Origin of the sequence: Vreelandella rituensis (assembly GCF_003336665.1) — a bacterium.
In the GTDB taxonomy this organism is placed as follows: Bacteria; Pseudomonadota; Gammaproteobacteria; order Pseudomonadales; family Halomonadaceae; genus Vreelandella; species Vreelandella rituensis.
Window position 1 is genome coordinate 222204 of record NZ_QPIJ01000001.1, and the last position, 57671, is coordinate 279874.

Sequence of the window (57671 nt, forward strand, 5' to 3'; positions counted from 1 at the left end):
ATTTTGCATTTAATGGCCAGCCAAAGACTCAGAAAAAGTATAAAAATCCTGATGATGATCCACGCGGCCCCTGGAATGGAGATCCGCTGACATTAGCATTTGACCGATTTGATCGGCCTAATCTCTATTATCCTCTTTACAATCCAGAAACAGATCGATGGTATGCCTGTGATGAGAGTCGAGTTTGGGCATACGCTTCAGAAGCTCGCCTAAACGCTGGGCAATCGCTTCAAGCAGAAACAATGGAAGAGTTTATTAACCGCAAGCAGATACTATTTCCAGCAGATGAGAAAGTTGTCATCTGGAAAAACTTAGAAGAGATTCATGCCGCGATTGACTCCGGCGATGTTCCTGTCACTCCTAAACGAAAGCGTCCGCTTTTTTCTAGGGATACCCCAAATCTGGAGTTTTGGATCGGCAAGAAGATTGGGTTTGGTCGGCCGCTTTTCAAGAAGTTTTGGAAAGACCTTAGAAGCCATACGAACCCCCTGAGCTCTTGGATATTTCGTGTTAACGAAATGTACGATGATGAAGATTATGCTGCTATTACGTCACCCAATGCGGGCGAAGGGACAGAATTAATCCAATCAATCTTTGGACGCAAGGTATTTCAATATCCTAAGCCACCTACGCTGATAAGAAATCTATTAAGTCAAACATCTAATGGCAATGACATAATTCTAGATTTTTTTGCTGGCAGCGGGACCACTGGTCAGTCAGTGATGGAGTTGAACGAACGCGACGGCGGCAACCGACGTTTTATTCTTTGTTCCAGCACAGAGTCAACAAAAAAAGAACCCAACAAAAACCTCTGCCGCGATATTTGTGCTGAGCGTATCCGCCGCGTGATGGCTGGCCAGAAAGGTATGGAGGCGTTGGGTGGCAGCTTTGCTTACCTCACCCTGGACCTGATTGAAGAAGCTGACCTCGCCCTGGACGTCACCCCCGAGCACGCCCAAGCCATGCTGTCGCTGCGAGATACCGGTGCAATGCACCTTCCCACCGAAGACGCCATTCTAGACGTGGGCGAGTTGGAGGGGGTCGCCATACTGGTATGTCGTACAATCAATACGGCAGTGGTCGAGCAGCTGACCGCCTGGCCTGCCCGACGACTGGTCGTCTACTCCCCGCGCCCCGGAAGTCTGCAGGATGCCCTGCCTGGGGACATGGATGTCGAGTGCCGCTCGATTTTTGAAGTGTTCCGGCAAGTCAGTACCCCTCACCCGGCCGATATGGAGGTGGTGTGATGAACCAAGCGCAAAGTATTGCCGCCGCTGTCACCACCGCCCAAGGACCGCACCTGCTACCGGAGGCCTTTCAGAGCACGCTGATCGACAACCTCACAAAGGCACATCTCAGTGACCGTGAACCGCCCTGCCTTTTGCGTGCACCTACCGGCTCGGGCAAAACCTTCATGCTCTCGCAGGTCATGGATAAGGTGACCCGGGCCAAGCCGGTGATATGGTTCTGGTTCGTTCCTTACACCAATCTGGTTATCCAGACGTTGGACGCGCTCAAGGGCAACGCGCCTGCGCTTGCACCGGTGCTGTTCACTGATGGAGTCAACCAGGAGCCGGAGGCGGGCCAGGTGCTGGTCTCCACGACCCAGGGGGTATCACGAAAGACGTGGCGTACCGCGGGTTACAACGCCGGGGGTGGCGAGTCCGCCCGCACGCCTGCCGCCTTTGTGGCACTGGCGCGTTCAATGGATCTGGAGATCGGCGTTGTCGTGGATGAGGCCCATATTGCGCTTGATGATGCCACCGAGTTTGGTCTATTCGTCAAGTGGCTAGATCCCAAGTACCTGGCCATGGCCACCGCCACCCCCAAGAGCCAGCGGATCAACGATTTTCTCAGTAACGCCGGCCGCTCAAGCTTCGAGTCCTTCAATATCAGTCGTGACGATGTGGTCAAGGCGCGCCTGAACAAGGCCTACATTGAGGCGGTAGTTTATGACTTGAGCGATCAGATCAAGGAAGTGGCCGACTTGAAGGCCACGGTGATTCGTCAGGCATGGGCGCGCAGCAAAGCTCTGGAAGCCGAATTGCAGTCATCAGGGGTATCTAACCTCACCCCCCTGTTGCTTGTGCAAGTGGACAATGGGGATGGCACCATCGAGGAAGCGGAGCGCCTTCTGATGCGCGAATGCGGAGTGCCTCCCCAAGCCATTGGCAAGCACTCGGCGGACGCCCCCGATCCGGTCATGATGGGGTCAATCGCCAACAACCCCTCGATACGCGCCCTAATCTTCAAGCAGTCCGCCGGAACCGGTTTCGATGCTCCTCGAGCCTTTGTGCTGGCCTCCACCAAGTCGGTCAACGATGCTGATTTCGCCATGCAGTTCATCGGCCGGGTCATGCGGGTGGCAAAGGAAATCCGAGCAGTCTTCCCGAGCTACAGTGACATCCCAGGCCCGCTGAATACCGCCTATATCTATCTGGCCAATGCGGAAGCGCAACTCGGCTACCAGGTGGCCGTCAAGTCAGCCATGGCGGTCAAGAGCTCCTTGGAAGGGCAGACGGAAGTCATGGATGAGCGGAAAACGCGCAGCGGCGCGACGGCTTTCACCAATCGACCCACTTCGCAAGGCGTCCTCTCGCACCGAATGGGTATGCCTGGCGCGACGGCCACGAACACTTCGTCACCCAGCTCTACCCAGACGTCTCCCGGGGGGGCGACACCTTCACAAGGTGATGGTGCGACGGGACAGACACCGGCATTGGCTCCCGATGATCAAGGCACGCTTTTCGGGGCATCCGTGGTGGACCCCATCGAGGAAGACAGCCAGGCGCCCCCACCCCCCTTGCCTCAGGAAGCCGAAAACTGGGATGACTGGGTGACACGGCTTGCTACGCTTGGCATCAGTGTGTATCCCCTGCAAAAAGACCTGCCCGAAGTACCGGGCTTCCTGTATAGCGAGAAACGCCCAGATGCCATGGCGATGGGCGCGATTACTCGCCGAGCGGCGACTCGGCTTTCTATCTCGCCTTCCGCCCAAAGCGACGCCCTGCGGATTGCTCGCAATAAACATCGCGAGCAAGAGCGCCACATCGATCTTACCCAGCAGAAGAAGGTTACCAATAAGCGGGTTCGCATCATGATGGATCGCAATGCGCTGGCTAAGAAGGCAGCGGCGGTGCTCGAACGTTTGCCGATGATCGAGGAAGAGGATCAAGTCGAGCTGGTCAAACTCCTGGCCAAACGGATGGAGGAGCCTTTGCGAGCCGCACTGGAGGACGAGGCGGATGAGGCGCCAAGCGAGATCGAGGTCACCCGCATGGCCCGCTTCGCTGCTCACTGGTTGGTATGTACCCAAGCCGCCGCGCTTGAGGAAACCCTCTGGGATGGAATTGCTTCGCATGCCAATACCGTGCAGAGCGAGCCCTTGCCGGATGCGGTGCTGTACGCCTCGGATATCGGACTGGCCCCTTCCATGAAACACCTTTACGGGGTCATGCCGCCGACCAAGGAGCAAGCCCAGGAGCTGCATCAGGTGCTTCCCTTCATGGAGCGTGATCTTTTAACACGCAAGGAGTGGCGCTTGAATGACCGCCTGGTAAGCACGACCGTCTTCGACTTTTCCTTTGCCATGAACAACGACGAGCGCCGGTTCGCCGAAGCGTTGGATCGTGCTGACTTCGTAGCCTGGTGGTTCCGCAATCCCGACCAGAAGCGGTTTGGCGTCAGGCTGGTGCGAGGCGAACATCGCAACAATTTCTACCCCGACTTCGTGGTATGCGTCGAGCATGTGCCGGGCGAAACGCCGATGCAGCGCCTGGTGGAAACCAAGCATGACGTTAAGGATATCCGCAACAAGGGGCGTCATACCCCGCCGAAATACGGCGAAGTTCTCTTCGTGACCAACGACAAGGATCGCTATTACCTGGTGTCCAAGGAAGGCGCGATCGGGGAAGAAGTCGACTTCTCCAACCTATCTACGCTCTATCAGAAGCTGCAGATCACCGCTCCCTGATTCCCCTGAGAGGCGCCTGCCGTAAAGGTGCCTCTCTTATCGTTCCCCCAGCCCATCGGTGTGTCATCGAGCCCCGATGGGCTCCGGCTGGCATCTGCCTTTTCCACTGACATCTGAGTTCGGGTGTTGGGGCATTTTTCGCAGCCTTGATTAAACAACACGCTGTCGCCTAAACTGTATCTTCATACAGTGCTTTAAGGCCGTTCGACATGCCGCTCGCCAAGGACAACACACCCCTACCTCTCGCCTGCTGCGGCTTCGGTTCACCGGCGCTGGACTTTGCCGAGCCCCCGCTTTCCCTGGATGACGTCACCTGCCTTCGCCAGCCGAGCACTTTCTTGATGCGCGCTGTGGGTGACAGCATGACGGGGCTTGGGATTTATCCCGGTGATGTGCTGGTGATCGACAAGGCAAGGACGCCTGGCGACGGCGATATCGTGGTAGCCGTTGTCGGGGAGGGTTTTTTGGTCAAGCAGCTGCGGCTTGTGCCAACACCTTCACTGCACTCCGCCAATGCGGCCTATCCCCCACTGGTGATCGGCGAGGACAATCCGCTGGAAGTCTGGGGGGTCTGCACCTGGAACCTGCATGCCTTGCTCGGCAAATGTGGGGTTAGCTGATGCGACCCGCCCCGCCCGCCATTTCAATTATAGATGTGAACTCATGCTATGTAAGCATTGAGCTTTTGTTCAAGCCTTGGCTGAGGAATCGTGCGTGCATTGTTTTGAGCAACAATGATTCAGCCTGTGTCGCACGTAACTCTCATGCCAAGGCGCTGGGCATTCGCATGGGGCAGCCCTGGCACGAGATCGCGCACCTGGTTCGCAGCGGCCAGGTGCACGCCTTCAGCAGTTGCTACGAACTTTACCAGGACATGAGCAACCGCATCATGGCCGTGCTCGCCACCCAGGCCCCACGAATCGAGGTCTATAGCATCGATGAAGCCTGGCTGGATTTGTCCGGGCTTCCCGAAAGCGAGTATGCCGCCTGGGGGCGTGACGTTCGCGATACGGTATTACGACAGGTAGGCATACCCGTGGGGGTGGGGATTGGTCCCACCAAGACGCTGGCCAAGCTTGCCAACTGGGCCGCCAAGACCTGGGCGCCCAAAACCGGCTGGGTGGTCGATCTTTCCGACCCTTGCCGCCAGGCGCGCTTGCTCAAGCTGGCGCCAGTGGAAGAGGTCTGGGGCATTGGCCCGCGCTTGACCCGGCGATTGGCCGATATGGGCGTGAAGACCGCTTGGGAGCTTGCCAAGATGGATGCACGCCTGTTGCGCCGTATCTTCGGTGTCACCGTCGAACGCACGGCCCGTGAGCTTGCCGGCGAGCGATGCTTCGAGGTGGGTGAATCCCCCGGCCCTAAACAGATGATCGCCGCCACGCGCAGCTTCGGCCGTAAGATCACTCGCTACGAAGATATTGCCGCGGCAATTGCCACTCACACCGTGAGAGCTGCGGCCAAGTTGCGCGCCCAGGGGTCGCTTTGTCAGTGCCTTCAGGTCTTCGCTCGCACCTCGGCGTTTGCCAAACAGGGCCAGTCCTACTCGGGCCAGCGGATCGTGGCCTTGCCCTGCCCCACGGATGACAGTCGCACCCTGGTTTCCGCCGCCCTCGAGGGACTCGCTCACTTGTATCGGGAAGGTCCTCGGTACGCCAAGGCGGGGATCGTGTTATCCCAATTTGTTGCAGGCGATCGCTACACCCCGGATCTCTTTGCGCCACCGCCAAGGCCCAAAAGCCACGATCTGATGCGCGCCATGGATGCGATCAACGCAAAAATGGGGCGGGCCACCGTGCGACTTGCCCGAGAAGATGCTGGCCATGGCTGGCAGATGCGCCGTGAGTTGCTGAGTCCTCGATACACCACCGTATGGGAAGATCTGGCGCCTGCCGGCTAGCTTTCACCTACCTCACCTGTTTACGGCTTGCCAAATCGCTTGTGCTGGTTACTGCATAGGTTTTATTGAACAACTAACCCTTTAGTATTATTATAGCATCACACTTTTTAATGGCTTTGTTCTTTGATCATTTCTCAGATGGGCAACTCTTCAAGTCGCTACTTCTCTCTTATCAAGATAAAAGGCCCTGCTATCTCCCTCTTTACCCGGCGAAGAAGGTGAAGTTCATGTCCTGTTCGTTATATCAAACCCTTGAGGTGGATGTTCGGGCTTTGAAGAAAAAAGCCTGGCAGCACAAGCGCCTGCACGGCCTTACTCACAACCAGGCCCTCAATGGTCTGGCGTTGGAGCTGGGCTTTAACTCGTGGTCTGACTTCACTTGTCGTCACCGTAAAGCCCTGGAAATCGCTGCTAAGGACATGTCGCTGTACAGGCTTTATGCGTCCTATCGCGTAGCGGCCTTGCATATAATCGAATGGATGGCGCGGCGTCTCAAGAACCAGATTGACGAGGCACTGGCGAATCCCGCTGTGCTCGAGCAAAGAGCGCATACCCCGAGCAATACGGAAATGACCGCCATGGCACGGGGGCTGACCATCCGGGGGTGGCGGTTGAAACCCGAGGCTTACGGTGGGGAGCTCTACTGGGCGGTCAGTGATGAGTTTGAGCGCCTTGTGGCGTTCATTGATGCCACCCATCCCGATGGTGCTCCCAGGGTCTGTTTTCGAGTTGACCCCGCAGCGGGCTTCCCGGCTGCAGAGCTCACCCTGGGGCGCTGTCGTACCGCGATTATCCAGACACTGGAATCCCTCAGACGGCATGCCTGCTGATGACAGAGATCAGTGGCTTCTTGCGTTTTCCAGCAAAAAATACGCCTGATAAGCGCACCTGACCCCTATATAGGTATCATGGAGGGAATGCCCCTCACCGTTCATGGGTCACCAGGGAACCATTATGCAAGCCACGCAGCAGCAGCAGTCCATCGTTGAGCTTGGTCAGCAAGGCGTAAACCTTCAGGTGAATGCCCTTGCCGGCACCGGTAAGACATCGACACTGGTGATGCTGGGTAATGCACTGGCGCCGCGGCGGGGACTGTACCTGGCATTCAACAAATCCATCGCCGTAGAGGCGCAGCGCAAGTTCCCGTCTAGCGTCAAGGCCAGCACCATTCACTCCCTGGCATTTCGCGCCGTGGGGCGCCATTACGCCCATCGGCTTGAAGGTGGTAATGGCGGGCGTCTGAATCCCGTGCGTCTGCTTCATCACTACCGTTATGCAAGTGTGGGCAACGTCCCGCCCTTGACGCGGGCCGGTTTGGTGAAGACCACGCTGAACACCTATCTCGCCAGCGTCGATCCTGAGGTAAGCGTGGCCCACCTGCCCGCCCGCGACATCAGCCGAATGACACGTGCCAAGGCGTGGGGGCCTGCGGACATCGCCGGCTTCCAAGCGACACTTGTGCAAGACGCGCAGCGCCTCTGGAAAGACATGCTAAGCGAGTCGAGCGGCCTGCCCATGAGCCATGATGGGTACCTGCGCCTGTTTGTGGACTCAGAGCCGGATCTTGGGGTTGATTTCGTCTGCATTGACGAAAGCCAGGATTCCAGCGAGGCCATGCTGCGTCTTCTGCAGCTGCAGCCCTGTCAGCAGATCGTGGTGGGCGACCCCAACCAGACGATCTACGAGTGGCGTGGGGCTATCAGCATCATGGATCGCATCGAGAATGCCCAGACGAGATACCTCTCCCAAAGCTTTCGATTCGATAACCGGATTGCGGGGGCGGCCAACGAGGTGCTGCGTCATTTGGGCAATGAGGTGTTGATGCTCGGTTATGACATGGATCGTTCGCGGCTTGAGGGACGCGGGCTGCTCTATCGCACCAATTCCGGCGTTTTCGGCGCCCTTATGAGCCGCGGGGTCGAAAGCAAGCAGCGGTTGCATGTGGCCGGCGGGGTCCAGGATCTGCGCATGATGCTCGATGCCGTGGAACAATTGCAGCGTGGTCAGGCAACCCAGCACCCTGACTTTATCGGTTTCGACAATTGGGTTGAGGTCGAGGAAGCGGCCGAGGCGTATGCCGCACCGGCCGAGCTGCGTTTGGTCGTGCAAGTCGTCAGCAAATTCCCGATGAAGAAATTGCGCAGTGTGCTCGACCTGGCCTCAACGGTGAAAGAAGAAGATGCCGACATCCTGGTATCCACCGCGCACAAGTTCAAAGGCCGCGAACAGGCTGAAATCGGATTGGGGTCTGATTTTCAGTTGCCGGAAATTAACCCTTTGACACAGGAAGCTGCACCGAAGGCAGAAGAAGATCGGTTAAATTACGTCGCGATCACCCGTGCCCAGCGCCAGCTTTACGGCGCCAAGGAGATGATCCACGCATACATCAAACGCAATGAGATGCAGGCCAACATCGACAAGCTCGCCGACCTACCCCCTCTTGAGCGGTTACAGGCCAAAATCAAGCTGGCGCCTGAAGTGACAAAGAGCACGGAGATGATGGAGCATTTTGTCCGCAATCTCAGCAAAGAAGAGCGTGAGTGCCTTAACACAAAGCCATCCACCCATGACCTAAGGGCAGTGTCTGAGAAGCCAAGCCCCAAGCCCATCAAGCCTATGGGAGTGGGACCGTCTCTTTGATTTCAGGCAAACAGGCAAAAAAAACCGACCCACTTGGAGTCGGAAAGTATCAGCATTAAAAGGGTGTCGTCCATGACAGGGAGAACAGGAGGCGGCTCTAAAGCGAGGAACCGTTTTTAGCCAAGGGAAGCACAACGAGGTCATACAGTTTCAAATGCGCTTTCCTTGACTAAAGAGTCCAGACAACAGGGACACCGAATGCAACCCAACCCTTACGCGCTCAACGCTGTCTGGACAAACTCAGATTAGCTTCAACCATTTCAGATGTCAACACCACTGCATTTGTTTTTATGAATCCCTCAAGGCAAGTTGGCGTCCGACTCTCATGATAGTTTGCTTGGCTTCTCATGAGCCCAGCGCCCTGGCGAACCAGGCATGCCAGTAGTCAAATCCTACCAGAATCGGATAAATCATAAGGCCTACAGCGACAATCTTTGCGCCTGACATACTCATTTCTCCTTAAATAGCGGCCGTGTTACTCAGATTCGGCGAGGTACTGCCTTTGCATGGGTAGTGGTTGTTCCAGGATGAGGCGCTACGTTGATCTGGCATCCTGTCCGGCCTTCCCAATGGCCCTCTTCTGGCTGTTTGGCCAACACGGTATGCCGGTGTTGTCGCCGGAGAGGCTCGTGTACCTGCTGGTGCGGATCTGGCATTGAGCGCTGCGCTTTCGCTGGCAGGCATCAATGATGAACTTGTCGTCATGGTCGGACGTGATCCCCAGGAAAGAACCGCCGCTGCCTGTCGTATGGAAGGTACCGATGACTGATCTCGATGCGGGGGAGTCATCATTTGATGAACATCACCCACAGCCCCGTCACCAGCAGGAGCAGTGGCAGCCCACCCCACATCAAGTCGCTCAAGACGCCGATCCCACGGTTGCTGAGCTGCACCAGGCGAATTCGAACGACCTGCCTTTTCAGCTTTCGCTCGAGGGTCTGCGGCGGGAGTGCCAGGTAGTGTTCCAGCGGGGTGTGGCGTGATGGATCGGTCATGGACATGTTCTCCAGTGTTCAATGTTGTCAGTGCAAGCTTGCGCAGTGATGACATGCTTGGCAACCGTGTTTTCGCAGGGCCGCCGCGCTCGGCGACGCAGCGTGCCGGCTTGGTATCGGTTCTAACGGCCTGTGCCAGCCAATTCTTTACCTTGGCACCCTGCGTGGTCACGCCCTTCACTGCGCAAGCGGCCACTTGAGCTTCTGGTGCCATGGTAACTGGTGCGGCGATCGCATCATCCGTGGAGGATACCGGACGTGCTTCAACGGCTGCGACTTCTGCCAGACGTTGCTCGGTGGCACGCGTCATCTCAGCAAGCTCCTGAATGCGCTTCACCAGCTCCGGAATCACGATCAGGTTGGCGGCATCGCCATGGTGCAGACGGTCGATCACGCTCTGGGCGACGTCGGGCTCTGCCAGAGAGCGTCCGGTCTTCTTATCGATCACCCGGGTAACGCGAGCTTCGGCCTTGCGGTACTGGCCTTCATCATCAAAGCCCTTCAGGTCCATCTCACTGATGTTGCCCTCAAAGGCGTCACGGACGTCATTGATCGACGCCATCTCGTAAAGGTGCAACATGGTTACTTCCAGCAAATCGGCAATCTTATCGCGGCTTTTGAGTATCCGCTCCTTGCCTGCCCCTGGACTGATGAAGTCCTGAGACATGATGTACTCCAGGCTTTCTCTTTCAATCGAGGGGTGCGCCTCGATAGGGCCGCCCAGAATGTTCTTGGCCTGGAGGCCTGTCAGCAGGGCCGGCAACGGTACCGCGATGATCCCTTTCTCGGGGACAATGCGAATGGCAGGCTGTGCAACACCGCCGGTGAACACCACATCGACGTGCTTCATGTCCAGGTTCAGGCGCAGCCATGCCTGACGATAGGCGCCCTCACGCTCGCGCAGAAAGGGCGTAGGCTGCTTGTCCCATTCCTGGAACACGGATGAAAAGGTGGTTTCGATGTTTTGCTGAATGGTGATGCTCACGGGGCACCTCCTGGACTGTATATTGGTTGCTGTTATTCTATATACTAGACCACCGGGCAAGGCAGCGCAACCCGCTATTTACATTTTCTGGTATTCTGGTCAGTAAATAGATAAATGGAGTCCTGCATGCCTATTGCCCTGCCCCCGCCTCGCTCCGCGACATTGCTGCGCCATCTTGCCGCTACGCGAGCCCGTCACTTCCACCGGTCTCAGAATCGAAAGCACAAGCCTGTCGAATCATTGCTGGAACGTCTTCCCGGCGCAGCGGTATGGCAGCTCGCCTGGCGAGGGGAGGTCAGCGTGCATTGGGCGTTCTGGTCCTTGTTTATCATGCCTTTTTTCATCTTCGCGGGACTGGCCGGCACTGTGCCGGTGAGCATGACGGCTGTTGTGTACCGGGTGCTGGTGCTGTGGCTGTGTTTTGCGCTGGTGATGACCTGGCGGGCGGGTGGCATGCACCCTGGATGGGCCTCGACCCCCATTCTCTATAGAGTGTTCATGTGTCTGCATTTTTTGGTGGTTCTTGTGCTGTTTTCCGCTAGGCTGAACCTTCTCTTTCAGGAGTGAAAGCGCTTATGCCGTGCGAGGAGTCCGGGGATACGATCCCATCCGCCACTGAAGCATTTGCCCGTATCCGCCGAGATGCTTATATTGCCTGCGTGCAATCCCAGCGCGTGATCTTCCCGCCCGAAAACGCCCCGGGGCTAACGCTTGAGGACGTCGCCTGGTTTTCTGGGGTTGATGATTACCTTCTTGAGCGTGACGCCACTAACGCGGTGTGCGAGCGGCACCAAGTGCTATCCCCGCTGTCTCGACCCGGCACGGAAGAAACCCAGCTCCCTCTGTTTTAGTTTTAGTTCCTTCCTGCGCTATCCCTGCCATCCCGACAGCCACACTCCTATCGGTTGCGCTCAGCAGCCTGTTGTTTCCCAACGTTCAGACGCAAAAAAGCCGGCAACGTGTGCCGGCCGATGAAGCGTTGTTGATCAGATGTCGATGGAGTAGTTCAGCATCGCTGCGGTATCGGATTTGGCATCGGCATCATGCCCCGGCTCCAGCGAGTGCAGGAGGTTGATCTGCAGCTGGCTGCGCGCCGAAGGTTTCACGGTATAACCAAACTCGATGTCCATCTGGCGACCAGAGGGTGACAGGGAGGCTTCACGGTTCTCGCGAATCACATCCCCTGCGAGGGTGCGTCCCACCGGCACATTGAAGGTGGCATCGGCACTGTCGATGCGCATTGGCTGACGGAAGGTGAGTGCCGCCTGCTGGATGCCGCTGTTCCACTGAAAGCCTGCCGCCATTTCCTGAGCGCGGATATTGTCGATGCTGGAAATCAGTCCATTGCCGCTGGCACTGCCTTGCGCTTGCTCGAACTGAGCAAAGGCGCTGAAGTTATCAGCCATCTGGTAATCCATGCTCAGACCGGCAAAGGTCATGCGGTTACTGTCGCCAAAGCTCATGGCGCCCGCCCCCTGAGCCCCGAGCAGTCCATTGGACTCGTTAAGCACGCCAAGCGTTGTGGTCAGGCTCATGGCAGGGCTCAGCTGGTAGCTCAGGCCTACGTCAGAGCGATTGGCGCTGTAATCACTGAGCAGGCTTGCGGCATCGTTATCCACACTGCCGTTCCAGTGCGCGGCGATCAGGCTTGTGCGTGCTCCCAGAGCGTACTCACTCTTGACGCCGGCAACCGCTTCCATGCTGCGGGTGATATCCGCGCCACCCTGGAAGGACAGCATCGGCATCATGCCGGATTCAGCATAGCTGCTGAGTGGGTCGACTTCGCCACCGGCGTAGTGATAGGCCGTCAGCATGGCGTTGCCAAAGGTTCCGTCAAAGCGGCTGGCGAGGACGTCACCGAAATTGTTCTGCACGGTGCCAAAGCTGAACATCCCCGCCTCATTGTGAGACATGTGACGCATCTGGTTGGAGGTGATAGAGAGGCGATCCATGTTGTTGCGCATCAGGGCGGCACGATTGTCGCGAGGTGCGGCATTGCCCGACATATCCAGCGCGTAGTCGCGGCCCAGGTCATCAAAGACGGTGACGTCCTGCAGGGCGGCGCTTGAGGCCATGGCATCGCCATAGGCACCGGAAAGCTGCGCGACACTCTCGGTGGGCAGGTGGCCGCCCGCTGCTACCTGGCTGCCCGAGGCAACGGAAACCTCACCTTGAGGGGCCAGAGCGGCATGGATATCGGCTTCGCCCTGCCCCATGAAGTAGGCACCGCAGTTGGTGGTGCCGCCTGCGCCGCAGTCGTTACGCTCATAGAGAGCTGAATGACGGCTGGCGGTATCCAGCAGAAGCTGGCTGGCTTGCTGCGCATTCATGTGCGGCCACATGCCAATGATACCGGCGGCATAGGCGGAAATCTGTGGCGCGGCAATGGATGTGCCGGACGCACCCACCTCAGAATTGATATACGGTGCGGTGAGAAAGCGGCTTTGCAGGTGGGTATCGTCCCCCGGATGATTGCTGTCAGGATGAATATCGGCCCCGTCATCGATCGAGCCACCCGCGAACAGCATCCGCGAAAACATTTCCTGGTTGTCGTAAATTGGCTGTTCCGATGGAACTTCCATGACCCTGCCGTCGTTGCCCGCACTCTGGACAAATACGGTACCCAGACCGCCATTGGAAGTGACGATCTTGTTGAGCGACTCTGCCGAAGTGACGCCATTGTATGACCAGTGAGGATGAGGGGTGGGGTCGCTCAGGTTTGCTCGAAAGCTAAGATTGACCACGCGAGCGCCGCGATCCGCCGCCACTCCCACACCATACCGAAGTGCTTGAGAATCTACAGCGCCATCACCATTACTGATCTTTATCAGATCCAACCGTGAGTTGCCCAGAGGATCGAGAGTGACCGTCGACGCAACGACGTTGCCGTGCCAAGGGTTATCGCTCAAGACATCACTTTCCTCGGTAAGAATGCTGTAGCTATCAATGATCCGCTCCTTGTTATCGATGGCATCCTTGTCAAAACCGCCGTCAACCACGGCCACTCGCACAGCCTGCAAGTCATACGTAGGGGTGCTGGGTTCCTCTGGCGTGTACTCATGGAGCCCAGAGTCATCAGTCGGCTTGGTACCACCGCCCCCTCCGCCACCACCCCCACACCCGGTAAGGATAATGGAAGTGGAGGCAATGGCGATGGCGATGGCGAGAGGCTGCTTTTTCATGTCGAACTCCTGACGGCGGTTGCTGCGAATTGGATTGATGTTCTAATGTCTACATCATACCAATATTTATTCACTGCCAAGAATTTCTGACACTTCAAATGCCTTCGTTTTTAGGTTTTTTCATATATCAGCACTTATACATCTGAACTTTAGTCGCTTCCACGAAAAAGCCCGAGAGGTATCACCTCTCGGGCTTTGATCACGTAGCACTCCGCTCAGCTACATTTGGTGCCTACCATGAGGGACGCTTCCCAGTTGGCGCCACTTGCAGCGTTGACGGTGTACCAGTTCCCCGTAGTTCCGGCGGTCCCGCCTTGAATGTAGACCTGCATCCTTAAAGTCCAGTTGCTGCCGTTGTCTACCGCGTCGGTGCGTACCGACTGGACGACGCCGGTCACGTTTCCAGACGTGGTGGCGATGGTCATGCCCGCACCGGAAGTCCCGCCGGTTGGTGCGCCATCGACGGCAACAAATACCAATGGCGTGGAAACGGTACCATCAGAGTAAGTCGGGCACTCGGGTTTGCTTATTGTCTGATTGGGGCGCATTCGGGTCATTACGAACACCGCACGACTCAAACTTGCCGGCTGCCCATCTATTTTTACGTCATCAATAACCACATCGCGGGCAAGAATGGTGCCGCCGTCAACAATGTCATTGCCGTGCATGTCCAGGGTGGTTTCCATGCGATTGAGCTCTGGAATCCCGATGTTGGAACGATACAGGTAATCATTGTTTATCGCCCCACTTTCAAGGTGGATAAGCGAGGCCACCGACCCCTGAAATATATCCAGACCGGCAAGGGCGGCATTACTTGAGAAATCGAACGTCCATGCCCCATCCGGACCTTCAAAAACAGTCGGCGAAGAGCCAGGAAGCTGGGTATAAGGGATATAGCCCGCATTGATACCACTTGCTCTAACGACTGCCGGGGCAATCCGGGTAACAAGATTCAGGTCATCTCCTGTGAGCGTACCATTGTGGCCGGGACTCCCATCGGTACCCGCTATCAGAATGGTCAGAGAGTCGTCTGGGCCGGGAATGGCAATAACTTCGTAATCTTGATCCAGCGGGTTGATCATGCTGAAGTCAGCCGGAAGATAGCCTTCGGCGACAAGTGTTGCGTGATCGATTTCAGCAGCCCCGGCAGAGGTGGCTTGGCTGTGTAATGTGCTCCAGTTCGACTTGGTGTAGGACTCCACTGCAGCGGTCAGTCGAGATAGATGACTTGCGGTAACTTGAGAAGTCAGGCTGTTCTGATAGTTCATGTACCAGCCGAACAGCATTGGTGAGATAGCGGCAATCACCAGGATCGCACCAATAATCTCGAGACTTATCCAGCCGCCTTGCGTGCGTTTCATGCAGACCTCACAAGTTGTTCCAGGCATACACGATGCTGCCTACCGGAATGAAGCTGGGGACCTCGGAAGCACCCAGAAGCGCGATATTGCTATGAGGGATAATGCATTGGCGCGACTCAATCACCATGCAAACCCCTTTTGAGCCTTCGTTGAGCCGACTTACGTCACTGTAGAGCCGCCCGCCTTTTTCACTCCAGACAAAGGTCCAGTCGTTCCAATTAACGTAGGCATGGTGATCGATCGTAGGCACCCCCCAATGAGAGTGCGAGACGTTGTTGAGTTGTGCCCAGGAAGGCTCGCCGGAGGGGGTTGCCGAATCCTCCGAATCCGGGTGTTTGCTGTAAGCGTCATAGGCACGCACAAGGTTTTTATAGCGCATGAACTGTTCCGCGTCGGATGCAATCCGGCTGGCGGTATAGGTGCCCGTATCGTCCAGCTGGGATGTCTGGAAGTTCCAAAGGATAACAGCGGTCATACCGATAGCCATGAAGATCGCTGCAATCATTACTTGCCCCTCAAGCCAAACCGCATAGTGTTATGGCATGCGGCGGAAGCATCCTGGAAGTCGCCGGGAGCGAAGGACTGAGCCCCGACGATATAGCTATCCCAAACGGAATGAAGCTCTGGAATAAGCGAAATGCAAAGGCGTGTGGCATCTTCACGATTATCGAAATTATCGAACATGAATCGAAAGTAACGATCGTCACCAGGATCATCGGTAATGGTGAGGTCGGAGCCAGCGGGCCCCGTGAAGGACTTGAAGCCGCTAGGCACTGCGTCGAAATCTTCAAGAACCTCATTTTTAAGGCCTGTATAACTGGCACGACTTGAGTAAATTGCAACAATGCTGTTACGAAGGCTCATGACATCATTTTTGCTACGCTCGATGGCCAGATCTCGCTGTCCATCGCCAATGATGCTGATTGAGGAAACTCCCATGAGGAGCACCACGACAATGGCAATCAAGACTTCGATGGCTGCCCAGCCGCCTTGAGTTGATGTGCATTTGCTTCGTCGCATGGAAGATTCCCGGAACTGGAAGAGTAAGGAGAGGGCTTGCCCTCTCCTTTTAGACTTGCCTTAGCGTGACATGAAAACCATCTGGTTTTCGTTCAGATCCGAGCAGTTGGTGCTGGCCTCTGAAACGCTGTTAAAATCGACTGCGGTACCGTTGATAGTGACTCCAACCCAGTCATTGCGGGTATAGGTGCCAAGCTCGATGCAGGCTTCCTGGGGGATTTCTTCCATGGTGACCTGGAAGTGGGAATCCGCGCCGCGACCGTTGTCAACGGACTCGATGGTCACTTCACCGCCGAAGCGGTTAACGATGACACCTTCAGCGGTGTACATCGACGTTGGGACGACCTCCGCACGGGTTGCCAGAACGTTATTTAACCCAAGATAGCTTGGTTGGCCGCGGAACAAGCGCTCCGTATTGGCTTTGGTGATCATCAGATCCTGGCGGGCATCGGCTATTTTTGCTGAGGCTGAGCCCATTTGAAAATAGACGAACACGCCGATAAGCATCAGCAAACCGAGGATGATCGCAATCAGGGTTTCGAGCATTGCCCAGCCGCCTTGCGTTGCTTTTTTGAGACTCTGGGACGGCGTGTAGGATGTGAATCGTGCTGCTTTGGTTTCCATTGCTAATACCTGTATGGGGTGGAGGGCTTTCGATTAAATAATATCATGGTCTAGGTATCGGATTGTGAAGGTTTCTAACGATTATAGCTAGAACCCTCCCATGGACGAGGAGATTTGCTGGTTAAGCGTGATGACGCCCATCACAAAGGAGCCTATGAAGATGGCGAGAACTACCAGTGCCATCGCATTCATGATCGACGCAATCCCCTGAACCTTGGTCACCGTGCTGTTGATCCAGCGATCCGCAAGCACGCTGATGCGTTCATCGAAATTGGTCAGCGAGGATTGCATCACTAAGTCGGCGATTAACTCCGTGTCGGGGAAGTTAGTGCTGGCTCGTTCCATTGCAATACCAATGTTCTCGGCCCCGAGTTCATTCTCGATACCGATCTTCATGGTTCGTGACGCCAAATACTTATTACCATCGTGATCAGCCAACGCTTCAAGTTCATCCAGGATTGTCCGGATGGGTCTGCCAGCCTGCAGCATCGCGGCATAGGTGGTCAGCCACCCCGCTCCTTGAAGTACCCGGTAGAGGCTATAAGGGGGCAGATTGTCAGCAAAGCGGCGGCCTTTCCCCGACCAGCGTTTCAGCGACAGGATGGATAGCGTTATAACTCCTCCCACACCTGCCAGTACCACCAAAAACCAAATTGAGGTGACAATGCCGGAAATCGTTGCCAGGAATTGCGCTTGACCGCGCCATTCATCCATAGGCAGAATTTCGGCCATTTGCGGTGCAACATGCGCCCCAATCACATACATGGCGACGAAAAGCACCGTGCCAAGCAGCATGGGTTTGGCAAGAGCGCTCTTGATTGCCGCCGCCACTTTCTTCTGAGCCTCTATGGTGCCCGCAGCCTGAAAAAGCGCTTCCGACAAAGCCCCGTTTTCTTCCCCGGCACGAATCAGCATCTGCTCGTTCAAGGGGATAAAGGGCTGTAATCCGTCAGAAAGTGCGCCACCGTTATTTAGGATGTAGAGCACGTGGCGCAGCACGACTGCCTGGGTTTCCGACTCTGACTTAAAGGCAGCGCGTTGGTACATTTGCTCGATGGCAACCTTAATGGATACCCCTGCTTCTACCGGGGATGCCAGTCGCTCATACATCCGTTGGCGGGCATCTGCCATGAAAAATTTCGACGCCATCGAAATATAAAACTGTTTCCCGGGGTCCCGGATCTCGACACTGACATCCTGGGGAGTCGCTGGTTTGGCCTTTGACCTTTTAAGCTGAGTTGCATCACTCATGGTCGTAATCCTCTGAGCGCTAGACGTGAATATTGGTGGCAAGGGGGCCTACAGCTTTTTCGGCAGCATCCGGGGCTACTCGGCCCTGTATTACTTTCTCGATGGCATGTTCGCGCACGGTTAACCCCCCCATTTGCTCCTGCCAATAGCGCTTCGCTTCAAAAATCCCTTCACTCTTTAGCACCTCCATCAACTTTTCTGTGGCCACCACAATTTCTGCAACCACCTCGCGCCCTGCGACGCCCTTATCGCACTTTGAACAACCCTTTGGATTTACGAAGGCAATGTTCGCTCGGTTTTCCTTCGGAATGGATAATTCGATACGCTCATTGAGATCTGCCTTGACTGTTGCCTTTTCAAAGGGGATAGCGCAGTGCGGACAGGAGATCTTGACCAGTTTTTGGAAGATCAGCCCGGTGATCACGGTGTCATCTGCCAGGGTCAGCATTGGGTCGGGGTTTTCCGCGCTGCGCATCATGTCGACTAAACGCTTCATGATCCCGAAGGCGGAGTTGGCGTGCACCGATGCTGAGACGCCATGACCTGACAAGGCGACTTTGACCGCCATGCCGAGAGAGGCGCTGTCGCGGATCTCGCCAACCAGCATCTTGTCCGGGTCAGCTCGTAAACAGAATCGAATGACATCAACGAAGGCCTCGCTTCGAGCGTCACTGCCCTTGGCGTTATTCACCGGAATCTGACGCACGCCCTGAATCCTGTACTCAGGAGGGTCTTCAACAGATACAAAGTTTTCTTCCGGGTGTTCGGCCTTCTTGCACTCAAGAATATGTTTCAAAGTGGTCGACTTGCCTGACCCGGTAGGCCCCGCCAGGAGGTTAATGCCTGACGGCTTATCCCAGGCCATGCGGATGTCGCGTATCTGGGACGCGTTGTAGCCAAGCGTGCCCAGGCGCTGCTCCAGCGTGCCCGAGATAGAGCTTGTGTCTTTATAGAGTAGGCGTAGCACCATCAACCTTCCGCCACCCTCGATGGGGCCACTGGCAACCCGCAACGAACCTACGATGGCAGGTAGGTAGCGCGCATCAGCGATACGCCCATCCTGGCGCTCGTTAGGCTTGTACATGTTGCTACCGTCAGCCAACATGGAGTTCATGATGGCGGCCATCAGAGACTTGGCCCGCTCCTTCTCGATTGGCACCTGGCGCTCAAGGTCGCCGTTAACCCGGTACTCGACTTCACAGTGGCCGCTGCCAATCTCGATATGGATGTCAGAAGCATTGATCTGCGCCGCCTTGCTGAAAATATTCAATGCCTCTTGCTGAATTGCCGAATCCACTGCTGAGCCGCCACCGGTTCCTTCAAGCAGTTGCCTCGCCTCGATACGACGCGTCAATTCATTGGCTGATAGGTGATTCACCGAGAATTTGAACCCACATACCATCAAGTATTCGGTGATATCGTGAATCGAAGTGTCATCACGCTTGAGATCGGAGATGAAAAGTGTCTTGCTCTCCTGATCAATATCCAGGAAGTCGGCCACGCTAGCCCAGTCGGGATGACTTTCTGCTGCGCCTTTCATACAGCGTTCCGTTTGCATGTCGGTGATCATTCTATTTCTCCTTGACCGGCTTAGAACGACAGCGCCGAATCCACTGAAGACGAATACGTCCGAGGGCTGGTGTCATGCCTTGAGGAGAGCTGGGATTCATTGGCCAAACTGCTGGAGGCGTCTGAGCTAACATCACCGGCATTTGAGCTAACATCACCTGTATTAATAGGATGGAGTCGCCGTGGGGTAATCTTTTTCGTATCACCCTCACCGTTAAGCTTTACGATTACCTCGCCATGCTTGATGGATTGAATCGTCCAAGGACCGGCCTTTTCACCTGCCTTCACCCGATAATCTATACCGAAAATATTCACTATTTCTGCCTCTGCGGCACCATTTTTCGCAATCTTAGTTTCCACAAGGGACCAGGCATGCGGGTGATTCGTGACCGGTTCCTTGGCAGCTTTAGTCGCCTCCACTTGCTCCGATGATGCGGGCGGCGGGCTATCGATTTTTTCGCTCAGCTCACTCATTCCTTGTTGCAGAGACGCTTCCAGTGAAGCCAAATAGGCCTCTAATTTTTGAAGCTGTGATTCTTGCTCTGCTTTCTCAAAGGGCATGGTGCTATCAATAGCCCCTGATCTTTTGGCTTCATTCTTGGCGGCTACTCCACTTTGGATTTCTTCGATCTCGTTTATAACAGTCAGTAGATTTTTTTTGGCCGTATAGATATCAATCTGCGAGTTAAGCTCCTGCAGCTCTATCCGGTTGGCATCGATCTCCCTGAAAATCTCTGGAGCGTCGATCGTCACTACCTGGATTTCCGTGGAATCTTCTTGTTCGTCCGCCGCGACCGATGGATTACTTTCAAGCATTGCCTGAAATTCTGCCTGACTCACCTGAGCAAAGGCCGCTGGCGTCAGGATCGATGCAATAACACCTGTGATAAGGGTCCGTTTCATGTTAAGCCTCAGCATAAAATTCAAGTATGAGAGTCCAGCTATTGGAGCTTTCTGAAAGCTCTACCAATGAGATTGAGGGAATCTTTTCGATGCCTTTCATCAACTCGACAGAGGGAATTTGATCGCCGCTTAACTCAAGCCGATGGGTGGCATGGCCTAGATTCTCGGTGATGAAAGTATTGCCTCGGGGAACCCGTCGAGTGTTCTCGCGGCCCCATTTGAATCGGGCTTGAAACTCATGCAGCCGAGCGAGATCCATCAGAAGCTGTGCGGCTGAAGCGCGATCAACTATCGGAGTCGTGCCTCGTGGCTCGACCTCAGGCAAGGGGGTTGCCTCTATCAACCGATTGGGGTCCTCTACGACAAAATCACCCTCTGCGGGAAGGATGCTGAAACTACCGTGCTCTCCTCTATGCCAATGCCGAGTTACGTTGTCCTGATCACAGCTCCAGCTCACAGTCGACCATCCAGCGCGAAAGGCCTGGCCTTGTTGGTATTGGTCTGTGCATCGCTTGTAGCTAATCCATAAAGGCGGGGCATCGGTCCATGGACGGGGAGCAGGTCCGACGTCCTGAAGAATCCTGAGTCGCTCTTGACGTTCGACTTCGGCCTGGCGCTCCTTGTAGTCCTTGTGTGTCTCATACCCGACGTTGCCGCCCATTACTGCTATGGCAAGGGTGGCTACAATGGCGGCGGGCTTGAAAAATCGGTGTTGTGTAATCCTAAGCTTACGCAATACCTTGAAAGGCTTCGCTTTATGCAAGCGAGAGGACTTGACGCTCTTTTCCCATGCCAGGATTTGCTGGCTCGCCTCGGTGACATCCAGGATATCGATAATGCTGGCGTTGTCGGGCGCCGTTTGCTGAAGACGCTTGAGCTCACTTTCGCTGTCTTCAGCGGGAATCACCTTATCCCCAGCGAAGCTGATCTTCCCTCGCTGGATCTTGAATACCCAGTGGTGGTCTTCGCTAAGTGCCAAACGCCCCATGACTGTAGGAAGTGGCATGGTCTTGGTATAGGCCGCAAGAGCCAGTTGCGCCAGCGAATAACTATTGACCGGCACCTCCCCAGGGGCGTGAAATCCCACCTGCTGAAAGCGATTACCACTAATCAGCACACCGACAAGTTCTTCACCTTCTGTTTGTGAGAGTTGGGCATATAGCTCTTCGGCAGCATTCAGCACTTCCTGCTTAGAGCTTCCTTCACGCCCCGAATCACGGGAATGCCAGTAGAGTCCGGCAATCCAGTGGCGACGCTTGGATTTCAAGTGAAGAGTGCTTGTATCCATAGCGGTTACATTCTCGCAGCAGAAATGGTCACGAAAACCATGGTTTTGTTCTGATTAACGCCTCGCTGCCAGCCCCCTACCCCGAGCCGCCGATTCGAGGAGTCTTCATCGCGCTGATAGCCGGCAAGCACCAACGTTGTGCCTAGTGGCATTAGGGTGCGTTGGGTAAAGGAGCGATCATCAACCTCCGGGGCTTGAATCGAATTGCCACCCGAGCTGATTTCCTTGATCTCTTTCAGGTTGGAAAGTGTAAAAGCGTACTGAAGAATCACTTCGTCTTCGGAGAGAATCTGGGGCATGACCTGCATGGAGAACCCGGTTACCACTTGGCCCGGTGTCAATGCGGTCGTAGCAGCACCTTCAACAATGGTCGTCTCGGTGGCTGCCAGATACGTTTCGCGGCTCACGTCCTGGATAGGGAATGGCTGACCGTTGAGAACTACGCCTGAGGCGCTTGTCACGATGCTGACGTCGCCCCATTCATTAAGCGCGTTGAAGAGTGCTTCACTACCGGCATAGCGTGAGTCGGCGCTCTCAAGGAGGTTGGCCGTGAACTGGTTTCCCAGACCTTCGGGGCTCGGCATCCCCCCAATGCCGATGTTGTAGTTTTTTGACAGGCTCTGATAAGCCGCATCCAGACTGAAGCCCTTGCTGTCATCCTCTGTCATCTGGAGCGTGTAGACATTTACATTGAGGGCGACTTGGCGCTTAAACATCTTGTTCAGTTCATTGATATAGTCCTCAACTTCCTCCATGGTGCCTCGCGAGGCGGTAACAACGACCGAGGCCGTACCGGGGCTAACCGTAAAGGTGCCCTTTCCTTCGAGAATAGAAGAAAGGGAGGTTTCTATATCAACCCAGTTGTTGACGGTTGAGTCATAACTTGTGCTAAGACCCCCGGTAGCCGCCACGTAGTTATCGCCATCACCCCCCCCGCCGGATTGATTGGCAAGGCTTGCGCTTGAAGACACATTGCCGGCCATCGCCGCCACCTGGAAAATCCGCGTGTTGGAGCGGTACAGCCGGATTTCACCATTGACATACTCCCAGCTCACATCGAACCGAGAGGCTACTTTCTCCAACAGCTCGGATAGCAGCCCTTCATGGTTAATTATGTAGGCGTTCCGTGGGGAAGTCTGGCCCGCATAGAGAGTAGCCACTAATGCGTCATCTGGGTTGAGATAACTACGATCATTGGATGGATTATCAACAGTGACTTCCTCAGCGTTCCCACGCAGCCTGACACGCATGCCAGTTGCATCTGCAATGACCCCGCCAATTTCATTCAAGGTGTAGGGTCGGAGGTCAAACAGGGAGATATGCTGATCCAAATGAGGGGGAAGTCCTTCTTGGGAGCTGATCCGGGTGGTCTCATGTGTGCCCAGAAAAGGAGTGTCGATGTCTTCTACTAAAGGCCGCCCTTTCAAGGTGTCCTTGCGTTCTGACTCGAGCTCGACGAGCCGACGTTCCATGGCCTCTCGGTCAATAAAGGGCTGTTCTGATTTCTCCACCGAGGCGCAACCGCTGATCGCAACTGCCATCGCCAGGGTCGTAAGGGTTTTAATGGGGTAACGCTTGCTCATTCTTATTCGCTCCGGACAGCCAGTGTATGGTTTGCGCGGGCGCGCAAAAGGGAGATCGGTGCGCCTTGTGCCGAAAAGGCCTTGACGACCTGAATCACCACTTCATCGAGCGGCCCGGTGAATTCGTGGCCGACGCGCACAGTGAAATCTGATGTGCCCATCCAGAGAACTTCCCATGTCACGCTCGTATTACCCCAGCTCAGAAGCTGCTGGCGAAGACTTCCTGGTTTCAGGGTCCATGTAGGCAAATCCTTTGATTCACTTCCTGTAGTCGTAGCCACCGCATCGGATAGCGTTGACGGAAGTGCTTTATCCGGTTCAATGCCACTGGCTACGTCGCTTGCACCGTCCGGCGATGATTCTTCGGCTACGCGCTTCCCCTGAGTAATGCGTATTTCACGAATATCTGGTTTGGGTACGGAAATGTCATCTGAGCGTGCCGCAGTCTGGGCGACTGGCAAGGGCGGCGGCTGGCTGCGCATGGCGGGCTCGGTTGATCCATCAGGCAGTAACCATTGCAAATCCTGTTGCACGGATTGTTGTGAGACGTCCGGAGCGTTGACCGGCAAAGGCGGCTCCCCCGCCTGACTGGGCAATGGAGGTGCCTCATTAGCTAAGAGCTGCGACGGTTGATAGGCGTTTTGCTCATAGCCAGATGACTGGTTGCCAAACGTCGATTCGGTATTGATCAAGACTGTCGCTTGGGCAAGGCCCGTAGCACCCAGGCTTAGGCTTGCTGCAAGCAACGTTAGTAGCGGTTTCATGGACGGTCAGCCCCCTGATATGTATCCCGCAGCAGCCTGTGGCCAACGCCACAAGTCGCCACTTCTTATGTTCACATCAGGATACCATATTGAGGTAATGGTTAGGGAAATGCGTTTTGCCTGAGAGTTGGGATTGCTTCCAGCAAGAGGTGGGAGGTCTCATATTTGACGATTTACTCAAAAGCCTGTGTGACTGCAGTCCAGAACAGCCATGCCGACTTGGGATGCATGAAGATTTTGCCGGATGTTACGCGCCGCGATGATATCTCGGGCGATGCCTTCGGGCCGCAAGCAAAGCAGCCTCTGGGTCAATAGCCCTAAACAAAGTTTGTAAAAATGAAACGACTACATGCGGCTGACAGAGCCATCGAAAGCCTAAAGCTTTTTAAAAGCAGCACTCATTTTAGTCGAAACTGCCGCTATAGGCTTTAGTCCAGTAAGGTATGCCATCAGCAAAACCTTTACTGTGATCTAACAAGCTTTATTATCAATCGACACCACTGCCAATTTGCCAATCTTATGTAAAGCGTATCTATCTACTCCTGGCAATTTTAGGCAGCCTTGTCATCCTTGTCTTTGAAGACGCCTGCGGCGTTTTGTCCAGCAACTCATGCTTCCCCTGATTGAACATGGTGGGGGTAATCTCGTACCGTGCGGTAATTCCCGATGTCGCCTTGAGCGCTGCCAAGGCGATCTTTACCTTGAAGTCGCTGCTCTACTGCATGTGTTTCGTGCTCATGATTCGTCGCCCTAGTCCTCATAATCAGAGCTTAACGCCTAGTCCGAGTTTCATGGGCCATCTTGACCTAAAAGCCTGCCGTATTGGCAGGCTCGACCTTACAAAAAGAATCAGTTAGCACTAAGGCATAGTTAACTTGTAGCGGAGGTAAGCCCCATACCCCTTACAACTCATGCACCCTTCTAGGACCTGTACAGTTACAGACGGATCCTGTCTCCACCGTTTCCCATTCAACCTGTATGTAACAGCAGATTTAAGCGTTTTATTTTTCCAACCCCCAGCCTCAATATGATCCCAACGATTGTTCCAATTAATGCCCTTGAAATCAGTAACGGCGTAGAACTGTATATCGACCTTAGATGCTAGTCCCTCACAATTTGCATGGCAGGTGCCTAGTTTTCCAGAAAAGGTGTCCTTTAATTGTTGGGAGTTTAAACCCTTCCAACCTGACTTACTTGAAGTAATAATCAATTCGAATACCGTTCCCTTCAATTCCTCCCACCCTTGCGGATCAACCACAGGGGCGCACGCCGGCTGGGCAACCTGTCGTGTCGATGCCGGCTTAGTAGCCGATGAGCAGTTTGCTGTAGTACAGGTCAATGAACGTGTTTGCGTGGCCGTCCCAGTCCCACAGGCAACGGGGTCTGGCGTCCAGGCTCCCACTATCCAATTTCCTTCTGGAATTGAGCAGGATGGTCTGGCTTGCTGTCGCGTCGAAGCTGGCATTGCCCCTGTACAGTTACCTGACGGGCAAGTAACCAAGCGTGTCTGGGTACCGGTTCCTGTCCCGCATGAGATCACATCCCAACTTCCAATCTGCCAAGGGACTGTAGGTGGAGGTGAGCGGTATTCAACATACCAAGGATGTGGCGTGAGCCAGAACGGAAAGCCACCATCGGCACCGCCACCTGATGTTCCGTCATTTTCTGCTTGCGTATAAGTCCCGCCCGACTTTCTGAGCTTATTAATGTCAGGATTGGTTTCGCCGTAGGAAAATTCAAAGCCCTGGCTTTTAGGGTTTGCCGACTGGCTGGCGGCGGTGTCGGCAGAGTCCTTTAGCTGACCGCCGGAACTCTTCTGCCTTGAACTGGCATTATGCCCTTGGCGTGAGCCCTCCTGCTCAGCGCTGTGACGTATGGGATCCTGATAAGACGCTCCTTGAGCGGTCATGCTAAGCGTTGCGAACAACAAAAGCGCGAAAAGCCAAACCATTCGCCCTAATGGTTGCCCGCCACGTCGCGCATTATGTATGCGGACTGACATAGTTGTAACCTCGCTATTGCTTCAGTAATAACTTCAGCTTGATTCCAGCGCAAGCTGGAACATGGTCCGGCCTCTTTAGCAATCTATTGATATCACATAGTTATCAGAAGGCCGGATGACACTGAACTGGTTATTCGTTAAAAACGTTGGGAGGCTCAAAACCTTCCAGAGCCCATCATGCCTCACCACCATAAAAGTCCTGCATTACCGATAGACATGGATGACTTCTACCTCTAAGTCGTCTTCTGATTCCCGGGAAAACCACCTGGCGGCGGCTTCGGACAAGCCCCGGTTGACCCGCTTCGGCTAGTGCTAGGCGTGGGTTTAGGTCCAACATTGATCTCGCACGCAGTGTCGGAAAGCCCCTTCCCCCCCGCGCTGCAGTAGGGGTTACAGGTTCGCGACTGACTATAGGAGGTGCCGCACGTTTTGGGCGGGCTGGGACTCCATCTGGTGCAGCCGTTATTCCATCTCGGCGGTGGACAATATGAGCTGTCACTTCTTGGTGTCCAGTTCTCAACATTGGTATCCGAGGGCCAGAAGCGCCGCGAATCGGTGGGCTTGTCGTTGTGCGCCATGTCATCGATCTCGCAGTGATCGAAGTGCTCACGCTTCTTGGCACGGGTATTGAGGTTGCGGATCTCGCACGAAACGTAGCGAATCGAGGTGCCTTGCACTACCCATGGCTTGGAGGACCCGCCGGCCGATCCTGCTGCAGTCGTTAGATAGTTACAGCTAGGGTCCCTGTCCGTTGAGTCAGATTCGCGGTCATTGGGATCAGTGGGTGGAGAATAGGCCTGAGCGAAACTGCTGAACGCTGCGAAAAGCAAAAGCACGAACAGCCAGGGCGTTCGTGCTTTTAGAGATCCGCCGCGTCGCGCAATAGGAATGCGGACTGGCATGGTGGTTACCTCGCTATTGTTTCAGGAAGAAACCTCAGCTTGATTGGTACACAAGCTGAAGATGCGGCTTCGCCTCCTCAGCGATCTCGCTGATGAGTGCCACATTGATGTCGCCGCCCCCGCTCATGGCCGTCCCAGCGCGCAGCTTGGTGTCCACATAATCGGGGCCTAGCGTGTACATGTTGCCGTTCCACGGATCAACGATCAGCCAGCCAACAATCCCGCCCATGAGCAGGTTCCCGCCGACATACCAGCCGTTGGGCTTGGCATCCAGGGTGATCTCGTGGGTTCGGTAGCCTGGCTTGCTAAACGACACACGATACGTCTTGCCCCCGAAGTAGGTGCCATCTGACTTGCGCAGGCTGACCGTGGAAGGCGTGTTGCCGTCAAAGACTTCCTTGCCGCGCTCATCCGTGATGGAGAGACCTGCCTGGGAAGGCGTGCTGGTAAAGGTCAATGTCTGCTCGGGGTTACCCACGATAGAAGCACAGCCACTGATGGAAGCGACAAGCCCAGCAGCAACGAGAACGCGGGAAAGGGATTTCAGTTTCATGCGGCACCTAGTTAGATTATGGTCACATGGTCAGGATACCATATTATTAGAATCGGAATGATTTTACACCTTCACCTTTCGACCAATTGCAAGCTACCTCTAGCCGCCCCTGCATAAGATGCGCGCTACCCTTCCGGACTGGTCAACCTCGCTTTATGCCCTGATATACTTGACTTTTCTGCTCCATAATCTTTAATTTCCAATGCCTTAGCTTCATGAACGGAAGTGAACGGGGTGGCCTTGAACGGCAGCCTATCCGGCACGCTCAAAATCTGCCCTGCCAATTGCCCGCGAAGCTGTCGATTGCGAGCCTGTGGATCGTCCGTACTGGCCTCTGTCGGCATGCACGCCCCGGCATTGGCCTTGTCTTGACGGATGACAGCGCCAAAGTGCAGGCGCACGTCCCGCTCCAGGCTTTCCAGGGTAGGCGTCTGGCCGAGCAAGTCGGCTTCCTGGTCGAGGTTTCGGTAGATAGCGCCAGCCACGCACAGAAGCGCTGACAGCTCGTAGGCGTCATCATGGGTGACTTGGCCCGATATCGGCGCCAGCATCGCCTGGGGCATGAGGTGCTGATGACGAAGGGCGTTGAAGCGGCGAAGATCCGGGGGCGACAGGCCTGACAGGTCCCCGTCCGTCAGCGCCAGCTGCCGGGCGATGTTGGCAAAGAATTCCCGGTCGCCCTCGGGGAGATGCTCCAAGGACGCCATGGAAATATTGCCAAGCTCATCGGTCACCCCGAGGCGCCGATGCAAGTCGCGGCTCGGCAGTAACGGGCGGGGCGCCCCTTCGGAGGTATCAAAGCGGGACAGCAATTGGCTTCTCGCGATGGTCTTCTTGAACTGCTCGGCCTGGGCTTCCGGCACGATGACCTGGGTGGGCCGCCCTTCCCTGCCTGGGCGAACCGCCACCCGCATCTCCGCAATGCTCAACGTAACGATCTCACCCTCTTCATCATCCCAGGCACAGACGGCATAGGTGGGGCTCTGATCCAGCAGCGCTTTCAGGAGCGCGTCGTGGCGCGGCTGCGAGCCCAGCTTCTGGTCATGGCGGCTGGCCTCGACCTCCCAGGTGATACCTCCCCAGTCTCCCGGGACCGGCCGGTGTGTATCCAGCAGCGTGCCACCGGCATTGATGGTCAAGACGTCCAGCTCCCACGCCATGTCGTTGGAGGTGTCGTCCATGGCGGCCAGGTTCATCAGCGCAGGAATAATGACGGGGTAGGTGTGATGGCCAAGCGTGCGCGCCCTGGGAAGGGCTTCATAACTCCGCATGGCGATATCCGCCCAGTAGGAAGGCGTCGCACTGGGGGTAAGTTTGATCGGTGATGTCTGCGCAGGCATGCGGGCGACTCCCATAGGCAGTAAAGGTGCATACCACTGCTATAGGGGTCAGGCGCTGACGTTTGGTGAAATTAACTTTTCGCCCGCTGCCGTGCCCTGACCCCTAGATAAGGAGCAACGACCAAAATCTATTAGGGGAGCCGTCATGGCGAAGGCGATCACAATCAACGATGTGCCGGTACCGGACTCGGTAATTGAATTCACCGGTGAAGCCCTGTCCTTCATCGCCTCCAGTTGTGATGGAGCCAGGGAACGCGATGATCAGGGGTTCAGCAAGGCCCACGCTGGATTCGGCAAGATGCTCTCCATGATGTCCGCCTCGCTTATCACCCATGACCAAAACAGCTTCATCGCCGCAACCGACCTTCTGATGCACTACCCTCGCCAGGTCGCGGTTTACGCCGGCAGCCTTGATGAGCACCCCGACTGGCAATGGCTCAAGGCGCATCTTGACCCCGGCAATAGCTATGTCGGTTTGCCTGAGGCCCGGGTGATTTTGACGGACAATCCCGATTCTCCGATTGGCAAGACCGTCAGCCTGTTTATGCGCAACAAGCGTGCCGTGGAATCGCTCGATCAACTGGCTATGATCGGTAGTGCCATCGGTGCCTATGAGCATGACGATGGCCACCACTTTATCTTTCGCACAGCAGAGCAATTCCCACTGCTTGCCAGCTTGCTGGCCTCGGGCCTGGCCAACGCAGCCACCGAAGACATGGCCGTCGTGGAAGACATTGATCGCCGCCTGGCCAATGCCGTTGACCGGGGTGATCTCCCCGTAGCGGCCCACGTTGACGGTGCTCCTCGCGATCCTATCGTGCTCATCCCCGACCGTAAGGCACTCTCTCAGGGGAAGATCACCTTTTCACTCCACTCCATGTACGAGCCCACTACGGTCAGTGTCTGCCGGCGCGCCAAGGGACGCTGGAATGCCCCCACCAAGAGCTGGACGTTCTCACCCCAGGATGGCGCCTCGCTCGACAGCCTGGCCAAGCAGCTTGAAGATCAGCTCGGCGGCCGGGTGAGTTACCTGGTGGCCTCCGACTGGCAGGCGTATCTCGACGGCAGCCTGGCGTTCGATGGTTGGCACAACCCCACCTACTCAGAAGACGACGGCGATGAACGGCTGATCGCACCCTTCACCGGCCTTTTTGAGGTGGCAGCAGCCCAGGCAAGCCGCCTGGAGGCAATGCGAGAAGATGATCCCGAAGCGAACCCAGCGCCGGTTGACGGGCCGAGCGGTCACCTGATCACCGGCAGTGATGATCGGGTGATCGCCCGCATTCACCTTCCCTATGAATTCCGGGACATGAAGAACGATCTCAAGCGCTTAGGCGCCAATTTCGACTGGGATGTGAAGGAATGGATTCTGCCGATCAATGAGCAGAACCTCGAGGCGCTCAAGAAAGTGCCCATCGCTTGGGTGATGCCTCTCGAGCGCTTCTTCGCCGAGCGTGAGCCACCTCCGTTCGGTTACCTGGATATTCAGCCCAACAATCTCATACGCATGGTCACGCCCTATCATCCCGACCTCGTGAACTTTCTTCGCGAGGAAATTCCCCGAGTCGACAAGGAGTTCGACGGTGGCACCAAGACCTGGATTTTTCGCGCCAGCACGCCAGAGCTTGTCGAGAAGGTGAAGACCCTGATGCAGGACTTTCGCCTGAAGCTGCGTTATGAAGGCGAGAAGCCCATGGACAACGACCAGGCCGCGGCGGTGCTTACCACCCTCGCCGAGGGGCTTGGCCAGCGCCTGGATCAATCCTATGTGGCCGACTCCACCTATGAGGTGCCGGGCTTCAAGCTGGAGCCTTTCCCCTTTCAAAAGGCAGGGATGGCGTATATCAACCAATACGGCAACTCCCTGGTGGCCGACGACTGTGGCCTGGGCAAGACACCCCAGGGCATCGGAGCGCTCGTTGACCGAGACGCCTTCCCTGCCCTGGTGGTCTGCCCTTCGATTGCGCGGCTGAGTTGGGAAGGCGAGTTTCAGAAGTTCACCGATCGGGTGCCGGCCGATCAGGTGGTGGTCCTTGGTATCGGCACGCCCAAACAGAAGATGCGCGCCCTCGAGCAGGCGAAGACCGCCAAGGTAGTGATCATCAACTACGACATCATCAGCAAGCACGCCGACTTTCTGTCGAGCATTCCGTTCAAGGGCGGAATACTTGATGAGTCGCACTATGTAAAAAATCCCAAGGCCCTGCGCACTCAAGCGGCGGAACAGATCATGGAGAACCCGACGCTTGATTTGAAGCTGCTGCTCTCGGCAACCCCTTACATGAACCGGCCAAGCGAACTGATTCCCCAGCTTGATATTCTCGAAAAGCTCGAAGCGGTGGGCGGCGCCCGTTACCTAAAATCCCTGGACACTGCCGGCAAGCCCCAGCTCGCCGAACTTAACCGACGCCTCCGTGCTACTTGCATGATTCGGCGTGAGAAGCGCGAAGTGTGGGACGAGATGCCGGCCGTCATGGTGTCCAATGTTCCCTGCGAGCCAAGCAAGGATTACCTGGCCGCTGAGGCGGCGCTGGCCCATGGGGTCATCGATAACGCCCTCAATAGCCTTGATCGCGCAAGCCTTGAGGACATCGCCCGTCAACTTGCAGAGGGTGATGAAGAGTGGGTTTCCCGGATCATTTCCCGCAGTCGCGGGGATGGTTTTGGCGAGGAAGCCTCCGTGGACTTCACCGCCATTTCCACCCTGCGCCATCAGCTGGGTCAAGCCAAGGTCGTGCCGGTACTCGAATGGCTAAAGAACTTTCGCGACTCAACGCCTGCCGATGAAAAGCTTGTCATTTTCGCTTACCACAAGGATGTTCAGAAAGAACTCTTTGAAGGCGCCAAGAAGCTCAAACTCGATCCGGCATGGATTGGCAGTCAGGAAGCCTCTGTGCGTAAGCAGGAAGAGAAACGTTTTCAGGAGGGGGGTGCCCGCGTGTGTATCGCCTCGATGAAAGCTGCTCGCGAGAACATCACCTTGACCGCGGCCTCACACAGTCTTTTCGCCGAACTCGACTACTCCGGCGGCGTGATGATCCAGTGCCGGGACCGCTTGATTCGAATCAGTCAGCAGGCAGAAACGGTCAACGTGAACTTCGCCATGATGCGCGAGACCCTCGATGTCAACATGGTCTCCAATATCCAGGAAAAGATGGCCAAGATCACCAACGGGTTGGGGGATGCCAACGCCCAGGACGGTCTCTCTGCCGAAGGCTCCAAGGGCGTGCTGGCCGCCCTGGTGTCGAACTATCGCGGTTACCTTAAGGCCATGGGGCTTGGTGTGCCTCAAAATGCCGTGACTCCTGCATCGACGGCTGTGCCCTCCACATCAAAAAGTAAGCCATTGCACCAGGACACGACGCTGCCCTCTCCTGAGCCCGTCCGCCCGGTCGAGTCTGCCCCACCTGAAAAGCCTGTTCCCCCCATAGATCGCAATGCCCGTTATCGCAGCGCCGAAGATGACATGGATGAGGCGGAGGACATGGACGTGCCCGTGGCCCTTCAACCCTCAACACCGAAACACGAAGAGTCGCAGCAGCCCCCTGTAGCGAAGCCGGCCATTAATGTGCCTCGCGGGACGCCATTGACGTTTGATTTCTAAGTATTCCTAACCGCTACCAAGTGGCGATCGTGCCAGGATTTTTTTGCCCATCGTTACCCTGATCGAGACATTCAATCATCGCGAGATAAGGAAATGGCCGAGAACACCTTTTACATCGATGCCCGGCAATTGCACTGCCCAAGACCCGGGTATGTCGGCAACCTGATTGAGATGGCCAGCGAACGTGCCGGCGACCTGCAATCGGTTGCCGATCATTGCGGTCTGACACGCCAGTACCTTCATGCGCTGGTCACTGGTTGCCGGTCACCCTCCTATGCCTGCCAGGTGTGTATCGAACAGTATCTTGAAGGACTGCAGGGGGGCGATGTACTGGTGATAGTGGATGCTCCGCAGCGTTTCCGCCGTTCGGCGATGGACGCCAGATCACTGGTGGCGGCTGCTATCAGAGCGTCAGGCGGGGTTTGTTGTCTGGCGGGGCGCACCGGCGCCTCTCGCCAATACCTGCATACCTTACTAAGCGGAAATCGCCGACTGAGGTATCCTTTTCAGGTAATGCTCGAGGCAATCATCGAGGAAAGGCGTCGCTTGGTGCTTCGTGAAGCGTCCGGCAGAGAAATGACGCCGTGAAGGAATGTCGCAACACCAACGCAGAAGCCCTGCAGGGTGTTTTTCTTCAAAGTGGCTGCCCTTCAACCCACCGTAGATGCACTATAGAGCCAGTCATCCTAGACACCCAACAGCAGGCAATCTGATGATAGCGACACTCCCCGAGCACGATCACTACTGGCTAGAAATCCGCACCCCAGACCACGAGCTTTACGAAGGCCGCAGCCCGACAGGTGATGTGGTTGCGAGCTTTACGTTCAGGCAAGGCGACGCTGATGAAGTAGAGAGCCACGAGATTGTCAGCCAAGGTTTGGAGAAGACGCAGCTGGAGGCGCTACACTGGTTGAGCCGACAGGCCGCGGCAGATTACCCGAATGAGCTGGAGCAACCTGTGCCTGTCTCCCGGCGCGCTTTTGTGTGGGAGGCAATGTTGGAGGCCGGGCTCCCCTCCTACAGGAGGGATGACGCTCCGCCTGCATTGGCGGATCAGCTTGTCGAATATGCGGATCAGCTGTCATTTTCGCAGTGCACTACAATGCTTGAGACACTGATGCGCCTTCAGCGTTATTTGAAACCCAAAAAGACGTACCGACTGGTGATCTTCCCGATCACCAAGCCATCAATTTGAGCTTGGGTGGCACTGGACTCACCAACGAGCGATCGAAACCACGTCTGGCGGCGCTGCCGTTTGGGCGTGGTAGTTCCATGGCCTTGGCGCAATACCGGCCAGACGTCCCTTCCGCACCAGCCGGATGCATATCTATTAAGCCCGCATGGCGTTAGTCGTCAGTCGCTTCATGAAGGCATCCAGACAGGCGCCCAGTTGCCCGCGGTAAGACAGGGGCGCCCAGGGCGCAATCTCTCCGCAGTGATGCATCCAGATCTGCGCCAGCAAGGCGAGACGCTGATCGACGGCTTCTCGCATGTCATCCGACCGATGCGGATGAGAGCGCAGCGCCAGAAGGTGCTCCGCTGCCAGCGCAATTGCCGCCTCCGGCAAGGTCTTCTGTCCCAAGCCGTCGAGGGGTTTGACGCTACGCTCGAAGCGATGCGCGACGCCCATCAACAACAACATATCAGCGCCTTCGGCACCCGCTGCATGGCTTGGCGAGTTTTCGAGGATGCCGGGGACCACCATTTCTCGCATGCGCTCCACATTGAACCGGTACTGGTCGCTGGCGCGTAACGACGCCCAGGCCCTACCCTCGTTTCCGGGTCCCGCCTGGCGCATCAGGCGATTGACGTATTGAAGGATACCCTCGGCGTTTCCCTCACGCGGCTTGCTCATGGACATGAAGGCGCTTGGAATGGCGCTCAGGCCTTCCGTTTCGTCGTCAGCGAGGGATGAGGGGCATTCGCAAAAGGCACTGTCTTCCATAGCCTCCTCCCGCTCGAAAAGCCGCAGGACGGTATGCATATCCAGTCGATCCAGAGCGTGGCCTTCCATGCTCTCACGGCTCAATAGAATTTCATTGGCCTCGGGCATGCCGGGGATGTCGCGCACCGCCAGGGTCACGCCAGCCATATTAAGTACCGCGATATATCCCTCGCTACCCCACCCATAGACGACCAGCGGGGCCACCTGAAGGTGGCGAACCAGGCGGGCATGCTCCGCAACAGTGGCGGGCTCGAGCATCCGGTGAAGCATGGATGTCTGTCCCTGAAATCCATGACGCTCATGGCGGGGCACCCAGTTCCAGCCGTCTTCGGTATGGGTCAGGTGATTGCGGGTTTCCTTGCAGCGTGCCGGAGACAAATCGGGGTTTCCCTCGGAGATCGTCAGGCTCCAGGGGCTGGGGAGGTGCTCATGGAGCAGCTGCAGCACGCCTTGGAGAATGGCGTGGTTTTCCCTCGGCAGGGCTGGGGGCATCAGGTGAAGGCCCCGCTGCACCAGCTCCGCCCAACGGGGATATTCTCCCAGGCGCAGACGTCGCGGCTGACCCGGGGTGTCACTTGCCAGGGTCGCGGTACTGGCTTTTGATTTCCAGCTGCCGATGCTGCCAAACGCATTTGGCGGGGTGCTGCTCAATGCTGTGGTGTTCATCCCACTCTCCCTATTCTTGAGTCCCGTATTTCGCGGATACCCATTAAATAGGGGTCAAAAAATCAGCCTGGGCGAAATCAAATTTCTGGATCTTCACATAAGGTGCGCGCCACGCTGTCAGCCTGGGTGCGGCCAGAGCGAGGGCCTGCGAGCCTGTGGCCGTTAAGGGGCGCGCTATAACCGCGAATTCCTTTAGGCAGAGTGCCGTAGCATTCGGTGCCACCGGGGCTGTTCGCCATCATTCGGGCAATGGCCACCTCGCTGACCCGTTCTGCAAGCGGTAAGTCCTCGGCCACATAGAAGCCCACCTCCTCGCCTGGCCGGTCGTTATCGTCCAGCAGGAAAAGCCGGTGACGGAGCGGGCGGTGTATGACACCCGGCTCCGGTTTTGCCCAGCGAGTGCGGAAAAGGGAATAACGCTCTGCAGGGTCGATCATCTCGACATAGAGGGCGCGCTGAGCCATGACGTGAATGCGGATATCGTGTAATCGCTCCTGGTGGCCGTACCGGTCCCGCCCCAGAAGCGGCTGAAGATCAGCAAAGGCATCGCCCAGGGTTTCCCACAGGGCTACCTCACCCTTACTGTCCAAGAGCTCATAGCAGATTTCAGCGTACTCACGACGGGCGGTGTGCATGTCATCCCCGGGAATTGCCCGGCGAAACAGGGTGTCGTTGTCCATCACTGCCGCCTGCCAGTGACTTGCCGCGTCATGCACCACGGCCAGCGCCACCCAGCCACGCTCGCCATTGAAGCGCATGCGCGGTTCAAGCAGAACGTCGGCACAGCCATAGCTCAGTAAATCCAGGAAGAACGGCAGCGACAATCCTCGGGATCCGGCTTCGTCCGCCGCGTAACGGGCGCCGCTGCACCGCCGCCACAGGTAATGCAGGCCCTGCATAAAGCGCACGTACATTTCCGCGGCGTCGGACGCCGATGCATACAGCTGATCGGCGCTCGCCAGTCGATCAGGGTCGCCGGCGTAGTCATGCGCCACCAGCATGTGAATCAGGTTGTTGCGCCAGAGATAATCCCCCAAGGCGTCGACCTCTGCGGCGGTTTCCGGCTGGTACTTCAGCACCAGGTGCTGCATATCCAGTGACTTGTTGCCCGGGAACAGGCGCCACATTTCAAACGGTGCGTCATTCCCGCCTTGCATGCCCCGGTTCTTTTGGCGCTTTTCCTTCTGACGCTTGGCATGTGCCACGGCTTTGTGCGCATCCTCACGCAGCATGCTCGGGCCAAGGTCGAGATACATCTTCTTGATGCGCTCCCGTGAAAGATTCAGTTCTGGCTGCCGTCCCATGTGTCTTCTCCTTGAAGGTATCCCTTTCGCAATTTATCCGGTGTGTTGCGTCCAGTATCGCAAATTCGAGCCCGGCATCTCGATTTCACCCAACTTCGTGACTTGACCCCTATTAGAGAGGTATGCCCATTTATTCCTGGAGTACCCGTGACTCAATCAACGCCCTACCTCGACAAGAAGGCCATTGCGCTCGCGGATCTGCAGGAATACTGCACCTCTCGGGTGTTCATCAAGCGTGACAAGATCCTGATATTTGATGACGATAACAACGCAGTCGATTCCCATACGGGAGACTTCATCTTCAGAGAGCTTGTCGACCCGCTCGGGGCCTCACTCGGGTTCGAGCGCATTCTGGATGAGAAGGTACAGAGAAGCCCGTCCCACAAACAGGCTGATAAGTTTCTGACGCCCGGATCGAGCACTTCCGGCTTTACCCCGATCGGTTTTGATATTAAGGACATGCCCCGGCTTTCGCATGCCATCATCGTGTGCGCCGGGCTTGCCGATGGGTTTCGGCTGCACGAAGCCACTGGTCTGCCGGTCGCCTGTTGTGTGGGTGAGCCATCAATTGGCAAGGTCGCCAGGGCGGTGCATACCGCGACCAACTTTATTGGCAGTCCCGTCGAGGTCATCGTTGCCGCTGACAATGACAAGGCCGGTCGCGCTGCCGCCATGCGCTCGGGCTACCCCTGGACGGTGCCTTCCGAGGAAAAGGACTGGTCCGATGTCTACCAGGCCAAGGGAGCGCACGCTGTTCGCACCGACTTCATGAGTCAACACCGGCCGGTTTTTGATGATGAGCTGGAAAAGGCCCTGGATATCCTGGGTGTGCGGCATGGCGTCCATCAGAGCAACCGGGCGCCGATCAATACCCTCACGTTTACCGATGACCCCGCGAGTTTTGGCGGCAAGCGCATCAGTCTGTCCATTCAGTCGGGTGCCGATATTCCAGGGTTTGAGCAATACCTGCGCCTGGCGCGGGCGATGGGCTGTCATGCTGACTTGAAACAAGGAAATGGCATCGAGGCCTGTGACGTGCATGCTCAAACGCTGGTGATGAGCCTGCTGCATGGCGGACTTGAGGAGGCGCTTAGCGACAGCAGCCTTGAGGCAGCCCGGCAGGCCAAGGAGCATCTGCTGGCGCTTGCCAACGCAGGGGCCCTTGACGACGCCGAGGCCTTTGTCGGCCCGCCGATGGTGGTGCAGCGCGACCCCATGGCCGACGATGCCGAAATCAGCTTACTTGTGCATAGCGAATTCGATAAGACCTTGATCGCAGCGTTCAAGGAGGCTCGCGGGCGCTGGGACAAAGACAGCAAGGCGTGGCGCTTTACCGCAAAGACTCAGGGCGGACTTCAGCACATGGTGGCCCGCCTGGCAGCGTTAGGTGAGGCTCGGATGGCTTTTTTGCCCGACCCGGAGCAAGCCTCACTGGTTCCGATCTGCGTGGCAACGCCGGCACGTGTGCACGAGTTGATTGCCCTATTTGAGAGGGCTGCGTTGCGCCTTCCGGAACGCGCATCGACACCCGCTGCACCAAACCCGACACCCCCTGCTCCCGATAAAGCTAAGGCGGAGAATTCGGTTGCAGAGGCCTGCATTCTGGAACGTGATGGGTGGCCGGAAGTATCAATCAAGCTCCCGTATAACCTGCGGGATCACAAGGAAGCACTCAAAAAACTGGATGCAAGCTTTGATGGTGAGCAAAAGGTGTGGCGCCTACCCCTTTCTCACGAGGTGCTGACTAGCATGAAGGATATGCCCATCAAATGGGCCGGGGGCACGCTCTCAGAGGCGAGACGGGCATTGGATGCCAAGGGATTTGGTTATTTCGATTCCTGTGGCGCTGACCGCGTTCGGGTCGTTGTACCGTTTAATTCCCGCCTGGTGGAGCGGATTAAAGAGGATTTACCGCCCATGGCGCGCAAATTCGATCGAGACAGCAAGGCTTGGGAAATTCACCTCGCGACACCGGCGGTGATCAATAGCCTCAAGCGTATCGGGGAAGATTTCGACATTCGAATTCGCCAGAATGACGGGGCTATCCTCTCGGCCGGTAAAGGCTGGGATAGCGTGGGCGCTCATGACAAAGTGACAGCAGCGCAAGCTCCTGCCCACGCTGGTCAACGCCAATCTGCAATTGCTCCTGGCGCCATGTGACGCTATGCAGCGACATCTAACCCTGCGAGCTGATTTCCTCTGCCGGTATCTGCTGGTAAGCCATGCAAAGTTCTTTCTTAGGCGATCGGCAATCAGTGCAGCAAGCTTTTGCCGACAAGGACAGGCAGAAAAAGGCCATGCCGCCCAATTGATCGTTGAGACTGCCAATCCCTGTACGGATAGCGAGATTGATGGCCCCGGGCGTCAGCAAGGAAATGGGGCCATTGCTTTCGGGCCTTACCTGCCAGCCCTTTGCATGGGCGAAACGAATAGGCAGCTCGATGCTTTCCCTGTCGGTGTTGCGCCTTATGCTGCACACGGCGACGTTGAGTTCCTTGGCTTCTGGTGTGATGGCATAGACGTTGGTTTTCATCAGTGTTTCCTGCTTAAAATAGGCCGCGCTTACAGGTGGTATACTTAAAACAATACCCGTCATCAATTCGGGCGAAACTATGTTGACATTCTACGGCCCGGATTCGTGAGAAAAAACCGTTATTTTCAACGACAGGGGCTTTGCAATCATTTTTTACATTTCGCCCCGTACAATCAGGAGCGCGCATGGCTTCCCGCGACATTCCCAGTTTTAACGAAATAGTGGCTGCGTCAAGTTCTTTCAGTCCCATCAAGGGCTACTATCCAGGCTCAGGCCCGGACGGGGCGGGTGAAACCGATGCGCCGGACGGACCTTTCATCAACCTGCCTTTCATGGTGTTTGATCCCTACCGCCTACCGGCCTATCTGCTGCGGGCCGCGGTCGAGAACGAACAGCCTGTCCAAGGACCGGCCGCAAATGATCCTGAGGCGCTCGAGCGTGCCCTAATGGAGGAGCTTGGCATCGATCCTGATTCCCTGGCCAGTGCCGACGCCGACGTCTCCCAAGACTCCCCCACCAGTGTTGCGCCCTCGGCGGCAACGGAGGCTGCCACCGCGCCGGGTACGCCGAGTAATGACACCCCCCCGAAGCGTTCCAACAACACGCCCAGCTGACCAGCAATCGTCTCCTGCGGCACCTGATTGTCCAAGCGCTTCCCTAGACCTGGTTCCGCCGGGTCTTTTTATATCAGTCGTTGAAGTCTCATATATTTTGGTGATCTATATGCGATGCGGTAGGATTGGGGTATATATTGATTGGAGACAACCTCATGACCATCCGGCTTTCTACCCTGGCTCCTTGCGCTCTGGCTGCTACACTTCTGGCCGGATGCGGCACCGATTTTGAAGAGCAGTACACCGAGACCGACCGTCCCGTGGTTCTTTCATGCCTGTATCAGCACGTCACCACTGACTATGCCCCGGATGGCTTGCGCCTGCGTTCGACGGCTAACAGCGATACCACCTGGTACCGGGATCATTTCCTGCGAACCGTAGGGCTTGATTTCCTGCCCTATGGCATCACCCTGCCCGAATACAGTGAATCTGCACCGGCGCATATTCAGGATCGTCCTATCGCGGGCAATGTGCTGCCTTACGATACCTTCGGCCTAGCCTATTACTATATGGATGATGAGGATGGGCCACTGAAGCCCATGTCGATTTTCTTCAATCGATTCGAGACGGCGCTGAATCAAAACGTCTCTCGGCGTAGCAACGTCCAGTACCCGTTCTGGTTCTGGGTAACGGCGCCCGCCGAAGCCAAGTACATCGTGGTGAAAGCCTTTGATAACCCCTTGCACTGGAATCACAACACCAAAGGGACCGAATGGATCAGCGATCTGGATGAGCTGTGGTACGCCCGTCAGGCTGACAGCTTGATTCGGGCCGACTGGGCATCCCGCATCGATGACGATGCGCGCACGCTAACAGCAAATGGAAAAACGCCAACGGCCAACGTCTTGCTGTCGGATGCCTCAGATTGCCGTTTGGAAAGTGGCATTCAGTCCTTGGGCAGAGGATCCATGCTTTCCCCTTCAACGGAAGACGATCTGCTGCGCCGCGACGAGCGCCGCCGCATGCACCAGATGCGCTACGCCAGCGTGGAGGGCAAAGACCCTGAGTACACCACCTCCCCCAATACACGAGCCCCCAAGGGGGCGCCGGGGTTGATCCGCCATACACAGCCCGCCGGCAAACGGTATGGCTTTCCCCTGGTGGCGTTTTCCGAGACTGACCTTAAGCAGCGGATCGCGGATGGCGACCTGGATGCTTCCTGGGACGAAGACGACTGGCGTGCGCCCTTACGCTAGATGACCCTGTTCCCAATATCCGAACAATTTAGAGATCATTATCATGGCAAAACTTAATATGAAGCCCGTCCAGGACTACTTCGAGCAAAAGTACGCAGTTAAGCTCTCCCCGACACAAGCAAGCCGCTACCGCTTGGTCCTTGCCGACATGGAGGAAGGGTATCGCTACCTGTGCGATCGGCTGGGCGAGAGCTCTACGAACGCGGATAAGGTCTGGTTCGAAGCGGTGACTCCTGGGTCTCCGGGAGCTAAAGAAATGTTCAAGGGTGAGACGCCGAGCAAAGCGCAGTTGAACAGCCTTGTGTCAGCTGCCCACAAGGAGTTCCAGCAGATGGCACGAAGCTACGTCGAGAAGGGGTATTATGCCAAGGGTTACCAAGGCGTGGTTCAGTGGTTAGACCGCTGGGTCGGCCCCGGCAAAGGCATCGTTCGTATGCGCGGTGCGCTCAATCATCTGGCCAGGGAAGCGCTGCTCAAAGCCGGGGTGACGGAAGGCGCGCCAGAGCGTGAAACCAAGACCGAGACAGGCACTGCACTGCTCTTGACGTATTCCAGAGACCTTTTCGATGTGCTTCAGCGTCGCCTCTCCGGTGCACAGCGACTCGTATTCGCTCGGCGGGTTTCCTCAGGTTCCAAGGCCTACCAAGCGATCGGTTTGAAAAAGGGATTGGATCCTGAGCAGGAAGCCGAGCGTGACCTGATCGATTTTGAGGTATGGCGCAATATGCTGAAGTCCGTTGAGGCGCTTGATATAAAGCTTCAAAAAGCTGACAAGGACAAGCAAGACGCGGTACTGCAGGAGGGGCTGCAAAAATTCCTGGACGACTGGATGTCTGATGGGGGCTATCAGTTCCTGCGCAGAGCTCTGATTCAGTATCGTCATGAACGCCGAAACGTCAGGTCACAGTTGTCTGTACCCGCCTACTTGAAGGATTTCGTGATGCAAATCAAGAGTGAGCACGGGTTGGGCAGCCAGGGTGATGCGTTGGCTTTTATTCTTGAGGATTATGCCGATCTCATGGGCTATGACATACCCGAGCCCGAGTGATCTATCCCAACCATTAAAAAACCCCTCCTACCTGCATGGGTTGGAGGGGTTTTTTAATTGCAATATGGCAATAACGAGTTGCCAGGCGCACCTATTAAGCCTCGGTCGTGAGATGACGCTCAGACTTTAAACGGTCCTCCACAACATCATCCATTTCGGGGTTCGGTTTAATGCGGCCTTCCTGCACCATCTGTTTGGTGCGCGCCTTGAGCATGTCATGGCGGGGTTCGTGATCCTTTTCCGGCAAAGCGATGAACTGCCGCACCAGATCCCTGTCTTCGCTTTTGATCTTGGCTGTCGGCGCCCATCCTTTCCAGTCCCGAGAAGGTAACGCAAGCTTGGGTGGGTTCGGATCGTGCAGTGAGCTATAGACGCCCAGCGGCCCCATGCTTTCAATGATCGAGGGGTTGAACACCCGCATGAGCGGAACGCTATTCCCTGTCGCTGTCATGGCATCGAAAACGACGGCCTTCAATGGCCCATACTGCATTTCCAGTATCTGGGTGTATTCATTGATACGCCAGGGCTCAACCTTGAGACGATCGATGCAATACCGGTCGCCGGTGTACATGCGAAGTAGATCGTTGGTGGACTTGGACGTGCGCCCCACACCCAGGTACATGGCGTTGATGTCATCCGGGGATTTCCAGATCAGCGAGCGTGCGCTTGTCCGCTGCAACCCCTTGCGAGGTAGCGTGATATTGAAGCGCAGGTCATATCCCGTGGCGGGCTCAGGCTTGGCGTACAGGTATTCCATTTCCTGTTCGACATGATAGCGCGCGCTGTTCCCGAAAAAGAGATACAGGCCCTCCGGCATCTTCTTGCCTCTCGCCTCCGCGTAATCACGTACAGAGCGCGGCATGGTCGACACGGGACCCAATTGCCAGGTATGGGTGTCCGGATCGTAGTCCCGCTCTCGATCTTCCTCGCTCTGCGGGAATTCAGCATACGCAAGCGTATGAGTGCGATATTCAGTTTTTGTCTTATCCGATTCCATGGTCTTGTCTCTCTGTTCCCGCGTCTGGTTTGACGCCTGTATTCGATTGGCAATCGTCATGTCCATATCCGATGCCTGTTTCGGGAAAGAAGTTGTGCCGCTAGGTAAACTGCCCATTACCCTCTGTTCCTGCTACCCCTGTCGGGAGGCCTACTGCCGTGCCCGCCTGACGTTACGAGTTCTTGATAAGTCTGGCACACTTTACGTCTTCTTCAAATTTAATTGTTGTGTAGTGTAGATACCATACCTAACTTCCCCTTTCGCAGTCTACCTTTCGCAACATAAAATTACTTGGGATGCGTATCGCTGCCTAATTGCGACCACAATATGTAACCTTGCGGCGGTGGAGGACATTATTTTCCTGGGTAATAATCCTTATTATCCAGAAAATGAAGTGGCCGACAAAGGTCGAAATTAAGCTATTCTGGTATCATGCCATATAGTGTATAGATATTCATTTACCCCCTCAGGGTTGGAGGCATTTCATGACAACCGATGCACAGAAACCGCATGCCATTGAGCCATTTTCGGACCAGCAGGCATCCAACGATGTGCCGGTCACGGACCTGACTCACGATAAGGACCTCTATGTGGTCTACCCCATTCATATCGAACAGTTCATGGAGCGCTTCCAGCTTCGCGCACTTGAAATGTCGAACCTTCTCGGGTTTCCGTCCGTGCAGGAGTGGTACAAAGTTCACAAGAACCCCCATGAGCGCATTCGCAACACTAACGTATGCAACCTATTGAGGGCTTACACAGAGCACCCCGAATGGCTGAAATCGACCCAGTTCAGCTTTGCCAAGGTCACAGAGCGTATCCAGAAGGTGCTCGCCAGCCATGGATATGAAAAACAGCATGAGGTGGACTATTTCATCTGCCAGGTCTTTGACAAGAGTCAATCGGTGCTTGGTAACTGGGTCACCGGCACCACTGCCCCCGATCAGGCCTCACAGCGGGTGAGTGAGCTGATCATGGAGCTGAATGACGATGACCTGTTCGAATTCATCTCGGATGCCCGCCTGGCCACCATTCCGCAAGTCCTTGGCCGAGACGTCACGGTCTATCATACGAAAAGTGGGGAACGCCGTTACAGCGCTCAGGGGACCGATGATCTCTACACGCTCGCTGAAATTGCCCGAGCAAGTCCGCTGCCCGGTGCGCGCCGTTCCGCCAAGGATTATCCGCCGGCACTTTCCGAGCCGCGTACTACTGTCATCGAGGGGTCTGCCACTCAAGAGACCCATGAAACAGAAGTGGCCAAGAAACACACCAAGGGTCTTCCCTGGATTCAATCGGCTGCATCCAAAACATGAGCGAGAAAAAACAGACAAACAAAACCGATCTGCGCCAGTTGCGGGGGGATGCCCTGGCGCGCCATGTGGTTCGGCTCAATGGGCATCAGCGGCCCCTTCGCTTTATAATCTTTGAGCCTTATTGGATGGGCATGATCTTTCTGCCTATTCCTTTCCTGGCCATGATCCCGTTTCTGAAAAGTGTCTTGATGATTGGGCTTTTAGGCCTTTGCTTTGAGGCCTCTCTCTGGGTCATCTATGCAATTCGCAACAAGAGGCTCGACACCTATCCCGGCCTGGTGCCTTGGTGGAATCGCTTTGTACGTCGCTCGTTCATGTCACAAGGGCGCCCCGGCAGCCGTCACTCTCGGATGTGAGGCTCAGGCTGGGCGGTGGCAACCCCCAGCCTGATCGTTCAGTCCGATGTTTTGGTTTTGCTTGCCGTGTTAACCATCTCGCCTCTTCGTTTGAATACCTTCCCTAATTCTCCCTCATCGCTCCAGCACATGGTGTCGCATTCCCTGCAGAGGAAGAACGGTTTTTTCTTCTTGGTTATCTGCCGGCTCATGTTGCTTTCGCACTCTGGGCACGGTGGTCCGTCCGCTTTAGGTTCGACTTTCTCTCCGCGTACAACGAAAGCTGGCCCAAGCTTGCCGGCTAAATCGGTATAGAACGACTCGCAACCCGTGCAACGCCAGAAATGCTTCTGGGTCTTGGTCGACTTGAACCGCAGGATGGGCGCCTGGCATTCTGGACAGGGCGGTGCATCCTTCATCCGCTCCTGACGCCGAGCTTGTTTGGCCGCCATGTCCTGCTCTTTAAGCGGCCCTTTGACACAAAAGCCTGGCAAGCCGGAGTCATGTTCAAAGAGAGAGTTGCAGGCCTTACACAGCATCAAGAACTTCTTGGTGAGCTTGGATTTGACCTTGGTGAGCTCCGACTCGCAATGCCGACAGGGTGGCCCTGGTGTCTTCTTCGGTGGCTCAAGCCCCAGTTCGCGAGCCCGTCTTCCCCAGTCTTCTTTAAGGCTCAGTTGTTCACGGATGAAGCCATCGACGCTCTCGAGAAAGCTCTCAAGGGTCGTCTCGCCGTCTTCAATCTGCCGGGTCCGGCTTTCAAAGAGCCCTGCCATGTCGGGAGTGGTCATCGCCTGGGGCATCAGATGATAGTGAGCCTGGCCGGCCATCGTGGACTTGATCAGTTTTTTCTCGCGCACAATCAGGCCGTGCTTGACCAATTTCTCCAAAATATTCGCTCGCGTGGCCTCGGTACCAATACCATCCCCTTCCTTGAGCATCGCCCTTATCTTCGGGTCTTCCACAAATCGGTGGATGCTGGTCATGGCATCCAGCAGGCTGCCATCCGTAAAGTGTTTCGGAGGATTGGTCTGTTTGCACTGAGACACGACTTCTTCAAGCGTCAGCGCATCGCCTTTTTGCATCGGCGGCAGTTCACCTGTCGCCTCGCTCTCTTCTTCGCTTTCAGCGTCTTCGTCGGCGGCCTTCGTGTCCAGCGTGACCCGCCAGCCTTGGGCAAGCCACTGCTTGCCGGTGGCCTTAAACAGTTGCTGGGTCTCCAGCGTCTTTGCCAACAACCGAGTGGCGTTGAATTCCGCAGGCGGGAAGAACTGGGCCGCGTAGCGCCGGCAGATCATCTCGTAAATGCGTTTTTCCTGCGCATTGAGCGCCAGGATGGCCTGCTGGGAATTCTTGGCGGTCGGTATGATGCCGTGGTGGGCCTTAACCTTGGCGTCGTTAAATGCCTGGGACTTGATTGAGGGATCAGCGTTATCGCAATAAACGGCCTGGCTGCCAAGGTTGTTGCGAATGGCCGCGAGTACGACGGGGCCTTCCTCGTGATGCCCTTCGGGTAAGTAACCGGTGTCACTACGCGGGTAAGTTATCAGCTCATGCTTATCGTATAGCGCCTGTGCAATTTCCAGCACCTGGGCCATGGTCATGCCGAACTTGCGGGAGGCTTCTTTTTGCAGGTCGGACATGGAAAAGGGCTTGGGCGCATTCTGCTGTTGCCGCTTGACTTCATGCTCCACGATTTCAGCCGCTTCAGGAGCAATCTCGGTGAGTCCTTGGGCAATGTCCGGATCGATCAGGCGCCCACTATCGTCAAGGCCCGACTGCCCTTCGACAGGATTCCATTTGGCGGTAAAGGCCCCTTTTTCATGACCAAAGCGTCCATTGATGGCGTAGTAGTCATGGGGCTTAAAGTTCTCAATCTCGAGATCGCGGCGCACCACCATGCCCAGCACGGCGCTTTGAACGCGACCCGCACTCAACACCTGGTCGAGCCCAAACTCCCTGCCCATGACGGTGTAGAAGCGCGTGAGGTTCATGCCCAGCAGCCAGTCGCCGCGGGAGCGGCTCAATGCACGCCTGTAGAGGCCCTGGAACTTGTCGCTGTTGTTATCCTCGAGATTGTCGAGAGCCTTGAGGATGGGCTTGGGATTGAGATCATTGATCAGAACCCGTAGAGTGACGCCTTTCCAATTCAGGTGGTGGAGGACCTCATCCACCAGTAACTGACCTTCGGCATCCGGATCGGCTGCTGACACCACAACATCGGAATTTTTCATCCCGTTGCGGATCATCGTCAGGTAGCGGCCCTTGTTCTCGATCAGCTTGAGCTTCCATTGCTCAGGATGGATGGGAAGATCCTCGATTCGCCAGCGCTTGTAGCGTTCATCGTATCCCTGGGGGCTTAGCTGCTCGAGGATATGACCTTCGCAGGAAACGATGCGATAGTCGCCACCTTCATAAGCGCCGCGCACCTTGGGATCTGGGCTTGCACCGATAGCGCGAGCGATGGCTTTTGCCATCTTGGGTTTCTCGGCAATGATCAGCTTCAATGTGGCCCCTCCTATCGGCTAACCAGTGACTGTTTACCGGTACCCATACCGCAACGGCTCACCATGGCTCGCAGGTGGCCGATGAACTTGTCCTTGTACACTTTTCGGATTCTTTCGGACCCAGGGCCGGTTCCGCCGCCTTTGTGGTAGTAACCCACCGCTTCAAGCGGATCTTTCACCCGAGCCAACTGTCGCTTATAGACCCAAGCAGCTATCAAGGCATTGGCCCTAACGCCATGAAGATCCGCATTGGCGATAGGGAGGCCAATACGGCGTAATTCCGGAAGCCACACCTCTGCATTGACCTGGTAGTAGCCACGATCCGTGGTTCCGTTATTATTTCTGTTTGTTACCAATGGGTTAAGCCCACGCCCGCTCTCGGTTCGCTTAATTGCCACCATGATGGCCGGGGCAATATTAAAGGTTCTGGCAGCCTCCGAGGTGGCGGCGATGTATAGCTGACGAGCGTTTTCGTCGCCCGTCATGTCAGCGGTGAGGCACTGGAAATCGTGGATACTTGCCATGGCTGATACCGGCATCGCGGCAACACCCAGCGCGACCAGACACACTTTCAAGCTTCTCATTGGGCGACGGCCTCGGTTTCAACACTCAGTGATTCCTGGCTGGCCAGGCGCTGCTGTTCGGCCTTGATGGGATTGAGGATGGCCCAATCCTCCTCATGGAGAATGCCCGCTTCGGCGACCAGATCATGGACGGTGTTAAAGATGTCATGAACATTCTTCTCGAGATGGCCCACCAATTTGTTGCGGTCGAACAGACTGAAATCGAGAGATTCCTGGACCGGCCCGAAGGCCTTTTCGTTGCGCTCAAGCGTCTGATAGACGGCATAGTCAACAACGGTGGTCAGATCGCTTATCGCACGGCGTTTCGCCGATTCGGGGAAGAAGTCTGACCAGCGAGAGAACATTTCTGAAATCGAGGAGGTATGCATCGTGGCAAAGACCTTATGCCCCGATCGAGCGGCTGCAATGCACGTCGCGGCCGTCTCGGCATCGCGTATTTCCCCGACAAGAATATGCGTCGGATGCATCCGCAAAGACGCCCGCAAGCCATCCTCGAAGGTTCGACAGCCTTCACCGATTTCGATGGGGGAAACCACGGCGCGTTCGGTGGCCACGTCATTGAACAGATATTCCACTGGATCCTCGATGGTAACCAGATGGCTGTCGCCATCGGGGTTACTTACGATGGCTCTAAGAAGGCCGGATAAAAGGGAAGTCTTGCCCGAACCCGTGGCGCCCAGCACCATCACAAGGCCTGGCTTGTCGTTCATCGTGGCATCCAGAAGACCCTCGGGCAAACGTAGCTTGCTCAATTCCCAGGGTTCTTTTTCAAGACGTCGCATGACGATGCGAATACGACTTTGCCGGTGACCCGCGGTACGCACGATCAAGACACGATAGCGCGTCTTCGTCGTCCAGGTGGTGTAGGACCTGTCGCGAGGATGGGGATCACTCATGATGGTGTCGTAAAGTCCCGAGGCTTCATCCCCCAGGATATAGACAATCTGGCGCAATTCGGTTTCGTCCAGCAGCCGGGGCAATACCGTCCTATTCCGGTTTTGAACGTTGGCTCGAATGGGTTCGTTGGTTGCGAAGTAGTAATCGCTGACCGTCTCCAGGCTATCAAGCACCCTATCGAAGGCCTCACGGCTAAGTATCCGTAACGAGGCCGGCAGCACGGCTTCGGGCGTTGCTGTATCCATGGGAGACCTCTAGGGACGGCGTAGGTTGTTGTCCAGGAATGCAGAGGGCACTTGCGAGAGGTTGTCTTTGCGCGCTGTTACATCGCTGAGGCCTGACTTTATGCCGCTAAGCTTTTCACTGGCTTCGGCAATCAGCGCATTCCAGCGACTGCTGTCATCGATGAAGTAAGCCTCTTCGCTGATCACGATCCGGCGAACGCCCAGCGACATTTCATCCCGGCCCCTGCCGCCCCCATCGATATTCTGAGTAGCGTCAACGATCCGAGGGGGCTCCACCATTTCGGCGAGCCAGAGCATGTGGAAAAGATGCATGCCCAGGTAATCGCGCTCCAGCTCGTTGATCGCGATTTCAAAGCCCTGCTGCGCCTGGTGGTGACCACGCTCCCAGCCGTCATGGACAGCCTGTTCCCAGGTCGTCTTGTACTTGTTGATGGCCTGCTGCAGTTCAGGCAGAGGGTACTCAGTGCCCGTCTGATTGAGGTTTAGATAATTACGCCAACTCGGCGCCCGCGGATTGGCAAATCGTGCCTCCTTTAACGCCTTATAGACGCGTGCGCGGACGGTTTTGCTGCGCCCGCCGTCATAAGAAATCACCTGATCGGTCTGGGCAATCACCGGCGGGACGACGCCATCGGGCAAGAGTAATGCCTGGAAATCGAAGATGCTCTCGAGGTATTGGCTGTAGCCCTCGATTTCTTGGTAGAGGCGCTCTGCCTGGTGGTTATAACCGGCGGTGGCACCGAGCCGCCTACCGGCGTCACGCACCACCTTACGCTCCAGATTTTCCGTACCCGAGGCGATGCTGTCTCGCTCAGCGCTGTAGTTTCGAAGCTCGGACGGCAATTCATCGATATGCATGTCATGGGTGAGGAAAGCGGAATCCTCTGGCACGATCGGGATAGAACCGTCCGGCTGGGCATACTGAGGCTTGGAAGGGGCAGCGCAGCCGGCCACCATGATCGCCGCCGCCAGAATTCCCAGTGCGTGGCGCGCACGAATCATGCACGATCCCCCTTGACCGGATAAGCGTCGGGATAACCGGCGCTGCGCAGCTTGCCAAGATCGCCGATGGCTTGCTCGCGGCTATCGTAAGGGCCTACTCGCAAGGCTTTCCCGGAGTTGTTACCCAGCGAATAGTCGCTGATGGCATAGCCGTTGCTAGAAACCTCCTCAAGCACTCGATCAATGGAGCTTTGTTTGTTGAGGTAGGCAACCTGGACGTACCACATATCCGCCTGCATACGGCTGTCAAAGTTCGCCTTGGAGGAGTCTGTGTTGCTCGATACCACCTTTTGACTGGCGGCAGCGTTGGTTATCGCGCTCTGGGCAGGCTGCGAGGTTTGGATGATTGGTCGGGGCGCACTGCGGGGTGCGGCCGTTGCTTTAGCCGGTCTTGCTGCATTACGTTCAACCACGCTCATATAGCGCACCTCGGATGGCACGCCCTTATCTTTGAGGACGGAGGTGATGTCCAGAACTTGGGCATGGTCTCGGCTCGGTACCTGCACCTCGATGTCGCGTGTTCTCTCCAAGAGCAGCGAATAATAATCATGAGCCCCAAGCCAGTCTTGCATGGCCTTGGCGCGATCACTGGTCTGGTAACCGCCAATGCCTGCATACCAGTAGCCGGTGCCCGCCTCGGGGACCGGATTAAGGGTAGATTGCGTGGCTTGAACGGAAGGAGCTGCTTGGGTCGCTGGCAAGGGAGCTGCCTGCACCGATGGCGCAATGGGCGAAGGAATCACCTGCTGGGAGACTTGGCGGTTGGCATCCTCTGCCATTCGGCTTGTGTCAGGCATATTGCGCCGCTGGCTAACCGGGGGCTCTTTCGCCAGCGACTCTTGAGCTTCACGAATCTGCGATGCCATGCTGCCATCGGCGTCGTAATCAACCACTAGGCGCTGGCTACGATGATCCAAAACCAGATGCCAAGGGGTCTGGGCGTTCATCTCGCGGAAGTGCTGTACCAAGGGCTTGTCACCGTTCAGGCGAATCCATGGTTGCCAGCTGGGACCGGAAGGCGTCTTGTTATATTCCACCACGCGATAGCCAATATCATGGCTAACCCGTTCCAAAACCTGCGCCATGGGACCGTTGTAATCAAGCCGCACGCGGGTAAGCAGAAATTCGGGGATATTTGAATCGGGCAGATCAAGCTTTACCTGATCCACACTTTGGCCGTGAGCGCGTGCCATGATATCCGCCATGATCATGCTGCTCTGGCTGGCACGCTCTGCCGCTTGCAAAAGACTCTGCGGAATCGGCGTTGTGCTTTGCGCTTGCACCTGCTGAAAGCCGCATCCAGACAGCGCAAATGCGAAAGGAATTAACAGCGCAGATGCTGAAATCGTCTTCATGGCCCGTTTGTCTCTCTGGATGTTGTGCATAGGTCAGTCCTGAATTAATCGGAAGCTATACTCATAATACCAGAAATATAGAAGCGATTGAGCAGGAGATGTTTGTCACCTCTTAATACGTCTATTCGTCAGGCTGTGACAAACGCAAGTTCTCCGCCTTTTCAATGACCCTATTCACGATAATGGCTTTTGCCTGATTCGTGGTTTTGTCTTCCTGATCCATCAGTCGGCGCAACTCACTTTCTGCAGACCCCTTAGGGAACATGTTGGTCAGTGCCCTGGCCGTCAAGATGGGATCGCCGATCTTGCTGATGGCCTCTTGCATCAATTCCAGGTTGCTTGCCTTGGTAGGTGCGGCCCAGAGCTCAAACGCCGATGTGACGATATACAGATCCTGCTCGATCATGCCGAACTTGGTGTTGGCCAAAAACAGGCAGGGGGCGCCCTTGCCGGGAATAGGCCCATTGAGCTGGGTTAGCACATGCTGCCCGTATTCGGATATATCGAATAACTCCACGAGCTTTTCCTGTGCGGGAATCGCGTCTACCCCCATGCAGAAGAACAGCGACCACATGCCCTCTCCTTTGATTTCAGGCGGCATGTGGTCCATGGACTGCGTAGATAGCAACAGGCGGATACCGTACTTACGAACCTCTTTTATCCATCGCATCAGCAGCATCATGGCCCTTGGGGGCGGCGCTGAGTTGTCCAGGCCCACAGACAGACGATGCAGCTCATCGAAGGCAAATAACTTATCGGCACTGCGTAATTCACGGATACGCTTGCGATGGTATTCCCGGTACTGGTCCGGCATATTGAGCCGCGAGATTTCGTCTGGATCGGTCATGAATCCACGCGAAAGTACATTCTGCAATATCATGTAGAAAAGATTGGTTTCTTCGCTGGAGTTGGCGACATCCTGCATATCGATACCAATCATTTTCGCGGTCTCGATATCAAGCTGGGTCGCCCCAGAGAGGGCCGGGAAACTTTCTATCATGCTCTGGAGGGTGGTAACGGCATAGTTGAGGATGCCTGTCCCCTCCACTTCCTGATCCTTAAATGCCTCTTGAATACTGGTCGAGGACGAAATCACGCCCAGCAGATCCGGCAGTGTCGGGGAGGCATGCCGCTGTGCGATGCTCGCCATGCGGATTTCACCGACATCAAAGAGGGCGTCGCCAATGTGATACCAGAGCGTTTTTCCACTGATCACCTCGATGCCATGATGCTTGATCGCCTCGACCAGTTCGGGATATTTGTCTGGGTGGTAGTACGTCCTGGCCATGCGGCCAGTATCTGAGAACAGGCGATAGGCTTCTTTGACGACAAGCGAACCCAGCTTTCTGAGGATGGAGTTCGCCATGCCCGCACCCGCCCCACCGCTTAAAAAGCTGCCCACGGTATCGGCCATGAAGCTCAGTTCCTGGGGCGGTGGCTCGCGCATTCCCAGGGGCGTATCGAATAAATTAAGAGCGTAGGCTGGTGTGTTCTGGATGGTGTAGTGGACGATCTCATGACGCCGGGCCTCTGGCAGCATGTAGCGTAAATAGGTAAACAAGGCTTTGGAGGTGTAGCCCACATCCAGATAGCGCACATGCGGTAGTCCTTCGAGACCGCCTCGAAACAGGCATGCCTTGATAAGCTCGGTCATGGTCACGGACTTGCCCTTGCCGGTGCCGCCAATCAGCACATAGACATGAAAATCGAGCAGGGCATTGTCACCGGGATCAAGCGGGTAGGCCTGGTCCGCACCGCTTCGCATGATCAGCCCTTGCGCCCAGGGACTCGTGGTCATTTCAATGGGCAGAATTTCGGAAATAATCCCGATAGGCATGAACGTCATGGGGCCTTTCATGATGGCACCGGGCAAGGTCGCTGCCACGCCCTCTTCAGGATTGTCGGTAATGCTTACCAATCGAGCCCCGCCGCCGCTTTGTCCACCCCAGAATTGAAAGGCGCCGTGCAATTTATCCACATTGCGCTCAAGGGTCTGCGTATCACGCGCCCAGGTGGCGCACATGATCCGGACCCCGGACACAGAAACCCCATTTTCCTGGAGTCCGTCCAGCTCCTCGATCGACTTGGCAATTTCGAGATTCTGCGTATTGGTGGCTGCCAGCATGAGCGCCATTATGCGCTTCACAGCCAATGTGGCGGTGGCATTACTACCGCTTGCAAGCTGAATGGAGAGTCGATAGTTGGTATCCGCGCTCAAGCGTTTACGCAGATCGTTATAAGGCTTCACCGACCCCCCACCAGGAGCCTGCACCATTTTCAAGGAGGCTTGGTAATTGCCACCAATCTGGCAAAAATCATCCCGTTCGGCGGGAAAATAGATTTTGTCGTCAAATAACTGTTCAGAGAGCGAAGGGTACGCCATGTCCTGCAAATTGAAGATTGGCGCGTAGCCCGTGCTGGTTTTACGGTAAGCCACCGACTCGGCAAACGCTGTGATGTGATCGCCTACCAGGCGAATACCTTCAGGCCTTATTTTGCGGCGCTTCCACATTGACCCGATTAGCGAGGCGCCATCCCTAGCATTGAGCTTGTAATACTGAATACTTAGTTGATCCAGCGCGCCTTCCATCTGGGTCTCATACATGGCGTGCATGTCATGAAGCTTGGTGAAGTGATTACCTCCCTGCCCTACTGGAAACCCCCACTTCTTGGCTTTCTTGGGGTCACGTTCCTTCGCTGGCAAAACCGCAGTCGTTGTATGCAGAACCAGGTACAAGTTCTCGTAGTGCAGCTTGCCATCAAGCATCTCTTCCCGGCTGTTGAGCATATGCTCAGCCGATGGCATCTTGATACGGCGCATCGTTGCGCGCATAGGATCATGTGAGCTTTTTATCTGTTCTTGCAGCCCATCAGCACTGTGCTCATGAATGAACGTCATGTAATAGCCGCTACGCGAGTTCCATGTTCCCAGGTAACGCTCCAGATCCTGAAGCTTGCGTTCCCGCTGCTTACCCTCAAAGCGTCGTAACGCACCATAGATGCGGTAAATGGTAATGGCACCGCCGCTTGAGTCGAAAAGAAGTTCGTTATAACCCGCGTGCACAGGAGATAAGCGTGTCCCGGATTTAATCAGCCCGAGAGTGCTAAGCGCTTTTTCAATTACGATCACGAGGAGACCTTTTCGCTTTCAATACGCTGGGTAAGGGAGGTTTCTGCTTGAGAGAGCACCGAATCAATCGCTGTTTGGTCGACCTGATCGATGGCTTGGTCAATGGCATAGAGATAGCTATGGCCGCAGATTGCCACCCGCTGGATAGCGCTGAGCAACGGCAGGCGACCTGCCAGGTTATCGCCTTGCCAAGTAAGATCGAGGGGCACCTGGAGCATGAGATCCCCAGCGATGCTTTCCAGTGCCTTGTCCTGTTCGGCCATTTTCTGGCTATCTCGCGGTGTTGCGATGGTTAGCCTGCCTGAGCCGTACCCAAGTACGGGGATGAGTGGCGAATGAATCGACTCGGCAATACCATGAAGAGCGAGACGTTCGGTACATGCCATCCAGTAGCCTGTCGCCGGATTGTGTCGCCAGCTTCGATGCACCATTTCCAGAAGCAGTGCGTCTCCGAGACTGATCTCTTCAATATCGGCGAGCATGTCCGGCGCGCACTTCAACTCTCCCGACCACCAGTCTGCCACTTGGATCTTGGCGTTCTCTTCTTCGAGGCTCAGCACCTCATAGGCAATGAAGTGTTCGCGAGACTGGGCCGTGAAGCAGGAGCTGGGGAAGCTGGTGTTGGTAACAGGTGTGAACGCCCCTCTCACCAATATTCCCCTGTCATCTGACAGGTGACCAAGCATCATTTCCTGGGTTGCGCCCGGATCGCCGCCTTCCCAGAGACCCACCGGCAACGGGTGGGCAAGGAAGGTTCTGTAGAAGGCGTGGCGATCGACCGACAGGGTGCGGATAATGTGGCTGTCGGCCGAGGGGGGGCGCTGCACATTGACCCACGCATTGATGGCGGTTTTCAGCTTGACCTGTGGTATGTCCGGCCAGGCTGGCTGACGAAATTCACCGGGCAGCGTTTTTTCGCAAAGCTCCTGAAGAAATGCGCCTTTTTGCGCCTTGTGATGCAGGCCAGGGATGATGCCTGCTCGCTCAAATGCCACCTGATAGCCCCGCCAGACGGCGGTGAGAATGGCTTTTTTAACGTCAGGATCAAGCGCTACCCCGCTCATGGCTTCTGTCTGCCACCCCAAATCCATTGCCACCGCGGACGGCCTAACCGTGAAGGTGTATTCGTCCAGCAGTAGATTGCGCGTGATGTCCGGCACATCCAGGCTGTCGATATCTCTTGCGGAGAGATTGGTCAGGTAGATGATGTCCGGCGACAGGTCGCTCGGCAGGGCGATGTTGCGCCCCGATGGATGCAGGGGATCAACGATCACGCAATTCTTCAGATCGAAGAACCACGCCAGGCCAAAGCGGGTTTCACTGCTCATATCCTGTTTCTCCTTGTGTGCGGATGATTCAGGACATCTCTTTCCATGCCTTGAAAACCATCGCACGGACATTGGCGTCACTGATATTGCTATTTACATAGCCGATGTAATAACGCCGAAAATGACGCCACGCCGAGGGAGAGACGCCGGGAATGGCTTGCACTTCACTGAGGTACTCGGTGGTGGGGAATGCCAGGCGGATATTTTCCGCCTCCATCATTTCCAGGTATTCCTTCGCTTTGGCCGCCTTGCCTTGCGCGACCAGCCGCGGAATATCGTTGATGATGATAGCCAGCTCTCCCCCGGGGAAGTTCTGCTCGCGACGGCGGGTGCCGGCCTCCACCATTTGGTTGAAACTATCGAATAGACTGCCGCTGATAATGATCTGCTGAGTGATGCGCGAGATGGCGACTTGGGGATAATCCCACTGCACGAGTTTAGCGCCGGCATTCAGGGAAAATTCGAGGTGATGACAGCCATGGCACCACAGGCAGGCCGTCACCAGGTTGTCGACATTCCAGTTACCGTGATTCCCGTCGAGATGATCAATCTCCAGCGATGCCTTTGAGGGGCTGTACATGCCGCAGTAGCGGCATGTGTTGTGGTCCCTGAGAAACAACTCATTCATGAGGTCATAGAGGTCGTGCTCGGAGGGCGGGCTTCCCTCCGAAGGACGGATGACATCCAGGTGCAACGGGAGAAGCTCGGGAGCCGACATATCAGACCGTCACTACCAGGCCGTGCTGGTCCGCAAAGGCCTGAAGCGGATCGATGGCCGCAATTGCCGGTTGTTCCTCGACAATGCTGGTCGTAATCGTCTCGCTGGTCGCACCGTCTTTAAAGGTGTTCTCGGCAAGCACCTGGTAGCCACTGCTTGCCAAAAGACCGCCGATGGCAAATTTAACCGCACCCGACACAAAACGGTTCTTTTCACCGGGATTATCGCGATTTTCGGGCTTGAAGTGGTTGTAAATATCCAGCAGCCCCAGGCCGACGCCAACCACCCCGATCAGCGCGAGGCCGCCACCGACAACCACGATCCCCCCGTCGAAGAGGTTGACCAGAAAGTCCATGAAGCCAAAGATAGTCTTTCCGCCAGCGGCCGGCGCTGGGGCTGATGATAATAAAATCTCTTCCATCTTTCATACTCCTTCTTCTCATTAAGCCCCGTCGTTATAGGGCCAGGTTCTTATCGATTGGTGTTTAACCCGATTTACCAGCCCACTCGCTGAAGTGCATCCTGCCCGATGTCTATAACGGTCTGCGGCACCATGGCCAGCATTCCAAACAGAATCTGAAACAATGGCCCAGCGAGCGTTGGCGGTTTTTTGGGATGCGGGTCGGGCGAAAAGAAGCGCATCGTACCGACAGACCCCTTCAATACGCCGATCAATCCCATCAATTGCAGGAATTTCAAGGCGAGTTCCGTCATCGGGTCAGGATCGTCGGTTGAAACCAGCGCCCAACCAGGGATGGCACTATTACCGATATTTCCCTGCACAACGATTGCTGCTGACGAGAGAAAATCAATCACCGCTGGCATCGTAAGCGCGACACTCGTAACTATGCTTATGGCGAGATCAAACGGGTAATTAGCTAACATTCCGATGCCTTACGCATGATATTGGATGCTTCCATATCATTGTAAACGATCGAACGAGGGCGATGGGGGAAAACGTGAAGGGCGGGCACAAAAAACCCGGCCCACATGTGGGCCGGGTTCTTGTAGGACTTTTCGAGCAATGTCAGGCCATGAGGATCTTCATTTCGTCTTGCTCGGGCATGACGACCGGTATCGCCACTTCCATGCCTATACTTGCCTGGAAGTTTTGCCGCCACGGAAGGCTGGCGCCATGGACCAGACTCATTTGCAGGTTACGTGCCGCAGATACGGCGTTATCAAGGATGCTGTTGGCAATCACTTGCTGGGGATGATCCGCGTCATCCAATGCATTAAGCTCGACCCCTTCAGCGACGAGCGTTGCATTCAGCAGGGCCAGCATTGCCACGCCCCCCTCGCGAACCGCTGCGTGGCGATTCAAACGAAACGCCAGGTCATTAACTACCGACGCTGGCTGGCCGGGGCAGAGATGCGCTATAAGGTCCGCTAGATTCTCTTCGAGCTGCCCGGAGGGAATCAGTGCCACCTGCAAGCCATGCTTGTCGCTTCCCACGCACCAATAAAGATTGGCCGGAGCGCGCTCACCAAACACAACGCGGACCCCTTGTG

46 protein-coding genes (2 of these 46 cut by a window edge) are annotated in these 57671 nt (G+C 55.9%); 17 read left to right on the plus strand and 29 right to left on the minus strand.

Features of this window, described 5'->3' with window-relative positions:
• From DU506_RS01190 to DU506_RS01215, 6 genes are all read left to right on the plus strand, one after another.
• Window positions 1–1247, plus strand: the 3' portion of a protein-coding gene (locus DU506_RS01190) for a site-specific DNA-methyltransferase (RefSeq protein WP_181870655.1). The gene continues 616 nt to the left of window position 1, outside the view; 1247 of the gene's 1863 nt are visible here — the last part of the coding sequence; its start codon lies beyond the left edge, outside the window; its stop codon occupies window positions 1245–1247.
• Entirely contained in the window at window positions 1247–3973 is a 2727-nt protein-coding gene (locus DU506_RS01195) for a DEAD/DEAH box helicase (RefSeq protein ID WP_114485129.1), read from the plus strand. The genes DU506_RS01190 and DU506_RS01195 overlap by 1 nt, the downstream gene beginning before the upstream one ends.
• Before the next feature lie 209 nt (window positions 3974–4182).
• Window positions 4183–4593 (plus strand): LexA family protein, encoded by a 411-nt coding sequence (locus DU506_RS01200; protein WP_114485130.1) that lies wholly within the window; start codon window positions 4183–4185, stop codon window positions 4591–4593.
• Window positions 4593–5873 (plus strand): translesion error-prone DNA polymerase V subunit UmuC, encoded by a 1281-nt coding sequence (gene umuC / locus DU506_RS01205; RefSeq protein ID WP_114485131.1) that lies wholly within the window; start codon window positions 4593–4595, stop codon window positions 5871–5873. Before DU506_RS01200 ends, umuC begins: the two co-directional genes overlap by 1 nt.
• A 227-nt stretch (window positions 5874–6100) precedes the next feature.
• Window positions 6101–6703, plus strand: a complete 603-nt coding sequence (locus tag DU506_RS01210; RefSeq protein WP_147273718.1) for a hypothetical protein — start codon at window positions 6101–6103, stop codon at window positions 6701–6703.
• 124 nt (window positions 6704–6827) lie between these two features.
• A complete protein-coding gene (locus DU506_RS01215) occupies window positions 6828–8513 on the plus strand; it encodes a UvrD-helicase domain-containing protein (RefSeq protein WP_181870656.1) in 1686 nt (561 codons plus the stop codon).
• A 459-nt stretch (window positions 8514–8972) separates the two neighbouring features.
• On the opposite strand, the gene DU506_RS01220 is transcribed toward DU506_RS01215, so the two are convergent.
• On the minus strand, window positions 8973–10493 hold the full coding sequence (locus tag DU506_RS01220; protein ID WP_114485134.1) for a hypothetical protein: 1521 nt from the start codon (window positions 10491–10493) through the stop codon (window positions 8973–8975).
• 126 nt (window positions 10494–10619) lie between these two features.
• Here DU506_RS01220 and DU506_RS01225 point away from each other — a divergent pair, with 126 nt between their 5' ends.
• Window positions 10620–11060, plus strand: a complete 441-nt coding sequence (locus DU506_RS01225) for a hypothetical protein (protein WP_114485135.1) — start codon at window positions 10620–10622, stop codon at window positions 11058–11060.
• Between the two features lie 8 nt (window positions 11061–11068).
• Window positions 11069–11344 (plus strand): hypothetical protein, encoded by a 276-nt coding sequence (locus DU506_RS01230; protein ID WP_114485136.1) that lies wholly within the window; start codon window positions 11069–11071, stop codon window positions 11342–11344.
• 135 nt (window positions 11345–11479) lie between these two features.
• Here DU506_RS01230 and DU506_RS01235 read toward each other — a convergent pair whose 3' ends face one another.
• The 13 genes from DU506_RS01235 to DU506_RS01295 all read right to left on the minus strand — a co-directional run bounded on the left by DU506_RS01235 (window position 11480) and on the right by DU506_RS01295 (window position 28835).
• Complete coding sequence (locus DU506_RS01235; RefSeq protein ID WP_114485137.1) at window positions 11480–13675, minus strand: S8 family serine peptidase; 2196 nt, start codon at window positions 13673–13675, stop codon at window positions 11480–11482.
• Between the two features lie 215 nt (window positions 13676–13890).
• On the minus strand, window positions 13891–15036 hold the full coding sequence (pilV, locus tag DU506_RS01240) for a shufflon system plasmid conjugative transfer pilus tip adhesin PilV (RefSeq protein ID WP_181870657.1): 1146 nt from the start codon (window positions 15034–15036) through the stop codon (window positions 13891–13893).
• Window positions 15037–15043: 7 nt separating this feature from the next.
• Window positions 15044–15541, minus strand: a complete 498-nt coding sequence (locus DU506_RS01245; RefSeq protein ID WP_114485139.1) for a hypothetical protein — start codon at window positions 15539–15541, stop codon at window positions 15044–15046.
• The gene (locus DU506_RS01250; RefSeq protein WP_114485140.1) at window positions 15541–16056 is read right to left on the minus strand and encodes a type IV pilus modification PilV family protein; all 516 of its coding nucleotides are present in this window, start codon (window positions 16054–16056) and stop codon (window positions 15541–15543) included. Before DU506_RS01250 ends, DU506_RS01245 begins: the two co-directional genes overlap by 1 nt.
• A 60-nt stretch (window positions 16057–16116) precedes the next feature.
• Window positions 16117–16680 carry a type 4 pilus major pilin gene (locus DU506_RS01255; RefSeq protein WP_114485141.1) on the minus strand — a complete coding sequence of 188 codons (564 nt, stop codon included), beginning with the start codon at window positions 16678–16680 and terminating at the stop codon, window positions 16117–16119.
• 87 nt (window positions 16681–16767) lie between these two features.
• On the minus strand, window positions 16768–17931 hold the full coding sequence (locus DU506_RS01260; protein ID WP_114485142.1) for a type II secretion system F family protein: 1164 nt from the start codon (window positions 17929–17931) through the stop codon (window positions 16768–16770).
• Window positions 17932–17950: 19 nt separating this feature from the next.
• Complete coding sequence (locus DU506_RS01265; RefSeq protein WP_114485143.1) at window positions 17951–19501, minus strand: GspE/PulE family protein; 1551 nt, start codon at window positions 19499–19501, stop codon at window positions 17951–17953.
• Between the two features lie 20 nt (window positions 19502–19521).
• Window positions 19522–20403, minus strand: coding sequence for a hypothetical protein (locus tag DU506_RS01270; RefSeq protein ID WP_147273719.1), 882 nt, complete (start codon window positions 20401–20403; stop codon window positions 19522–19524).
• 1 nt (window position 20404) lies between these two features.
• Window positions 20405–21691, minus strand: a complete 1287-nt coding sequence (gene pilO2 / locus DU506_RS01275; RefSeq protein ID WP_114485145.1) for a type 4b pilus protein PilO2 — start codon at window positions 21689–21691, stop codon at window positions 20405–20407.
• A 5-nt stretch (window positions 21692–21696) separates the two neighbouring features.
• On the minus strand, window positions 21697–23274 hold the full coding sequence (locus tag DU506_RS01280) for a hypothetical protein (RefSeq protein ID WP_114485146.1): 1578 nt from the start codon (window positions 23272–23274) through the stop codon (window positions 21697–21699).
• Between the two features lie 2 nt (window positions 23275–23276).
• Complete coding sequence (locus DU506_RS01285) at window positions 23277–23966, minus strand: TcpQ domain-containing protein (RefSeq protein ID WP_181870658.1); 690 nt, start codon at window positions 23964–23966, stop codon at window positions 23277–23279.
• A gap of 3010 nt (window positions 23967–26976) precedes the next feature.
• Window positions 26977–27495, minus strand: coding sequence for a hypothetical protein (locus tag DU506_RS01290; protein WP_181870659.1), 519 nt, complete (start codon window positions 27493–27495; stop codon window positions 26977–26979).
• A 125-nt stretch (window positions 27496–27620) separates the two neighbouring features.
• Window positions 27621–28835, minus strand: coding sequence for a hypothetical protein (locus DU506_RS01295; protein ID WP_114485148.1), 1215 nt, complete (start codon window positions 28833–28835; stop codon window positions 27621–27623).
• A gap of 145 nt (window positions 28836–28980) precedes the next feature.
• Here DU506_RS01295 and DU506_RS01300 point away from each other — a divergent pair, with 145 nt between their 5' ends.
• From DU506_RS01300 to DU506_RS01310, 3 genes are all read left to right on the plus strand, one after another.
• Window positions 28981–32439 (plus strand): DEAD/DEAH box helicase, encoded by a 3459-nt coding sequence (locus DU506_RS01300; RefSeq protein WP_114485149.1) that lies wholly within the window; start codon window positions 28981–28983, stop codon window positions 32437–32439.
• 93 nt (window positions 32440–32532) lie between these two features.
• Complete coding sequence (locus DU506_RS01305) at window positions 32533–33027, plus strand: hypothetical protein (protein WP_114485150.1); 495 nt, start codon at window positions 32533–32535, stop codon at window positions 33025–33027.
• 124 nt (window positions 33028–33151) lie between these two features.
• Window positions 33152–33634, plus strand: coding sequence for a hypothetical protein (locus tag DU506_RS01310; protein ID WP_114485151.1), 483 nt, complete (start codon window positions 33152–33154; stop codon window positions 33632–33634).
• Between the two features lie 135 nt (window positions 33635–33769).
• On the opposite strand, the gene DU506_RS01315 is transcribed toward DU506_RS01310, so the two are convergent.
• Window positions 33770–35050 (minus strand): hypothetical protein, encoded by a 1281-nt coding sequence (locus tag DU506_RS01315; protein ID WP_114485152.1) that lies wholly within the window; start codon window positions 35048–35050, stop codon window positions 33770–33772.
• 77 nt (window positions 35051–35127) lie between these two features.
• Entirely contained in the window at window positions 35128–36354 is a 1227-nt protein-coding gene (locus tag DU506_RS01320; RefSeq protein ID WP_114485153.1) for a hypothetical protein, read from the minus strand.
• Window positions 36355–36501: 147 nt separating this feature from the next.
• On the opposite strand from DU506_RS01320, the gene DU506_RS01325 reads away from it, so the two are divergent.
• Window positions 36502–38514, plus strand: a complete 2013-nt coding sequence (locus DU506_RS01325) for a primase/helicase family protein (RefSeq protein ID WP_114485154.1) — start codon at window positions 36502–36504, stop codon at window positions 38512–38514.
• A gap of 16 nt (window positions 38515–38530) precedes the next feature.
• On the opposite strand, the gene DU506_RS01330 is transcribed toward DU506_RS01325, so the two are convergent.
• Complete coding sequence (locus tag DU506_RS01330; protein ID WP_114485155.1) at window positions 38531–38887, minus strand: hypothetical protein; 357 nt, start codon at window positions 38885–38887, stop codon at window positions 38531–38533.
• Between the two features lie 185 nt (window positions 38888–39072).
• Here DU506_RS01330 and DU506_RS01335 point away from each other — a divergent pair, with 185 nt between their 5' ends.
• The 3 genes from DU506_RS01335 (at window position 39073) to DU506_RS01345 (ending at window position 41745) form a co-directional block, all read left to right on the plus strand.
• On the plus strand, window positions 39073–39501 hold the full coding sequence (locus tag DU506_RS01335; protein WP_114485156.1) for a hypothetical protein: 429 nt from the start codon (window positions 39073–39075) through the stop codon (window positions 39499–39501).
• Between the two features lie 155 nt (window positions 39502–39656).
• Window positions 39657–40697, plus strand: a complete 1041-nt coding sequence (locus DU506_RS01340; protein WP_114485157.1) for a hypothetical protein — start codon at window positions 39657–39659, stop codon at window positions 40695–40697.
• Between the two features lie 43 nt (window positions 40698–40740).
• A complete protein-coding gene (locus tag DU506_RS01345) occupies window positions 40741–41745 on the plus strand; it encodes a hypothetical protein (protein WP_147273720.1) in 1005 nt (334 codons plus the stop codon).
• 94 nt (window positions 41746–41839) lie between these two features.
• On the opposite strand, the gene DU506_RS01350 is transcribed toward DU506_RS01345, so the two are convergent.
• Complete coding sequence (locus tag DU506_RS01350; RefSeq protein WP_147273721.1) at window positions 41840–42802, minus strand: hypothetical protein; 963 nt, start codon at window positions 42800–42802, stop codon at window positions 41840–41842.
• 425 nt (window positions 42803–43227) lie between these two features.
• Between DU506_RS01350 and DU506_RS01355 the strand changes: the two genes are divergently transcribed.
• Window positions 43228–44058: a hypothetical protein gene (locus tag DU506_RS01355; RefSeq protein WP_114485160.1), complete on the plus strand. Its 831-nt coding sequence runs from the start codon at window positions 43228–43230 to the stop codon at window positions 44056–44058.
• Window positions 44055–44414: a hypothetical protein gene (locus DU506_RS01360; RefSeq protein WP_114485161.1), complete on the plus strand. Its 360-nt coding sequence runs from the start codon at window positions 44055–44057 to the stop codon at window positions 44412–44414. Before DU506_RS01355 ends, DU506_RS01360 begins: the two co-directional genes overlap by 4 nt.
• A gap of 38 nt (window positions 44415–44452) precedes the next feature.
• Here DU506_RS01360 and DU506_RS01365 read toward each other — a convergent pair whose 3' ends face one another.
• The 11 genes from DU506_RS01365 to DU506_RS01415 form a co-directional block, all read right to left on the minus strand.
• Window positions 44453–46900, minus strand: coding sequence for a DNA topoisomerase 3 (locus DU506_RS01365; RefSeq protein ID WP_114485162.1), 2448 nt, complete (start codon window positions 46898–46900; stop codon window positions 44453–44455).
• 11 nt (window positions 46901–46911) lie between these two features.
• Window positions 46912–47484, minus strand: coding sequence for a transglycosylase SLT domain-containing protein (locus DU506_RS01370; protein WP_114485163.1), 573 nt, complete (start codon window positions 47482–47484; stop codon window positions 46912–46914).
• Window positions 47481–48626 carry an ATPase, T2SS/T4P/T4SS family gene (locus DU506_RS01375; protein WP_114485164.1) on the minus strand — a complete coding sequence of 382 codons (1146 nt, stop codon included), beginning with the start codon at window positions 48624–48626 and terminating at the stop codon, window positions 47481–47483. The genes DU506_RS01370 and DU506_RS01375 overlap by 4 nt, the downstream gene beginning before the upstream one ends.
• 9 nt (window positions 48627–48635) lie before the next feature.
• A complete protein-coding gene (locus DU506_RS01380) occupies window positions 48636–49628 on the minus strand; it encodes a type IV secretory system conjugative DNA transfer family protein (protein WP_114485165.1) in 993 nt (330 codons plus the stop codon).
• Window positions 49625–50983: a DotD/TraH family lipoprotein gene (locus DU506_RS01385; RefSeq protein WP_181870660.1), complete on the minus strand. Its 1359-nt coding sequence runs from the start codon at window positions 50981–50983 to the stop codon at window positions 49625–49627. Before DU506_RS01385 ends, DU506_RS01380 begins: the two co-directional genes overlap by 4 nt.
• A gap of 121 nt (window positions 50984–51104) precedes the next feature.
• A complete protein-coding gene (locus DU506_RS01390; RefSeq protein ID WP_114485167.1) occupies window positions 51105–54113 on the minus strand; it encodes a hypothetical protein in 3009 nt (1002 codons plus the stop codon).
• Window positions 54110–55441 carry a hypothetical protein gene (locus DU506_RS01395; RefSeq protein ID WP_114485168.1) on the minus strand — a complete coding sequence of 444 codons (1332 nt, stop codon included), beginning with the start codon at window positions 55439–55441 and terminating at the stop codon, window positions 54110–54112. Before DU506_RS01395 ends, DU506_RS01390 begins: the two co-directional genes overlap by 4 nt.
• A 28-nt stretch (window positions 55442–55469) precedes the next feature.
• Complete coding sequence (locus DU506_RS01400) at window positions 55470–56159, minus strand: HNH endonuclease (protein WP_114485169.1); 690 nt, start codon at window positions 56157–56159, stop codon at window positions 55470–55472.
• A gap of 1 nt (window position 56160) precedes the next feature.
• The gene (locus DU506_RS01405) at window positions 56161–56580 is read right to left on the minus strand and encodes a hypothetical protein (protein WP_114485170.1); all 420 of its coding nucleotides are present in this window, start codon (window positions 56578–56580) and stop codon (window positions 56161–56163) included.
• 74 nt (window positions 56581–56654) lie between these two features.
• Window positions 56655–57044, minus strand: a complete 390-nt coding sequence (locus DU506_RS01410) for a hypothetical protein (protein ID WP_114485171.1) — start codon at window positions 57042–57044, stop codon at window positions 56655–56657.
• Window positions 57045–57186: 142 nt separating this feature from the next.
• Window positions 57187–57671: the 3' portion of a hypothetical protein gene (locus DU506_RS01415; RefSeq protein ID WP_147273722.1), read on the minus strand. The gene runs 67 nt beyond the window's last position; the window shows 485 of its 552 coding nt (coding positions 68–552); its start codon lies off the right edge, out of view — the gene reads right to left on this strand; its stop codon occupies window positions 57187–57189.

What these genes read in the sequence shown, in the direction of transcription:
- DU506_RS01195 (WP_114485129.1), top strand. Translation starts at nt 1,247, where the DNA reads ATGAACCAAGCGCAAAGTATTGCCGCCGCTGTCACCACCGCCCAAGGA.
- DU506_RS01200 (WP_114485130.1), top strand. Translation starts at nt 4,183, where the DNA reads ATGCCGCTCGCCAAGGACAACACACCCCTACCTCTCGCCTGCTGCGGC.
- umuC (WP_114485131.1), top strand. Translation starts at nt 4,593, where the DNA reads ATGCGACCCGCCCCGCCCGCCATTTCAATTATAGATGTGAACTCATGC.
- DU506_RS01210 (WP_147273718.1), top strand. Translation starts at nt 6,101, where the DNA reads ATGTCCTGTTCGTTATATCAAACCCTTGAGGTGGATGTTCGGGCTTTG.
- DU506_RS01215 (WP_181870656.1), top strand. Translation starts at nt 6,828, where the DNA reads ATGCAAGCCACGCAGCAGCAGCAGTCCATCGTTGAGCTTGGTCAGCAA.
- DU506_RS01225 (WP_114485135.1), top strand. Translation starts at nt 10,620, where the DNA reads ATGCCTATTGCCCTGCCCCCGCCTCGCTCCGCGACATTGCTGCGCCAT.
- DU506_RS01230 (WP_114485136.1), top strand. Translation starts at nt 11,069, where the DNA reads ATGCCGTGCGAGGAGTCCGGGGATACGATCCCATCCGCCACTGAAGCA.
- DU506_RS01235 (WP_114485137.1), bottom strand. Translation starts at nt 13,675, where the DNA reads ATGAAAAAGCAGCCTCTCGCCATCGCCATCGCCATTGCCTCCACTTCC.
- pilV (WP_181870657.1), bottom strand. Translation starts at nt 15,036, where the DNA reads ATGAAACGCACGCAAGGCGGCTGGATAAGTCTCGAGATTATTGGTGCG.
- DU506_RS01245 (WP_114485139.1), bottom strand. Translation starts at nt 15,541, where the DNA reads ATGATTGCAGCGATCTTCATGGCTATCGGTATGACCGCTGTTATCCTT.
- DU506_RS01250 (WP_114485140.1), bottom strand. Translation starts at nt 16,056, where the DNA reads ATGCGACGAAGCAAATGCACATCAACTCAAGGCGGCTGGGCAGCCATC.
- DU506_RS01255 (WP_114485141.1), bottom strand. Translation starts at nt 16,680, where the DNA reads ATGGAAACCAAAGCAGCACGATTCACATCCTACACGCCGTCCCAGAGT.
- DU506_RS01260 (WP_114485142.1), bottom strand. Translation starts at nt 17,931, where the DNA reads ATGAGTGATGCAACTCAGCTTAAAAGGTCAAAGGCCAAACCAGCGACT.
- DU506_RS01265 (WP_114485143.1), bottom strand. Translation starts at nt 19,501, where the DNA reads ATGATCACCGACATGCAAACGGAACGCTGTATGAAAGGCGCAGCAGAA.
- DU506_RS01270 (WP_147273719.1), bottom strand. Translation starts at nt 20,403, where the DNA reads ATGAAACGGACCCTTATCACAGGTGTTATTGCATCGATCCTGACGCCA.
- pilO2 (WP_114485145.1), bottom strand. Translation starts at nt 21,691, where the DNA reads ATGGATACAAGCACTCTTCACTTGAAATCCAAGCGTCGCCACTGGATT.
- DU506_RS01280 (WP_114485146.1), bottom strand. Translation starts at nt 23,274, where the DNA reads ATGAGCAAGCGTTACCCCATTAAAACCCTTACGACCCTGGCGATGGCA.
- DU506_RS01290 (WP_181870659.1), bottom strand. Translation starts at nt 27,495, where the DNA reads ATGAAACTGAAATCCCTTTCCCGCGTTCTCGTTGCTGCTGGGCTTGTC.
- DU506_RS01295 (WP_114485148.1), bottom strand. Translation starts at nt 28,835, where the DNA reads ATGCCTGCGCAGACATCACCGATCAAACTTACCCCCAGTGCGACGCCT.
- DU506_RS01300 (WP_114485149.1), top strand. Translation starts at nt 28,981, where the DNA reads ATGGCGAAGGCGATCACAATCAACGATGTGCCGGTACCGGACTCGGTA.
- DU506_RS01305 (WP_114485150.1), top strand. Translation starts at nt 32,533, where the DNA reads ATGGCCGAGAACACCTTTTACATCGATGCCCGGCAATTGCACTGCCCA.
- DU506_RS01310 (WP_114485151.1), top strand. Translation starts at nt 33,152, where the DNA reads ATGATAGCGACACTCCCCGAGCACGATCACTACTGGCTAGAAATCCGC.
- DU506_RS01315 (WP_114485152.1), bottom strand. Translation starts at nt 35,050, where the DNA reads ATGAACACCACAGCATTGAGCAGCACCCCGCCAAATGCGTTTGGCAGC.
- DU506_RS01320 (WP_114485153.1), bottom strand. Translation starts at nt 36,354, where the DNA reads ATGGGACGGCAGCCAGAACTGAATCTTTCACGGGAGCGCATCAAGAAG.
- DU506_RS01330 (WP_114485155.1), bottom strand. Translation starts at nt 38,887, where the DNA reads ATGAAAACCAACGTCTATGCCATCACACCAGAAGCCAAGGAACTCAAC.
- DU506_RS01335 (WP_114485156.1), top strand. Translation starts at nt 39,073, where the DNA reads ATGGCTTCCCGCGACATTCCCAGTTTTAACGAAATAGTGGCTGCGTCA.
- DU506_RS01340 (WP_114485157.1), top strand. Translation starts at nt 39,657, where the DNA reads ATGACCATCCGGCTTTCTACCCTGGCTCCTTGCGCTCTGGCTGCTACA.
- DU506_RS01345 (WP_147273720.1), top strand. Translation starts at nt 40,741, where the DNA reads ATGGCAAAACTTAATATGAAGCCCGTCCAGGACTACTTCGAGCAAAAG.
- DU506_RS01350 (WP_147273721.1), bottom strand. Translation starts at nt 42,802, where the DNA reads ATGACGATTGCCAATCGAATACAGGCGTCAAACCAGACGCGGGAACAG.
- DU506_RS01355 (WP_114485160.1), top strand. Translation starts at nt 43,228, where the DNA reads ATGACAACCGATGCACAGAAACCGCATGCCATTGAGCCATTTTCGGAC.
- DU506_RS01360 (WP_114485161.1), top strand. Translation starts at nt 44,055, where the DNA reads ATGAGCGAGAAAAAACAGACAAACAAAACCGATCTGCGCCAGTTGCGG.
- DU506_RS01370 (WP_114485163.1), bottom strand. Translation starts at nt 47,484, where the DNA reads ATGAGAAGCTTGAAAGTGTGTCTGGTCGCGCTGGGTGTTGCCGCGATG.
- DU506_RS01375 (WP_114485164.1), bottom strand. Translation starts at nt 48,626, where the DNA reads ATGGATACAGCAACGCCCGAAGCCGTGCTGCCGGCCTCGTTACGGATA.
- DU506_RS01380 (WP_114485165.1), bottom strand. Translation starts at nt 49,628, where the DNA reads ATGATTCGTGCGCGCCACGCACTGGGAATTCTGGCGGCGGCGATCATG.
- DU506_RS01385 (WP_181870660.1), bottom strand. Translation starts at nt 50,983, where the DNA reads ATGAAGACGATTTCAGCATCTGCGCTGTTAATTCCTTTCGCATTTGCG.
- DU506_RS01395 (WP_114485168.1), bottom strand. Translation starts at nt 55,441, where the DNA reads ATGAGCAGTGAAACCCGCTTTGGCCTGGCGTGGTTCTTCGATCTGAAG.
- DU506_RS01400 (WP_114485169.1), bottom strand. Translation starts at nt 56,159, where the DNA reads ATGTCGGCTCCCGAGCTTCTCCCGTTGCACCTGGATGTCATCCGTCCT.
- DU506_RS01405 (WP_114485170.1), bottom strand. Translation starts at nt 56,580, where the DNA reads ATGGAAGAGATTTTATTATCATCAGCCCCAGCGCCGGCCGCTGGCGGA.
- DU506_RS01410 (WP_114485171.1), bottom strand. Translation starts at nt 57,044, where the DNA reads ATGTTAGCTAATTACCCGTTTGATCTCGCCATAAGCATAGTTACGAGT.